This is a genomic window from Francisella sp. 19S2-4 (assembly GCF_036281795.1).
Taxonomy (GTDB): Bacteria; Pseudomonadota; Gammaproteobacteria; order Francisellales; family Francisellaceae; genus Francisella.
On sequence record NZ_JAWUZH010000001.1, the window covers coordinates 1 to 57,671 of the forward strand.

Consider the following 57,671-nt stretch of genomic DNA (forward strand, 5'->3'; position numbering starts at 1 on the left):
ACAATTTAAGGCTAAGTTTTTACTAAAAATAGCAAAAATATTCCTATTCATAGAAATTGAAAGATTTATTCAACAGTCTTTTAATGATAAAGTCTTATTTGATAAATCAATCAAAGCCGAGCCGAACAACATCTCTATCATCAAAAACTATCAAGATGAATACAATATAGTCTTGCTTAAAAAAATATCCACTAAAGAGCTTGTAGGGGTATATATCAATCCTAAATATAACGATTTAGTTATAGATATTAAAGAAATTGTTGCTATTGGTGTAGAAGCTAGAAAACCAAGTAGAAAACTAGTGGGGTAAGACAATGAATATAGATAAATTTAATACTTTTGTATCAAATCTCGGTTACTCATTGCCTAGTGGATTTAATTATAGCATAGATGTGGGAAATAGGATTAGATTTAATGATGAAAATAAGAAAGGCAATAATAAAAACTTATGGCTTCAAAGGGTAGATAATGATGTTTATGTCTTTGGTGATTGGGCAGGCGATAAATATACCTATATTGATAATGATAAACCAAAATATGAGATACAGGACTTTGTAGAATTAAGAAAGCAAAGAGAGGCTAGACAAAGAAAACACCAGGAGGAAATAGATACTAAAAAAGATTTAGCTAATAAATTAACTGATTTTTATAAGTCATTACCATTGGCTAATGATGATCACCCTTATTTAGTAAAGAAACAGATAAATAATCATCCATTAATACGCTTATATAATGATGTTTTGATAATTCCATGCTTTGGTACTGTAGAACCTTTTAATAATCAAATACAGAGCTTACAAGGGATATATACAAATGGGTTTAAGAAGTTTTATAAAGATGCTCATGCTAAAGGCTCATGTTTGATATTAAATAAATCCTCTAATGATAGTTTTATCTTTGTTGAGGGTTTTGCTACTGGTATGAGTGTATTAAGCCTTGTAGAGCATTTTAAGGCTGATATATCGGTTATATGTGTATTTAACTGTAATAACTATATTCATGTCATAGAGAGCTTTTATAGTAAATATCCTAATGCTGAATTAAATATATGGGCTGATAAAGATAAGCACGGTATAGGAGAGAAAAAAGCTATTGAGGTTGCTGCAGCAATTCCAGGTATTTATATAAACCCACCACCATTGACAGATGAGCAAATGGATAAAGGTTTATCAGACTGGAATGATTATTTGAGTACTAGAGAGAATTTAAGAAATGAGTAACATTGAATATACAACAATAGAAGATAATGAGAATATTTTAAAACAAGAACCATTGCGGGCTTTAGATTGGGCTGACATTGTCAATATGGACTTAAAAGAAAAAAGTTACATGCTTGAGCCATTAATAAGAGAAAAAGATTTAGTGATGATATACGCACCTGCTGGAGTTGGTAAAACTCATGTAAGTACAGGCATAGCTTGGGCAGTATCAACAGGTAGTGACTTTTTGGGATGGAAAGCTACTAAGTCAAAGAAAGTACTTATTATAGATGGTGAAATGCCTTTAAGGTCGATTAGAGACAGACTACAGAAGTTACCCGAGTGTAACAATAATAGAAACCTTAAAATAATAAGTAGTGATACCTTGGAAGATAATCAAATAATGCCTGATATATCACTAGTAGAGGGACAGCAAGCCATTAAACACTTAACTGACTGGGCTGATTTTATCATATTGGATAATCTATCTAGCTTATGTAGAACTGGACAAGAAAATACTACAGAGGCTTGGAAACTTACTCAAAGTTGGTTATTGGAGTTAAGAGCTAAAAATAAGACCGTGCTAATAGTGGATCATGCGGGTAAGAATGGAGCTAATCGGGGTGCAAGTGCTAAACAAGATGTGTTAGATACTGTTCTTAGCTTAAAGCGACCTAATGACTATGAGAATGAGCAGGGAGCTAGGTTTATTATCAAGATAGGCAAAAATCGCAATGCTAATCCAATAGAAGAAATAGAGGCTCATTTAGTCAATGGTGTATGGAATGTATCCAATGCTAAGCAATCTATTATAGAGGAGGTTATAAATCTTCATGAAGGCAAACTAACTCAAAGAGATATTGCTAGCGAGGTTGGTATATCAGTAGGTAAGGTAAATAAGATAATCCAAGCTCATAATAAGCAAAAAGATTATCTAAAAAAGTAACTTGTTCATTTTATATCGTGTCTTAGAGTTGATGAACCGTGAACATGGCTATTTTATCTAAAACATATTAATGAACAAATAATGAACATAAGCAAAACATAAACATTAAAAGCCTTTATTTATAATGGTTTTAGTATGTAGATGTATGAACATATAGATGAACAAAACGTGAACAAACACTAAAAATCATGTTCATTATAGCGTGAACACAGATCCCTAAATGAACAAGAAAATGAACATCTGTTCACGGTAATGTTCACAAAAATGTTCAAAGTATGAACAGGAGATAAGCAGATGAATAAATACACTTTGATAAATGAAATATTAGGAGATATTAATCTTAGTTTCTTAGACTATAAATTTATAGATACCATGACCTATTTTGAAAGTGATAAGACTAAAAGAGAGATACTTAGCCAATATAAAGAAATCTATCAGAAAGAATTTAATAAAACTGTATTAGAGCATCAAAAAGAAAGTAACGGTAAACATAAGGCTAATATATGGCTTAGAGAGTTGATAGCTAGTAAAAGATTAGAATAGTTAAAGGTTAGTGTTGGGCTTAGGTTGTTGATTATTGATAAGATATATTAACCAACTATATAAATAACTCTCTCGAATTAATGTTAATAGTGATATTTTTTAATGCTCTCATTGGTATTGTTTTAGGATTCTTCTTATCTATTCTTACAACTATAGTATTATATGACTTTTTTAATTTTGTTAATCAATCTAGAGAATGTAGTGGAAAGCTTAAATCATTATATATTGCTTTAATAAAGCTCCTTAGATCGACTAAAGATATAATTTGTTTAAAAACAGAAGGGTATAAGGTTTCTAAAGAAATACGAACCTCTATGAATAAGCTTTTTTCTAATATCTTTAGTTCGTTAAAACCTGTTGTAGGGCTTTCAAGTATAGCATTTTTGATGGGAGCATTTTATATTAGTTGTTTTACAAAGTATTATGGAATTAATAATTATATAAATATTAGTTTTATAGATTATATTCTGTATTTTTTTCAATTACTTATGTATACATCCTCTAAGGAATTTTTTACATGGCCTGTAGTAATACTGTTTAGTTATTTTTTTATAGTCACATATTTTTTCTCTGGAATCGATATGTCAAATAAGAACATAAAAAAAGATGCTTTAAAAATGTCTGCCACTAGTAAAAAACAAAATTCTAAAACTACTCTTATATTATTATTTAGTTTTTTAATACCTTTTACAACTTTGCTAATATTTACTTATATTGATAATCAAATAAAAACTTCTATCAAGAATTCAGTAATAAGCAATATACAGAAGAATAATAAAATTTCTTTTTTACTTAAAGATAATGATTATATGTACTTCATTTTTTTAGATAAAGCAAAGATAGCACTGTTACCATTAAATCCCGCAAAGACTATAAAAACTAATGATGGAATTATAGAACAAGCTAGTTATATAGTGCCAATATCTAGTAACTTAAAGACATCTATATGTAAATTCCTTACAACAGAATTAAAAACCACTAAGCTGTCAAATAAAACTAGAGCGTCTTATAGTTCGATTATTAAAAATTATTATGCTACTAATAACGAATGTATAAGTAATAATCATGATTAATATAAGTTGTGTAAACGATATATATTAAACTTTCCAAAATCCTACAAATTCATCTAAATATATACTACATATAACATCAAAAGTAATACAAATTGCACTACATACACTTGCAACTGTAATACAAAATAAAGGTTAAATATGAAGAATATGAGAGAAATAGCTTGGGAGTGTGGTTATAAATTACCTACCAATGCAGAGACTCAACCAATGGCTTTATATAACTGGTTTGATAAGACTAAATATATTGTTAGAACTAGTGATACTAGCTTTGTATTTGGAGATAAACGAACTGGTGAGATATATAAAGTAGCTAATGGTGAAATAGTAGAACAAGACTTAGGAATAATGAGATGAGAGAAGAAAACCATACTATAGAGTTTAAAAGTAAAACGACACCTATAAATGTAAGAATTGATGAAAATGAGCTACAAACTCTAAAGAACACAGCTAGTCAGCATGGGGTGGGTTATAGTGTGATAGTTAAGTCATTAATTTACAAATTTAACAGGAATCTTATTAACTTCTTATAATGGGGGTAATTCTTAAACTTTTTAATTTACTAATATGTATGTTATATAAGCAATACAGCTATATTTTTTATTAAAATTTAACCTGACATTTGTAATGCAAAAATGACAAGGTTTACACATGGGTATAAAAGCAATGAAAACAGATTTAACAGCTAAACAATTAGAGTTTTGTAAGCAAATTCTTTTAGGTGAATATCAAATGGAAGCTTATATGATGGCTTATGATTGTGAGAATATGGAGTATGACACTATAAAGAATGAAGCTAGTAAGCTCATGAAGAATAAGAAAATAATAGCTTTCATTAATAATGTAAGAAAAAGAGAGTTATTAGGTACATTAAGAACTAGAGAGACTTATCTAAATAAGTTAGATGACATTATTGATAGTGATGAATCTACTATGGGAGAAAAAATACAAGCAATTAATACAATATCAAAACTCAAGCTATGGGATAAGAGAACATACGGAGAAATAGATCTAAATAATATAAATGAAAATGTACCTAGTTTAGAAGAACTAACAAGTAAAGAGTAACCATGACATAACCACTACTTTTTAGGTTTTCGAACGCTATAAAAAAGGAGTTTCTCCGAGATATTATAAAAAGAACTAACTAGACGTAAATATAAAACCCTTTACATAACTTAATCTTATCGTATTCATAAAAACTATATATTTAACTTTAAATAAATCAAAGGTCATAATAGCAGTATAAAATTTATGCATTATAAGAGATCATCAAAATGAAAAAAGTAATATTATCAACAACAGTCACTTTAGGTTTAGTTTCAACTGGTTTTAGTTATGATATAGCAACTCAAGTTTCTAGTAGTTCTTTCCCACCTCCAGTAATGCAGTTAGCATATTAAATAAAAATACCAAAAATAGGTGGGTCACTTTGAGCAAAGTACATACTAAAGTACATACTAAGATTGTATGTTATATTTTAGTGCATTGATAATAAAAGGTTTGAGGCTTATACATTAATTCCGGCCCCGCACCATATTCTTATTTCATAAAATTTAATTTTCTTCTAAATAGAAGAAGGTAAGTTCTTTTAGAAAATTTAATATATCATAATCGTATTTTCTGACATCAAAAAACATATTAGCGTATTTGTTATATTATGTTATTAAAAATAAATATTATTAAAGCATCTAAAAGGTCAATATGGCTACTTTCTAAGCATTAATACTTGGTTGAGAATATTAAATTTTATTGAAAGTTTAAAATTATAACCCCATAAAAGGATTTGTTTCGTAGAATAGATTGAAGATTTCAAATAGTATAATCACACTCCCCATAGATACCATATATGTATGGGAGAAATATACTTTAAGATCTGTTTTTGTACTAAGAAACATTGGGGTATAAATAAATATTATGACAGTAAATATAGACGCATATTGTAGCACAAGAATAAATTCCGCAGGGCATAATACTGTAAACATTAATGGAGGAATAAAGCATATTAGTACTAAAATTAAATTGCTTAAGTGTTTATTATATTTATTAAATAGATCACGAATGTAATGAGCCAAAGATATACTAACACCTATAAAGGATGTTATTATTGCAATGTGAATAAATAGATTTAGTGCTACTTCTAGCGTGTTTGATTTTGATATTGCATTAATCTCTTGTATTAAGCCACTTGGTGTATAGTTATTTGATAAAAAGAGACTATGAAAACTATATGTATTATGTTGAGGAACTACTCCTAAAGATGCAAAAATCCATATTATATAAATAATTAAAACTATTACACTACTTATTAATATATCTTTTTTTATACGTTTAACATCACCTTCTTGATACTCATAAACAAAAGGGATTACACTATGAAAGACGAATGCTGGTAAAATAGTTGGAAAAGCATATATGATTGCGGATGTTCCTGAAGGAGCATCACTTAAATAATTAGTATTTATATAAAATAACATAATTACTACGGCTATTATAAAAAATATAAATTTTAAAATAACAAGAATTCTATTTGTATAGTCACTAGCTTTATAACTAAATATTAAAGCTCCAAATATTAGTATGAAAATAATTGAAGATATTCCAACTTGTGATTCATTTAAATTATTCACGCCATCTATACTATATAAAAGTGAAGAGCCCTGAGAAATATAGCTTGAAAGCATTGAATAAAAGAAAAGTAAGTAGATAAGAGTAAAAAATATTAAGTATGGCTTTGGTACTTTTGAGTACATAATTGATGTGAAATTAGCACCAATAGGATGTTCAGCACAAGTATTTAAAAGTTTTATAGCTGCAATATACATAATGCTCCATGACAAGATTAAGAGTATAATTGCAGTGGTAAAGCCGCATGCAGCTACAACTAAAGGTAGTGATAACATACCGACACCAGTAGTCGTACCAATTATAAGAAAAATTGAGCCAATAGATCTAGAATTCATATTTAAAATAGGATTACAAAAAGTAGCTTAAAAATAATTATAGCTCTTTTTGATTAAAAATATTAGTAATTAGACACAGCTTACAATAACTTTAATATCTAATAATGTTTGGCAATATCTTAGGATATAGTGAAAAGTTTGTGTGATGAAAGTGAGGTGAAAATTGGTTGATGTATTTTATTAAATTATTCTAAATAAATAGTTATCCATATACTCTACAATTTTTTAGATTCACTATTTTAGATTAGTCAGTTAAATAAGCTGTATAAACAATTATTGTAATAGTTTTTTTATAATATTTTCAGAAGCTTCAGCTTGATTTAGTGTGTAAAAATGTAAGCCATGTATCTTCATCTGAATTAATCCATAGCATAGTTTAGTAACTATATCACATGAATAATTATTGAAAATGTCTGAATTATATTGATACTCTGCTAAACGTTTGTCCAACCATTTTGGTATATCCGCTTGACAAATTGAGGAAAATTTTTTTAATTTTTGATAATTAGCAATTGGCATAATCCCTGCAGTTATTGGAACTTTTATGTCATTATCAATACACATTTTTTGGAAATGATAAAAAGCATCAATGCTATAAAAATATTGGGTTATAATATGATTAGCTCCAGCATCAATCTTCTGTTTAAGGTTGTCTATATCTTCATCTAGAGTTTTTGATTCTGGATAAAACTCAGGATAAGCAGCTACTGTAATATGGAAATAATCTCCACTTATTTGCCTTATGTAATCTATAAGTTGATAGGCATAATTAAAACAAACCTTATAATTTCTTATATCTTTTGGGATATCTCCGCGGACAATTATAAGTTTATTAATACCTAAACTAATAAAATATTGTAGCATATTAAATATTTGAGGTTTATTTAAGTGGAAACATGTAAGATGTGGTACTACTTCTATATTACTTTCACGTAGATATTTTATTAAGCTTTTTGAGTTTTTATAAGACTCAGATCCACCAGCACCAAAAGTTACAGAAATATAACTAGGATTATATTCTTTTAATTTTTGAATAGTGTTTGATATCTTATTATTTTCAAACTGCTTATTTGTAGGGAATAATTCAAAGCTTAATTTACATGGTAGATTGCTCATATTTACCTTGCCTTTAATTAATTATTTTAAATTCATCTCTAAGTTTGATAGTAGCATCTACCATATTTTGTAGAGATGGTATTACTTGTTCCCATGATCGTGTTTTTAAACCACAATCAGGGTTTATCCATAGTTGTGAAGCAGGAATATAATTTAATATTTCCTTTATTTTTACATAGATGTCTTCTTCTGTAGGGATATTAGGACTATGTATGTCATATACTCCAGGACCTACTTGATTTGGATAATGATGTTTTTTAAATGCATTAAGTAGATCCATATCTGAACGAGCACATTCAATTGTTATGACATCGGCATCCAGTAGAGTAATCTCATTAATAATATCATTAAATGCTGAGTAACACATATGTGTGTGGATTTGAGTTGTATCAGCAACTCCACTTGATGCTAATTTGAAACAATTTACAGCCCATGATATGTAAGATGGTATTTTATGTTGTTTTAATGGGTATCTTTCTTTAAATGCAGGTTCATCAATTTGGATAATTTTTATTCCAGCTTGTTCAAGATCATTAACCTCATCACGTAATGCTATAGCAAGTTGTTTAGCAGTTTCTTCAAGTGGGATGTCATCTCTAACAAATGACCAACTAAGAATAGTAATTGGTCCTGTTAACATACCTTTTACATATTTATCACTTAGTGACTGTGAGTATTTACTCCATTCAACTGTAATAGCTTGTTTACGTTCAATATCACCATAAATTATAGGAGGCTTAACACATCTAGAACCATAACTTTGAACCCAAGCAAAAGCAGTAGCTACGAAGCCACTTAAGTTTTGACCAAAATATTCTACCATGTCATTTCTCTCAGGCTCACCATGGACAAGTACATCTAAACCAATTTTTTCTTGAATTTTTATTGTTTCTTTTATTTCTTCTTTTAATAAATCCTCATACTGACTACTTGTTAATTTGCCAGTTTTATAATCTTTCCTAATATTTCTAATTTTTATTGTTTGTGGAAAAGATCCTATTGTTGTAGTTGGTAATATAGGTAAATTAAGTTCTTCTTGTTGTAATTTAATACGTTCAGAGAACTTAGATTTACGCTCAAAATCAGAATTAGTTAAAGAGTTAATTATATTTCTAACATTATCATTAAATGTTAATTGAGATTCTTTACGTGATTTAATTGAACTACTATTTTTTTGAATTAAGCTGATGCTTTTTTCTTCTTTTGGATTTTCTAGGATGTATTTGATATCTGCAATTTCTTGGGTTTTTTGTTTTGCAAAAGCTAACCAATCTTTAATTTGAGGATCTAAAGTTGTTTCAAGTTCAAGATTATAAGGCACATGTAATAAAGAACAGCTACTGCTAATCCATATATTATTTGTATGTTTTAAGTTTATTTTTTCAAAATCATTAACTATTTTCTCAAAATTAGATTTCCATATGTTTCTACCGTTAATAATCCCTAAAGAAACTACTTTCTTTTCTGTATATTTATTAATAAATTTACTGATTTGATCTATTGAATGATGGCTAAGGTCAAGATGTATACCATCAACTGGTAGATCGCTTAACCAATCTAAATAATCATCTATTTCACCAAAATAAGTTGTTAAAAGTATTTTTATATTATTATTTTTTAAAGTCTGATAACTTTTGATAAATGCTTGTTTGTATTCATCAGTTATATCTTGAACAAGTATAGGCTCATCTATTTGTACCCATTCTATATTATGATCTTTTAATAATTTAATTAGTTGCTGGTATTGTATCAATAGCGGTTCTAATAAAGATAGTTTGTTAAAATCTTTATCAGAACATTTACTTAGATATAAAAATGTTAGAGGACCTAGTATAACTGGTTTAACTTTATGACCTAGTGATTGGGCATGTTTTATTTCATCTATAAGCCATTTAGAGTTAAGATCAAATTTCTGATTAGATGCTAGCTCTGGGATAATATAGTGATAATTAGTATCAAACCATTTTGTCATAGCACTTGGTCTTTGCGGACTCTTATTAGGTGCTTGGCCACGAGCTATACAAAAATAAGTGTTAAGATCATCCTCATTTTCAAAGTTAAATCTTTTAGGTATAACATTAAATAATATACTTGTATCAAGTACTTGATCATACCAAGAAAAATCTCCAACAGTCACAAAATCTAAATTATTCTGTGCTTGTAATTGCCAGTTACTTTCTTTTATTTTGTTGCTTATTTTTATTAATTCATCTTTGGAAATTTTTTGTTGCCAATAATTTTCTAAAGCAAATTTTAATTGACGTTTTTCACCTATGCGTGGTAATCCTAAAATATGAGTTTTCATTTTTATTCCTTATACATTATTGTATGTTTGATTTTTAATAATTTATTTCACTATGCACTATGTTTAAAAAATCTATCATTATCAGAGTTGATGAAACTATTTTGTAAAGCTCCTAATGTTGTATAGCTATTGCTGTTGATAGCTCCAATTTCAAAAGCCAGATAATTTTCTTGAGCCCAAATTATTGCTCTATTTTGTACTGCTTGAGTAACTTTATTGATGGCATAATCGTATGTTAAACGATTTAAACGTTTAGCTTTTGGATATAATTTAGGATCATCTTCATAAATACCATCAACATCTTTTAATAAAATACATCGTGCTTTTAATTTATGTGCAATAAATAAAGCAGTTAGATCTGAGCCTCCTCTTCCTAAAAGACAAGTTTCATTAAGTCTATTACTAGCTATGAATCCAGGAACAACTATAACTTGATTGTTATTAAAGCTTTCGTTAAAGAGATTCTCATAAATATCAATAGGATTAGCCTCATCATAGCTACCTTCAGCAATGATTGGATTATCAATAAGATCGCTTTTAAAACCTTCTTCTTGTAATTTAGATGTAATATAAGCGGCAGATTGAAGTTCTCCTGTAGCAAGAAATAGAGCGTAAGATTTTGTATTAGTATTAAGCTTTTGATTAGAGTATTTGAGTTGCTCATTTATTAGATTATTAGTAGTATTACCGATTGCTGAAACTACTGCGATAACTTTATACTTTTTATCAATAAAACGTTTTATTTCATCAATAACGTATCTATAGTCTGCAAAAGATTTTAATATTGAACTTCCAAATTTTAATACAATGATTTGTTGGGAAAAACTATTATAATATCGTGTCATACCAGTACCTATTTTATTGGTTAGCGCTTAAGAAATCGGTTTAGAGGACTAAACCTTAACTTTCCTAGGCACTGGTATTGGGGATTAAATTAATTACATGCGCTTTCCTGTAACCATTTAAGCCCAACCTCGACAACAGTGCCTAGGTTGAGCATCATCATTGACATTAAATAGTTACGTCGTTGCATAAATGGTTAATATAATATTTTCTTGTATTCTAATATCTCATATTTATATTAGTATTGCTATTTATTTTTACAGCAAAATAATTTTATGAATTTTCTTGCTATATTAATTATAAGATTCAATTACTTAAGGTAAAACATTATGAATAAATCAATTATAGAATGTATTTAGACAGAAGTAGATTTAGGTAATACTAGATTTTCAGAATATGATTTTTAGTTTTTATTAATAAGATTTTTTAAGCATTTTTTCAACTTCACCGATATGAGTCTCTTCTTCTACTATTAGTTTTCTAGCGTATTCCTCTAGTAAGATTGATTTTCCTTCTACTAGCTTTAGTAACTCATAATAATAGTTTCGAGCTTTTTTCTCATGCTCTAGGCTTTCTCTTAGGATATTATCAATATTGTGTTGATACGTTTCACTTAAATCGGCAATTTCTAAGGAAGGATGCCCATCAAAATGAGTAATCATTTCACCAGCTTCTGTAGCATGAGTTAAGCTTTCCTTTGCCTGTGCTTGCATCCAGCTTACAATTGGTATTCTATTGTGACCAATTATCATAAGTGAATAGTGTGTATATCTTACGACACCAGCCATCTCTGTTTCTAATATTTTATTTTAAATTTCAAAAACTTTATCTTTGTTATCTAGTTGCATGATATTTCTCCATTACTATTATGACAATTAATATTATAATCAAAATTTATTTTTAATACCAAATTCTCATCTTTCTTTTTACTAAGGTTTTAAAAAAAATTATTATGCTTTTGTTTAAGATCTTTATTATCATTACTCTCTTTGGTAATTATACTTTAAGTGATTTATATAAGTTATACTTATATACTGTATAAGGTATATATATTTTATTTTTATTTATATAGGGACTACAATTAGCACCATAAAATTTCTAAGTTTCTAAAGAAAAATCTCAAAATGAAAAAAGTAATATTAACAACAGTTGTAGTCTGGAGTTTAGTTTCGACTGGGCTAAGTTATGGAATTCAAGGTGAAGTATCAAGTGAATCTTTCCCATCACCGGTGATGGAGTTAACATCATAGCTATAAAGATAAAAAAAGGAAATTTAAACATATATAAAGGGATTATGTAAGTTTAAATTATTAATAATATTTCTATAAGGTTGCATATTAATATAATCCCAAATTTTGTTATTTTTATAACTTATTCAGGCATGAGTTTATTACTATTTGTTTTATCTGAAGAAATTAAATTTTTGAAGTTTTAGTGACATTAAACTCAATGCGATAGATATCTTTGAAAGTTATAATAGTTTATATATTATAAGATATTCTTATTAAAATAATAAAATTTATATATTTTACAGCAAGGAAAGTGTTGCATAAAATGATACATAAGATTCGACTTTATAAAAGAGGTGATTAAAATGAAAAAAACAATATTAACAGCAGTAATACTATTTGGTTTAATTTCAACAGGTTTTAGTAATTCAATTGGATATGAAGTTTCAAGTGCTTCATTTCCTCCTCCTGTATTAGAGTTAGCGTAGAATATTTGATTTAAAGCTACTTTTGTGTTTTATCTAGCTAAAATATTTTTATTAAATAGTTCTGAATAAGTAATAAATTCTTTGAAAATATAAAAACTTTAATGCAGAATAAAACTGTTAAATTATAATAATATTCTAATAATTTTTTTAACAGTATTTTCAATATGCGAAAGGATAAAAAAACTATGACTAAAAAACTAATATTTTGTATATTTGTTTTTTTTACACTATTTAACTATGGTTTATCTAATGGAGATTCTGATAAATCTTCTTCTACAAATAATATAGATTCTACAGAAGATTCTGATACTAAAGATGGTAATATTTTCGATAGTATTATTGTTAAGCCGGTTACTAATGTAGGTATAGGGATAACATCAATAGCAATGGCTCCAATAGGCGCATTTGTTGGTGTATTTGAAGGAGTAGCTAAAACTGAAGCTATTTTATATAATGGTGAACATCATTCAGGAGATAGTGATATAGTTAATATTGTTGTAGCACCACTTGCTGCTGTAGGTTTTGCTGTTGGAGATGCTGGTTATATGGCGTATAAGCTTCCACAAAAAACAGCAGAATATCTTAGCAAAAGCGATGATAACTAGACATTCTTTAACCTTAAAGATATAGTTTTTATTTTACTATTTCTTTATATTTATTCATGGTAACATCTTACTTGTGCATGTATCAAAAAAAAATATAAGTAATGAAAATATCTAAATATATACTTTTATTATTAGCTTTAGCGGTATTACCAATAGTCAGCTTTGCAGATGATAGTCTTTGTAATGTTTATATAAGTATTAAGCCAAGCGTTTATAATAATGAAGACAGAGTGGTATTTAATATGATTAATACCAAAAAAGATCAAGAGTACAAGAATATAGCTTTCTCAGGGCAAACTAGAGTTAGTGTAGGTGAAGTAGAGTGCGGTGATGATTATAATATTTATGCCACTGCGCTTCCAATGCCTAGGCGTAAACTATCTTCGCCACCTATAAAGTCAGTATATACAAGCAATCCAATAGCTCTAAATCATGATATTGATATTTCTTATCCATTAAACTTTAAAACTTTAGTATAGGGAGATTATAAGTATAATCTGCATTAATTATTTTTAAATGTTAGGATTATAAGTTTTTATTTGTTTCTTGTGCATTACAGCTACTTTAGTAGTTAGTCCATTTATCGTTTAATATAAAGCTTTAGCTTATTTTTTATATATACTAACGAATTTAAGAACAATATTTTCTTATGAAATAAGTAAGTAGAAAGTCATTTAAATCTTTATCTCATCACTTTACATGAATTTTATGTTTTTATTAATTTAAGATAATTTGAATTTATTTTTTTGTAAAAATTATTATAATATGAAACAATTATTAAGTAAGGTAATTAAAAATTATATAAAAGCAATTAAATTTTACAGCAAAATTTAAAAATAATTTAATAAGTATTTAAGGAGAGAGCTTGAAATGAGTAAAGATATTTCGATTGCACCTAAGGAAAGGATTAATATTGTCTATCGTGCTGCAACAGGAAATGTTGAAGAAAGTGTAGAGTTACCAATGAAAACATTAGTCATTGGTAAGTTTAAATCAGGACATGATAATACTCCTCTTTCTGAAAGAAGTGTTATAGATGTTAATAAAGATAATTTTAATGATGTTTTAAAAGAGCAGCAATTAGATTTATCTATCAATGTGGCTAATAAATTAACTGGTGAACAAGATGATGAAGAAAATCAACTTCCTGTTAATTTAAAGTTTGAATCATTATCTGATTTTTCACCTGATGGCATTGTGAAACAAGTGCCTAGCCTAGCAAAGTTAATTGAATTAAGAAATGCTCTAAAGACTCTTAAAAGTCCATTGGGAAATGTTCCAGAATTCAAGAAAAAGTTAGCTGCAATTATGAAGGATCCTACAGCAAAAGAACAGTTAATAAAAGAATTAGCTTATAAAGAAGAGGATAAGTAGAATGTCTGAAGTGAAAGAAAAAGTCTTGGAAGAATTTAAAGTTGATTTAAATGAAGGGCTAGTTTATGAATTACTTGATGTATCAAACCTATCTGCAGAAGAAAATACAGCAAATATTGCTAAGCTTGGTCTAAAAGCATTAGTCGATGAAATTTGCAAACCTGAGTTTGAAGATGAAAAAATTTCAAGTTTACTAATTAATAGAATGCTAGCTGAGTTAGATAAGAAAATATCTAAGCAAGTTGATCAAATATTGCATAATGAAGAGTTTCAAGAGCTTGAATCAACATGGAGGTCACTAAAATACTTAGTTGATAATACTGACTTTAGAGAAAATATAAAAGTTAATATTTTAAATGCTACTAAAGATGAGTTGGTAGAAGATTTTGAAGATGTTCCTGAAATAACAAAATCAGCACTATATAAATTAGTTTATACGGGAGAGTATGGGCAGTTTGGTGGTCAACCATATGCGTCAATTGTTGGTAACTATAGTTTTACTCAAAGTGCTATAGATATTGGGTTGCTTGAGAATATAGCAAGTATAAGTGCAATGTCTCACGCACCATTCTTGTCATCTGTTGCTCCGGAGTTTTTTGGAATAGATTGTTTTACTAAGTTGCCTAACTTAAATGATCTTAGTAGTATTTTTGAAATGCCACAGTATACACAGTGGAATAGTTTTAGAGAGTCAGAGAATTCTCGTTATGTAGGCCTTACTTGTCCTAAGTTTTTATTAAGATTACCGTATAGTGAAGATACTGTAAAAACTAAAAGCTTTGATTATACTGAAGATGTTTCAGAAAGTCATAATAAGTTCTTATGGGGTAATTCATGCTTTACTTTAGCAAGTAGGGCTCATGATAGCTTTGCGAAATATCGTTGGGCAGCTAATATCATAGGTCCTAAAGGTGGTGGTGCTGTAGAGAATCTTCCAATATATAACTTTAAATCTTTAGGACAAACTCAAACAAAGATACCAACAGAAGTTTTGATTTCTGAAAGAAGAGAATATGAACTATCAGAACTAGGATTTATTAGTTTAGGGATGAGAAAAGGTAGTGACAGTGCTGTATTTTTCTCAGCTAACTCATGTCAAAAGCCTAAAGTTTTCCCAAATACTGATGAGGGTAGAGAAGCTGAGACTAATTACAAGCTTGGTGGCCAACTTCCGTATTTATTTATCATATCTAGACTTTCTCACTATATAAAAGTTTTACAAAGAGAAAATGTTGGTAGCTGGAAAGAAAAAAGCGATTTAGAGAAAGGGTTAAATGATTGGATAAATCAATATGTTGTAAATATGGAGAATCCTTTAGCAGACGTTAAAAATAGATGTCCTCTTAGAGAGGCACATATTGGAGTGGCTTCAGTAGAAGGTGAGCCTGGCTGGTACAGAGTCAAGCTTAGTATTAAGCCCCATTTTAAATATATGGGTGCTAGTTTTACTTTATCTTTAGTTGGGAAACTAGATAAACAATAAATCAATCGTAAAAGGAGAAATAAAATGGCAAATTTTGCATTTTTAAAACTAACAACAGAGAAAAATGGCGCAATTAGTGATCCTATGCAGTTAAAACCTGAGTTTTCTCAACAAATACTGATCACTAGGTTTGAGCAAAATATCTCAATGGCTGTTAATGCACAAGGTGTGCAAGGAGGGACTGGATCAATCGCAAAACCGGCACCAATTAAATTTAGAACGCATATGGGATCATATGAGGCCGAATTAAAGCAAGCATGTTTAACAGGAGACAATATAACAGAAGCTACTTTTTCATTTCCTATATTAGATAAAACCGGTGTTCAGAAAACTGTTTATGTAATTAAAGCTACTGGTGGGATAGTATGTAGTGTAAAAAGAGTGTTACCAGATGCACATGATTCTGATAATGCATCAAAACCAGTTCGTGTAGAAGTTGAAATATCATATGAGAAGTTAGAAGAGCAAGATACAGTTCATAATAAACAAATGAGTTACGATTGGGGAACTATATAAATCTGTATGCATAGACTTAGACTTCTTGAGAGGCTTAGTGCATGGGAATCAGGTAAAGTTTCTCGTTTTAAAGAATTTAGTGAGTATGATCTAACGGAGTCCATAATAGATCATATTGGTTTTATTCTAAATACTAAGCAAGGTAATGTTAAATTATCTGATAATTATGGTGTTCCAGATTTTTATAATCTGGAATCAAATAAAATAGAATCAATAATTAAAGATGTTATCTCTATATATGAGCCAAGGTTCTTGGTAGATAGAGTAATTAAAGGTGAATCAGATTTAACTGATTCATCTAAATTAAAACTCTCGATTATGGGAAAGATTCGTGGTTCAAATAATCCGTTAGTTATTACTACAGTATTGACATCAAATGGAAGAGTTACAGTTTCTTTATAAGATTTAAGGAATATTATGAAAGTTGAAGTACCAAATCACTTTCTTTTTGCAAAAAAAACAACATGGGATAAGAAAAAGTTCTTTTTAAATATTTCTATCTATTCAGGCTTTTATCTAGATAGTAACAAATGGTTAGACAAACAAGATTTAAGCGATATACTAAAATATTTTACAGAAAACAATGTTATATTTGATAATGGTATTTTAAGAAAATATCAAGAGTATTTTATATACTGTGATGATCAGAATATAGAAAGCTATAGTTTTAAAATTTTAGAGTCAGAAAAATCGGCATTAAAGCAGGATTTTTTACCGCTAAATCCAGATAGTGAAAGCTATGAGAAACCAAAAGGAACTTTTGATAAAAAATGGCTTTTTGAAAAATGGCCTGCATTACCAGATGACTGCGATAAAACTGCTTTTCAATTAGCACCGAAAGATCAACAGTTAGAAGATGAGCTTAAGTGGGGAGAATCTTTCTATATTAAAGATGATTATGATACTGAGTATAGAGCTTACTCATTACCTGCGAAAAAGCTACAGGCATTTTATAAAGAGATAAATACGGATAAGAATAAAGAATTAGACTTAAAAGCTGATGTTTTATGGGTTTTCCCGACTAAGAATATCGCACTGGTTATTTCGCATGGACAACTTGATGTATTGGATCAGGAGAATTCTAATATAGAAAGCATATCTATAGTAGATCCATATGAACAAGAGAAGCCCTCTAAGGTAGAAAAAAAACTAGATATTAAAAAACCAGAAATAAAAGAGAAAATAACGAAGCCAAAAGTTAAAGTTTCTCCAGATATTGCTGAAGCCAAGAAAAAAGCAGAACAAAAAATAGCAGAAGTAAAAAGTAAATACGGTGAGTATATTGAAAAACATAAGTCATATAAGCCACCTCAAGAGATTCAAGACATAATTGATGGTAAAACACAAGGAAAATCAATTTCTGAAGCTATAAAAGGTTTTGTGGATAAAAAAATATCAGATTTGAATAATAAAGTCTCAAATGTTGACTTATATAAAAAAATATCAGAAGTCCAAAATGCTAACACTAGCATTAAGCAAAGTGCAGCAAGATTGCCACAAATGATTTCTGAACAGCTAGAAAAACTAAAGGCGATACTTCCAAAAGATAAATTAAAGGAAATTCCTGAAGATGACTTAAAAAAAAGTGCTGATAGAATTGCAAAAATGATTTTAGATTCTGAGTATAAGTCAGAAAAGGTTGAAGCCGAAAATGAGGTGGATAAAAACTGTGTGGGTAGAGATTTCTCAAATCAAGATCTAAGGAGCTATGATTTTTCTGATTGTGATTTGACAGATGCTAAATTTGAAAATGCCAGATTAGAGGGGACTATCTTTGATAGAAGTATTATAGATAAAACTAGTTTTAGAGATGCTAAGTTAACAGATGTGTCTTTTGAAAATCTAAGCATTTTATCATCTGATTTTTCAAATAGTATTTGTGAAAATTTAAACCTTAAAAGTGTATCTATTAGAGAGAGTAAGTTTACAGGATCTAACATTACGAATGCTAAGTTTGAAAATGTAATAATTAAACAAACAAATTTATCAAATCTTACTGCTTATAAGTTTTTTATAAACACTTGTAGTTTTGATGATTGCAATATTTCTTTAGCAGAACTTAGTCAATGTAGCGTAGAGTTGAGTGTATTTAATAAAGTTGTATTTAATAAAGTTAACGCTGAGAAAATTATATTAAATAATAGTAACTTTACAAACAGTAATATTGAATTTATAAATATACCATCTAGTTTTTTAGATGGTGTTAGTTTCTCTAGCACAAAGTTATTATATAGTAATCTAAGAGGCGCTAGTCTTAAAAAGATTAATATTCGAAAAAGTTTTCTCACAGATGTTGATTTTAGTGAGGCTATAGTGTCTGGTTTTCAAGTTAATGACTCTGAGATTATAAATAGTAATTTTGAACAAATAAATTTTCATCAAGGTATAAAAGTTTCTAACTCAACTTTTAAAGATAACACATTAGAAAGTGTTGAAATGAATAGTTCAATATTCAAAAAGTGTGATTTGACAGAACAGAGATTTAATAAGGTTTTAGCAAAAAAAATAATCTTTTCAAAATGTAATTTATCGGGATGCTTAGTTGAGAATTCAAATTTGCTTAAAGCTAACTTTTATCAATCAAACTTAAGTAAGGCTGTATTTACAGAATCAAATCTATATGAAGCTAATTTTTATCAAGCAAAGTTAGGTCAGACTATTTTTGATAGGAATTTAGTTAAGAGTAACTTTGAAACCGCTAAAGATGCACAAAGTGTGAGGGAAATTGATGAATCAAGAACAGAGTAAACAAGATAATATATTTTCCAATAATGAGAGTATAAAAGATCAAAAAATAGACTCACTTGTATTAAATGACATAGATTTTGTAGCAAAAGTAATCTCTAAAAGTACTATATCTGGATGCCGTATTTCAGACAGTAGTTTTCAAGCTACATCTTTTAAACAGTTGGTTTTTGATGATTGTATATTTGAAAAGTGTAATTTTTCAAAAGTAAGTTTTTCAGATTGTGAGTTTAGTAATGTTGATTTTATTGAATGTAGCTTTGTTAGTGCATCGCTGAAATCATTGTCTTTTATAAAATCTAAGATCCAAAATAGTGATTTATCACGTTTAAATGCGAATAGTATTGAATTTACTCAAAGTAGTATGAGTGATATTAAGTTTATTAATGGGAATCTAAAATCTAGCAAAATTGATGATTTTAGCTTTAATGATTGTGAATTTGATAGTGTAGTTTTTAGTAATTCATCTTTTAAAGATTGTAGCTGGAATAGAGTATCTTTGATTAGTAATAATTTTTATATGTGTGAAATGATGGCAAATGATTTTTGTAGAATTTCGCAGTTTGAGAAAAACTCATTTGTTCGTGCAGATCTTACAAAAGCCAATTTATCAGATATAAAAGGAAATTATCTTAATTTTTATCACGCTAATCTTACACAAGCAAACTTAAGTGGGGTCAAATCACACTATTGTCAATTTTCGAATGCTCAGATCGTTGATGCAAACTTGGAGGCGAGTGATTTTTCATTTGGTAATTTTAATGAAAGTGATCTGTCTTCATCAAATTGTAAAGATTCAATATTTCATTGTTCGAATATGAACTATAGTAAGGTTGAAGAGACTGATTTTTCTAATAGTGACTTAAGTTATTGTGCTTTTCATGATACTAAAGGTAAGGCAAATATGGCATCAGCAAAGACAAATAATATTAAATATACTGATGAGTTAAAAAAACAAGCAGAGGAGTGGCAGGTAAATGGATAATTTAGATGCGAAAGTTCATTATTTTGATGAGGGTTTAGGCAAAAGCTCTGAAGATATAGCAGTAGTAACTAAGATTGAAACTAATAGTTTTATAATAAATGTTGATGGGGTTTTATATAGTGCAAAAAAAGCTTTTAGTTGTTTTATTGAACCTATAGAAAATGATCTTGTACTTATTAAGTACATAAGAAATCAGTTTTATATTTTTGCTGTGGTTGAAAGACAATACTCTGATGATGAAGTAAATATTAAGTTACCAAATAAGACATCCGTCAAATCTACAGAGAAGCTTAGTTTTGAGGCAGCATCGATATCTAATGTTTCTTTAGAGTATGATGTTGTGGCTTCAAAAATGTTAACAGTTGTTGATAATATGAAGGTCTTTGCTAAAGATCTCTACGAGCAAAGTGATTTCAAACAAATCAAATCAAATCAGCTTCTAAAAGAAATAGCAGATTTAGAGCAGAGTGTAATAGAGGATCTAAGATTGATAGTTAAAAGTCACTATAATGCACAGGCAAAAAGTATAAATTTAGTATCTGATGATGATACTAATATTAATGCTAAAAGTGTCTCTATATGCTAGCAAAATAATCTGAGGAGAAAAATATGTTTTATCTAATCGTAGCCGGTGAAGGTTTTTCAATGGGAGATGCAGATATTTGTAAGACTCCTCCAGAAGGAGAACCTATACCATATCCAAATATAGCACAGTTATGTCAGATGGAGGGGTTTGCTGAGAACTTTACAATAGCAGGTCAGTTTGTAGGAACTCTTCAATCAACAATACCTATGTCAACTGGTGATGAGGCTGGTGAGCTTGGAGGGGTAGTTTCTGAAGAAATAGGTAGTGAGTGTAAACCTATGGAAGGGTCTGAAATTGTGTCAGTCAATGGCGAGCCTGCTCAACATACTGGTGTACCACAATCGCATAATAGTATGAACTATCCTGAAGGGGCGGTATTGCTTCCTCCTCAGTTAGTTACATCATGTCAAATGTAAAAAGGGTTTAAGTATGAAAATAAAATTAGATATTAGTGGTGTTAGTGATAATGATATAACAGTTCTTGATTATACGTATGAATCAGAAATATCAAATCCATATAGATGTGAAGTAAGTTTTTTATCATCTAAGAGAAGTTTAAATAGCGATGATTTTATGTATCAAGAAAGTACACTAGAAGTTTCTTTTGATGATGAAGGCTCTGCAAATAATATATATGGAATAGTTACAGAGTTTTATCAACTTGATGAGATAGGTGATTCATATGAGTATAAAATTATTATAGAACCAGAAATAGTTAAACTAAAGAACCAAAAAGCCACAAATGTCTTTTTGAATATGTCTATTGATGAAATAGTAAAAGAATGTTTTAAAAAAGTGGGGTTAAAAAATTATAAAATTTATTTGAGTGACCCAAAAGCACAGGTGGTAACAGAAAAATATACTAAAAGAGAATTTGTGTTTCAATATCAAGAAACATACTTTGATTTTATATCTAGGTGGTTGGAATATGAAGGTATTTATTATTATTATGATTATGAAGCAACTAATAAGGATGGTAAAAAATCTAATTTTTTAATTCTCACAGATCAGTCTAATTCAGCCAAATTTGTATCTAGTAAGAATGAAGGGACCCTGTTTTATGATAAAAATGCTTTAATATCAAATAATGCATCTACGAGAAATTATGTTATGAGCTTTTTTGCATATACTAGTACAGTGCCAAAAACGTTAACACTAAATGGTTATGATTATGAAAATGATTCACAAACTATGTCTCAGACCAAGCAAATATCAAGTACAGGACTAGGAGATGTAACTATTTTTGATGAGAATGCAATTGATAATAATAGTATTGAAAGGATTATCAACATAAGGTGTCAAGGTATGGCATGTATGGAACATGTTTTTATGGGAAGTACTAACCTTTCTAACATGAAAGTTGGGCGTTATTTTAAATTAACGAACCATTTCCGAAAAGATTATAATAATAGTTATTTTATTACAGCAGTTAGTCAAACTTTTTCTCAAAGAGCTTTGTTTCTATCAAAGTTCTCAAATGAAAATGAGAAAGATGATGATATGCAATTAGTTACTACAGATTTTAAAGCAATTCCTTTAAAAACTCAGTATAGACCACAATTATTAACTCATGTAAAAAAAATTGATGGAGTCATCCCAGCAGTTGTTGATTCTGAGACTGATAATGATACTCCATATTTAGATGATCAGGGTAGGTATAAGATAAAATTTTTACATAGTGATGATGATCCTGGTAAGGGTTCAGGGTGGATACGAAAGATTGAGTCTTTTTTAGGTAATAAGTATGGTACAAGTATACCCTTACATAAGGATTTAGAAGTATCTATAGGATTTGAATATGGTAACCCTGATAAGCCTATAATAATAGGAGCTATGCAAAATTCAAGTAATGAGAACCCAGTAACTAGTGAAAATTCAGACCAAGGATATGCATTTAAAAGTGCTCAAGGTAATTATGTTGAGTTTAGTGATGAAGAAGATAAAGAGTATGTGAAAATATACAGCCCTTTTGGAAACTCGTTTTATACTGTTGGTTATACTGATTTGGATAAGTATTGGAGTAGTGATTTTGGTTGGATATGGTCTCCAATGCCAGAAGGAAGTCCTAATCCTGAGGAGGTGGCAAACTTGGACTATTCTGATAAGGCTGGAGTAACTATAGCAGGAAGTAATTATGAGCAAATATTGGGAGATAGTTTTTCTGTGATACATGGTGATTCATATACAGCAACCATGGGTGGGATTGATATGGATTTAAGTCTAGGAGCTGGTTCAAATAGCTATACCATAGTTGGTGAAAATACAGAAGGAACTATAACAGGTATAAATATAGATTTTAATGTAACAGGAGCAAGTTTTGAGCTTGTAAAAACCCTTGCTTCTTATACATTTTTCGAAACTCCAGATAGAGAGATTGAAGCTTCCGGGAATTATAGTGTAAATGTTGGAGGAAACTATAATGTTAAAGTAGACGGTGATATTATATTTACGTCTGGTGGCGTCTCGATGATTAAGTCTAAGAGCAGTCAAGCATTTGTTAGTAATAGGTCTAGCAAAATATTTGCCCCGAAGATACTTTTTCAGAATATGATGAGTGATGAGACTATATTACCAAATACTCCGGGGGTGTTTATAAATGATGAATATATTGCTTTAAGTATTGGTGGGACGAATTCATTGGTAATTACAGAGGATGCTATAGTTTTAAAATCAGGTATTAGTTCTATTAGACTTACAGATGAAGAGATAATTGCGGCTCCTAATTTTCAATATCAAGAAATTCCTGATCCAGAAGCTACTTCTATAGTTGCTGGAGCATTAAAAGCTATGGGAGCTTTTCTAACTAAGTCTAAGGCTGAGATGGCAGCAGAGGCGGCAGCAAAGGCTGCAGAAGCCGCAGAAGCCGCAGAAGCCGCTGCTGCAAAAGCAAGAGAAGAGGAAAGCTCTAGATTAAGAATGCAATATTACTCAAGACTTGCTAGGTCTTGATTCATATAAAAATACGAGATTTTTATTTAAAAATAAATTTTTCAAAAATTAATTAATTGAAAATGATAAATTAATTTGCTATTATTTTTTTGTATACTCTAAATTAATTTCAAATTCAATATTTGTATGGCAAAATTTCAAGATATTTATAAAAAAGAGCTGCGCAATATTAGAGAATTGAGCAAAGAATTTTCAAAAGCTCATCCTAATATAGCTCCTATGCTTGGAGATAGAACAACAGATCCAGATGTCGAGAGACTACTAGAGGGGTTTGCATATATATCTGCTGAGATCCAAGAAATAATTGATGATCAATTGCCAGAATTTAGTGGTGGCTTAATTAAGAAGTTCTTTCCGCATTATTTACGCCCTTTACCTAGTACAACTTTGATGCACTTTAAACCTAAGACAAACTTAAATGAGAGATTTACTATTAAAAAGGGGACTTATTTTGACTCTATTCCAGTCAATGGAACAAGATGTAAGTTTAGATTATGCCAAGATTGTACTTTAAGCCCAATTAAAATTAATGATATTCAATTAGTTAGTAATACTAACCAACAATCTTATATAGAACTAACTTTTTCAGCTGGAAAAACTAGTTTAGTAAAGATTTGGCAAGATCAGCTATCTTTTCATTTAGGTGGACAGTATCAAGATGCTGTATATTTATATTATCTATTATTAAATAAGATTGATAGGGTAACTTTAAGCTCAGGTGAAAATGTTAAAGAACTAACAAAACAAAGTATAGTTGCAGCTGGGTTTTCTGATACAGATGCTATTTTAGAATATCCTAGCAATGCCGATACGACTTTTAGAGTGCTACAAGAATATTTCTTACTACCTGAAAAATATTTGAGAGTAAAGTTAGAAAATCTAGGTAATCAGTGGTTTGGTAGTGAAAAAGAAAAAGAGTTCAATTTGAGGTTTTATTTAAACTGTAAAGAGTCTGAGTTTCCTAGTTTAGCTGATGATTCTTTTCTTTTACATACGGGCTTGGCTATAAATGTATTTGATTATGATGCTAAACCAATTGATCTTGATGATACAAATTATCAATATAGAATAATGCCAGATTCAAACTCTGATCATAAACATTACTTTATTTATAATATAAAAGATGTTCAAAGCTATGAACAAGGTACTGTTCTTGCAAAAAAATATGTTGATGTGGAAAGTTTAAATGAAGCTAACTTTGATAAACCTTGTTATGAAATAACAAATAGAACAGCTATAGATGGTTTTGAGTTAGCATATTTTATAACTATATTGAATAATCAAAAAAATCAGCTAATAAGCCAAGAGACTTTATCAATATCATTAGAATGCTCAAATGGTTCGTTACCAGAATATCTACACAAAGGGGAAATCAACTCTAAAAATGGTAGCTTCTCAAGTTTAGTTGAATTTGAGAATATCTATACACCTACAACATATAAAAATCCACCTCAAGATAATGATTGGATGTGGCGTTTACAATCCATGCTGTCTTTAAACTATCTATCTATAATTGACGCAGAAAATCTAAAAAACTTATTAGAATTTTATCTATTTATTAATAGAGGTAAAGAGGATGTTTTAACCAATAGGTTTAAGTCACAAATCAAAGGTATAGAGAAACTAGAGCTTAGGGAACAGAGCTATATGATCTCTGGGATTCTACTTAGAGGTAGCTGTATAGATTTGCATGTTAATGGTGTTAGTTTTTCATCAGATGCAGAGATTTTCTTTTTTGGGAATATGTTGAATGCTTTTTTCTCAATGTATGCAACTTTAAATTCTTTTACAAAACTACAAATAATTAACACTATATCTGGAGATGTTATCAAATGGCCAGCAATGATGAACAGCGAATCTTTAGAGAAATAGAATTATTTGTAAGTAATAGCTATAACTATAATTTCTACCAAGCTATTCGATGGTTAAATGGGATATCAGGTATCGCAAAAAAAATAGGTATGCCTGTTTTAGATATTAAAGTAACTCCACATTTAAGCCTAGAGTTTGCTGGTAATGATATTAAGTCAATGTCTTTCGATAAGAGTAAATATCAGATTGATATAGTAGTTACTTTTATGGGATTGTATGGAACTGTTTCACCATTGCCAACTTTTTATACAGAGAACTTAATTGTAGAAGTTAATGATAGCGTAACAGTTAATAAAGATTTTTTGGATATCTTTCATCAGGTGTTTTATAAAAAAATATATTCTATATGGCTTAAATATAAGCTTAATCTCATGACATATGAGAATAAGTCTTCTAGCTATATAGAAAAAACATACTCCTTAGTTGGTTTAGGTGATCAGACTCTTAGAAGACTTGTGCCAAATAGTATTAGCTTAGTTAGATATGCTGGACTTTTTAGTAAACGTTCTAGATCTCTTAAAGGCTTACAGATAATGCTTAGAGATTATTTTAATCTAGATATGCAGGTTTCAAATTTTAAAACACTACAGTATCTAAGCGATGATCAGTATGTAAACTTAGGCTGTAAAAATAGTAGCTTAGGTAGAGATCTTTACTTGGGTCGTTATGTTAAAGACTTTTTCTCAAGTATAAAGATAGATATTTTAGATATTTCAGCTAAAGATCTTGCATCCTTTAACTATGGTGGAGAAAACATAAGAAAACTAGGCTTTTTAGTTAAATTTTATTGTTATTCACGGGTTAGATGCTTTGTAAGATTACATATAAGCAAAGAAGAGCTTAAAAAGACGCAGAAAGAACTTGTTCTAGGTGTAAATAGTTGGTTCGATTCACAGGAAAATGAATTCTACAAGACAAAATATTTCATGATTTAATTAGGAGAATAAGATTAAATGATTAGAAAAATACTAAATAAGAGTATGGTTTTGCTATTGGTTTTACTATTAAGCAGTTGCGCTACTACACAAAACCAATGGCCATACAAAAAAGATGGCATAGTCTTGAATATCTCATCAGGAAAAACTTTAAATGTTTATAACGGCTATAACCATAGTTTGACTTTAGGAGTTCTTCAAACCTCTACAAGAAATAAATATACAGAACTTATGAAGAGTGAAAAAGGTTTGTCATACCTGTTGTCAAATGAGATGAAAGATAAAACAGAGACTGGTTTTGATCGCATATTTATAGAGCCGAATACTTCAAATAAAGAAATAACTTTAGACAGGCATGAAAATACGCAATATATCTACTTAATCTTTGGATATGCAGATTCTAATCAAAAAGCAAATACACAAGTTATAACTATCCCAGCTGATAAGATCTCTGATGATTTAGTGATTAATATGAAGTTAGGTGCAGATGCTCCAGAAACTGTAGAGTATAGTCAAGATGGAATTTTTGTTCGCTGGATAAAAAAAACATTTTAAAAGAAAAGAGGGTTTAATAGATGAGTTTTTTAAATAAAGTAAGCTGGGAACAGGGATTATTTTTACAACCTCAGCACTTTCAGATGTCAGATATGTCAAGTGAAGCAGCTTTATCGAGTTATATTAATTTAGTTGATAAGGATTTTTGGGGAGTTGATAGTTTTAACGTAGATGAAAATGCTTTAAAAGATGAAAGGGTCCGTGTAAATTCTGGAACAGTTTTTCTAAAAAGTGGTATCTTACTTGAAGTTGGCGATAATGCAGTAGTTGTCCCAAGATCTTTTAGTGGTAAATGGTCAGATCGTTCTGAAGATTTAAATATATATATAGGTGTCAAAAATATTAGTAATAGTGCTAATGTAACTACAGTTGAATCATTAGATAACTTAAAAAATGTTCAAACAAGATTTGTTAACTTAAATGAACCTGGTTTAATAAAAGATTTGTATTCTAGTGGGCCTGATGCACATGTTAAAAGGTTATTTTATGTTATTCAAATATGGTTTGGTGATGAAATTGAACTAGCATCTGACTATGAGCTGATACATATAGCTAAAGTTCGACAAACAGGTAAAAAAATTATATTAGATGAACAATATATACCACCAAGTTTACATATAAGTAGTTATGATAGATTGTTTTTATTGACTAAATCTATACGAAATGATTTAAAAGCTAGAGCTAATCAATTAAAGGCACATAGATTACAAGCAGAGTCAGATGATGATTCTGCTAGTCAAAATAGGAAATGGTCAAATCTGCTAGCATTACAGGCTTTTGATAAATATGCTATTTTAATTAGTCACTTATTAAATACTGACTGTGTTACACCTAAAAAGTTATTTGAGGTGTTTTTACAATTAGTTGGAGATCTAAAAGCATTTTGTCTAGATAATATAATTGCAGATATTGATTTAGATGATGTTGATTTTATTAAATATGATCACACTAATTTAGCTGAGAATTTTGATTCTCTAAGAGAGATAATATTTAAGCTATCAGATGTAATAACATTTACGCCTAGCCAGTATTATCAATTGAAATATATGAATGGTTTTTATTCAACAAATCTTCCAACTAATGCATTTGCTCCTAGGACAAATTATTATTTAAGACTATCTACTAGAGGCAGCTTTAATAAAGGAGAAATTTTAGATATTGCTTCCCAGGTCAAAGTTGGATCATTGACAAATATTAATCATATTGTTGAGCATTCATTAAAAGGTGTGTCTTTTGAAGTATTATCAGAGCCTCCTTATGGTGTTCCAAGTGATTCTTCTTGTATATATCTATATCTAGATTCAGCTAGTGATAATTGGAGAGATATAATGGTATCACAATCTATAGCAGCTTTCGGAGAAGAGAAAGCTGATGAAATTCAAATTGATTTTGTGTCTGTGAGGTTTTAATAATGAATTTAATGTCAAGCTATAGTGAAATTATTTCTTATGTTATAGCACTAAAAACTAGTAATTTTAAAAATTTAGAAATATCTAAATTTAGACAAAATTTAGATATAAAATTTGAAGAAGCTAAAAGAGAGATTTTGATAACTTATAAAGATGAGGATTATCAAGATAGTCTTTTTGCAGTATGTGCTTGGGTAGATGAGACTGTTCTTTGTTCTAACTGGAAAGAAAAATCTGAGTGGAAAAAGGCTATGTTACAGCAAAGTTTTTTTGGAACTGCGGAAGCAGGAGAACTATTTTTTGAAAGACTAAGCAATATTCCTCCTAATAACATCGAGGTTTTAGAAGTTTATTACTACTGCATGAAGTTAGGTTTTCGAGGAATGTTTTATAGACCAAACGATATTATGATATTAAGCGAAAAGATGAAAAAAATCTATAAGTTGATAGTTGATGAGTATGATGGTGAGTTTGAAAAACCTTTAAATAGTTGCTCATTGACTCCAATCTATAAAACTACAAAAAATGATCGAGTTAAAAAAAATAATAGAAAATTTAAAGCAAAGAAAATAGGTTTATGGCTAATACCTATAGCACCATTTGTAATAATATCGGTTATTTTTAATGTAATTGTAATGGTTTATTTTTAATAAAAAGGTTTCATAGAGATATATTATGTTTGAAAAAAGTAAGAAATACATTTTTATTGTAGGTTTAGTAATATTATTTTTACTAAGCTTCTATTTGTGTTTGGTTTTTGATATTAGTTTTTGGTTTGGTTTTATCATATTTGTAGCTGTTTTAGCTAGTGTTTTTATTATTGAGTGGCTAGTTAAATTCGCGATTGCTAAGTATAAAATATATAAAAAGAATGCCGACGATATTAGGAAATTCTCAAAGCAATCCTTATTAGATAGTTTTAATTCAGCTATAGATTATTCTAAAAAATATTATGCTACTCATAAAAAAAGACAATCATGGTTTGTGGTTTTTGGAGGTGCAAAGAGTGGTAAATCTAGTTTATTTAATACTGGAGATAAAAGTAAAAATGCTTATGGATATTGTTGGAGTAAGGAGAATCTTACAGCTGCAGAAATAAATGGTGATATTTTTCTAGATAAGCCCTCTAGAGCATCTATAATTTCGTGTGAGGTTTTATTAAATAATATTCGTAGAGCTATCAAGTTAAATAGGATTAATTTTAAAGGTTTTGTTATAACTGTATCTATTGAAGATCTTCAAAAAGAAAATGAATCTTTATCAACATATGCTGCAAAAATTAGATCAAGAATTGATAATTCATTTTATAAGTTGGGATTAAGATATCCAATATACATATTAATAACTAAGGCAGACAAACTTCAAGGGTTTGAGTCTTTTTCTTTAGGGCTTCCTGATAAGCTTACGAATAATGCTTTTGGTGAGTTGTTTAAAGAAATTGACCAAGTTAATAAGTCTGGTAATAGTATTGTTCAATCATGGGTTGAGAAGCTTATAAAACGAATCAAAGTTTTTAATACTGTTAGTTTGCAGACAAATGGTTCTTTGCTACCAAGAGCTTTGTTATTTGAAAAGAGTATCAAAAAAATTGAGAGTAAGTTACAAACTTTTGTCAATGAGCTTGTTAAAGAAAAACAGGACCAACCTTCTAAAGATAAACCACTATTAAGAGGTATGTTTCTGACTAGCTCAAATAGTTTAGATATTAGTAGAAATATAGATAATGGTTCTTTACTAGAGTCTGTAGGGCTTAATATTTATACTAGATCAAATAATAAAAAGTTATATGTTAGGAATCTTATTAATGATGTACTTGCTTTTGATAACGATCTTTATAAACCACTTCATAAAAAACTAAAAAGGGTCGAAAGTTACAAAAAGCTATCATTTTTCTCTTGGTGGAGCCTATTTGTAGCTATTACTATATATTTAGCTTTTGCTTATACCCATACTCTAAGGGTGTTTAACCAAATAGAAGTTTCAAATGCGCTTGAAAGTAAATCTTTTACTGGAAACTTAACAAACAATTTTGAAGTTATATCTAGTATTGATAAAAATATAAATAAAGTTAAAAAAATAAAGCAAAATTGGTTCTTTTCTATATGGCCTTATGCTTTACCATTTGATTATATTATTGATAAGTTTGAGAATAAGTATGTATATGACTTTAACAAACACATACGCGGCCAATTATCTCAAACAACTGCTGAAAGCGTAAATTTAGCCTTACAAGAAAAATATAAAAATAAATATGGAAATGTTGTTAGAAGATTACTTGAGTCAAAAATATTAATTCAAGAAAAGTTACAGGGTAATGCTTCTAATTTTGAATCATTAAGAATGCCTAGTGTTTTAATGGGGAAAACATTTGATAATAATAAATACGGCAGTTTATATAAAAAATATATTAAATGGAATGATGATAAGAAACAGCTTTTAGAAATAAAAAATCAAGATGAAGAGTTTCTTAATGGTATGGACATCCCAAATCATTCATATGATTGGCTTATATTATGGGCTAGTCAATCCACTCGTATTGCTCCTATACAACTTTCAGATTTTTGGTCTGAGTATAATGGTGAAAATGTCCCTGAGATTCAAAGTGCATTTAATATAGCAATGCTACCACATATTAATAAATTTGTAGCAAATATTGATAGATACACAATTCCATCTAAATCTGGAACTTATTCGCAGAAATTCTTTGCAAGCTATAGTTTAGCTGCATATAAAGCATGGATAAATTTTACACGAGAATTTACTGCGAATGATAATACAGTTCCAACAGAGGGAGCATGGTACACTATTTTAGAACAAAATAGCTTTGATAGTTTCTATATTAATTATGCTAATAAATTTACAACAAACTTTGACTCAGATCTATTTATTAATAAGCCGGAGTGGTTGAAATTATTTGTTAGACTAAATAAATATTTCTCACTATCAAAAATTGTTGTTGAAAAACAAGCTCAACTAAATAAAGACAGCTGGTTTAGTAAAGTAATTAATGAGTTAAATACTTCACCAGAGGAAATAGATAAACAAAAGCATATCCCAGGGTTTAGTCAAAAGGTTTTAAGTGCAGTTAATCAATATCTTTTAAGTGTATATTCTTTACAAAGTCAGGCCATAACATTAGGAGATCAACCTGCTTATCAAGCAATGCTTTCTTTAGCAAATGATAAGAAAGATAGTGCTATACCAGCAGTAAAAGATACTCATGTTGCATATACAAATTTTCAAAAATTAAAAACCGTTGTTAATGCTGATATGCCAAGCTTATCTATTAACTCTAATCATGTAACATGGGACTTCTATAAAAATAATCTAGACTTATTGTTATATGGGGTATCAAAAAAAGCATCTTGCCATATTCAATTTAAGTGGAATGAAGATATATTGAAAAAAGATAAAATATCTGGCTCAGATACAATTAGTCAGCTATATAGTAGAAAGAGCGATATTTTCAAATTTATGCAGAAATATGTCTATCCTTTTGTACAATATAATGTTGCTACAAAATCGTTTGCTCCGAAAGAAATATATGGGCAAAAGATTGAATTCTCGAAAGAAGCGTATAAGTATTTAAATAATGAAGTTTACTATAGAAATATGGTAGATGTAGCACGTAATTTAGAGAGTTCTTTGGAAAACCAAGGAAACAAGACTATGATTCATACAGATCCTGTAAGTGTTAATAAAGGAGCAAAAGTATTACCTTATTCTACAGTTTATAGTTTCGTATGTAATGGAAAGAAAGAGACCTTTACGAACTATAATACCTCTTTTGATTTTGCTATACCTAGTAAGGTCTTAAGCTGTAAATATATTTCTATTCAGGTTAATTTTAAAGGTATTAATAGCTTCTCAGCAACTAAGACTTTTACTGGTAAATATCCTATTTTAGAATTACTAGCAGATTTAAATAAAAATGGGAATTTAGTAGTCAATTCAGATTTGTTTGCAGATCCAGCTAATGAGCTAGAAGCATATGGAATAACTCATGTTACAATTCCAATAGCTCTCAAGGATATGAAGTTACCATCTATGATTGAAAACTATAAAAAGAATAAAAATCTTTTAATGAAAAATAATCTTCAAGGTCAGAACTTTGATATAAGCCCATGTTGGAAATAGTATATTGTAAATATAAGGGGTGCCATGGATTTAATTAAATATAAAGAACTTGTTTATTCAAATTCTGAAGATCAGAAGACCTTAACCTCTAGTTGTAGAAATGGCGATAATTTTCTAAAATTAAAAAAAATATTTTCAAACTTAAATGATCCTAATACTTCTAGTACTGTTATAAACTGGACTGAAATATGCGATCTGTCTGCAAAGATTTTAGCTAATGAAAGCAGAGACTTACAGGTTGCATGTTATTTTTGTGCAGCAGTAATGCATAAGTTTGAAATAAAAGGTTTAAATATAGGTCTAGAATATATTAATCACCTTATAGTTAATTCTTGGGAGAATATTTATCCACCAGTTAGTCGTATTAATGGTCGCTGGTTAGCTATAGAATGGTTGATTGAAGAAATGCATGCTTATTTTGATTCTTTGGATAGCAAAACATTTATTGAAACAGAATCTTTAATTGATCAATTAAAGATTCTCGATAGCAATATGGTTAAGCTTGATAATGAAAGTCAAAGTTTATTTTTTCTAATAAAAAAATCTCAAAAATTTATACATACTGAATCTGAACCTACGCCTAAATCAGAAAGTAATACTAATATAGGTATAGTTTCAAATGATAGCGTAGCAGTCGAAGAATCAAATGATGAAATAACCTCTATAGATAATGCGTATGAGCAAATAAATCTAAGCTTTAGAATACTTGACAAAGTTAGTTTGTATTTTTCTTCAGTGAAAGATATTAAACAAGAGGATAACCTAGAAAAAATTAGAATTTTGATCTTATCTGTTTGGCAAACTATCAAACAACTTCCAGAGTATGATGATAAGCAAAATACTCAACTAAACTATCCTCATGAATCAAATTTAGAACAACTTAATGTTTTACTTAGCTCAAATAATCATCAAGGTGTAGTAGATATCTGCCAAGATTGGATTCGTGATTATCCTTATTGGTTTGATCTTTATAGAACAATTTATGATTCAATGATGAGATTAACAGGATATACTGATGTCGCAAAACAAATACAATCTGAAGTTAGGGCAATTATTTTTAGATTTCCAAAACTTGTTGATATTAAATTTTCAAATGGAAAGCAAATTATAACTCAAGAAACTCTTCAATGGGTTATGCAGGACTTAGATAATATTTTTGATAAGTTTGGAGTTAAACAGAGTAGTTTTAGCGAAAATAATATTAAAACAAATAGTTTTGATGAAGAGTTATTAAAACTAGATAAATACTTTGGAGATGAGAAGTTATCTAAACTTTTAGATTTAGAGAAAAGTATTGAAGATATTAATAAGTCTCAACAAATTCTTTTACAGACAAATATATTGCAAGAACTTTTAGACCAGGAGAAAGATTTTTTTCTATTAAAAGGTTATTCGGATATGTTGTTGGAAGAGTTTAATTATTTTCATATAGATAAATGGGATTTACAATTAGCTAGTAAATTACTGTACACAATAATAACAGCAAAGAGAAGATTACAAGATAATTGTGAAGAATTATATAAGAAGTTATGTAAGATTGATATTAAAACAGCCATGAAGCTGTAATCTCAAAGTATTTGTGAATATAATTGAATTAACTACTTATTAAAAGGATTGTTATGCATATAAGTGAACGTCGAAAATGGTATATTGGTTTAGGCATTTTCGTAATAATAGTTTTATTGTCTCTTTCTTTATTTCATGCTTCAATATGGTTTAGTATAGGGTTTATAGCTATCTTAGCAATAATAGCAATATATGATCTTACTCAGAAAAGTCATTCTATTTTGAGGAATTTCCCAATACTTGGACATATTCGCTATATTTTAGAATTCTTACGTCCGGAAATTCAGCAGTATTTTATCGCTGATAATGAGAGTGAGAAGCCTTTTAACAGAGAGCAGCGCTCTACTATTTATCGTCGTGCCAAAGGAGTCAATGATACTGGTGCTTTTGGTACAGAAAAAGATATTTATAAAATAGGCTATGAATGGGTTACACATTCATTAGCACCTAAGCATTTAGATGAAGTTGAAACTCGAGTTAAGTTTGGTGGGCCTGATTGTAAACAACCATATATGGCATCTCATTTAAATATTTCTTCGATGAGTTTTGGAGCTTTATCAGGGAATGCTATTATGGCTTTAAATAAAGGAGCAAAACTAGGTGGATTCTGTCACAGTACTGGTGAGGGTGGTTTGACAGACTATCATTTACAAGGTGGTGATCTTGTTTATCAAATCGGTACAGGATATTTTAGTTGTCGTACACCAGATGGTAAATTCTCTCCAGAAAAATTTGCTGAGAAGGCTAATTTAGAAAGTGTAAAAATGATAGAAATTAAGTTATCTCAAGGAGCTAAACCTTCTCATGGAGGAGTATTACCAGCAGCTAAGATTACACCAGAAATAGCCAAAATAAGAGGTGTACCTATGGGAGAAGATGTTTTATCACCTCCTGCTCATAGTGCTTTTTCAACTCCAATAGAGTTTTGTCACTTTATTAAAGAGGTTAGAGATTTATCTGGAGGCAAACCTGTTGGATTTAAACTATGTATTGGTAGCCATGTTGAATTTCTTTCTATATGTAAAGCCATGTTAGAAACTGGTATAAAACCAGACTTTATAACAGTTGATGGTGCAGATGGAGGAACTGGAGCTGCTCCTGTAGAGTTTGCTAATCATATTGGTATGCCTTTAGAGGACAGTGTGATTTTTGTACATAATGCATTGGTTGGATGCGGAATACGTGATGATATTCGTATAATAGCTAGTAGTAAAGTTGCTTCGGGTTTTGATATGGTTCGATTATTTGCTATGGGTGCTGATACTTGTAACTCTGCTCGAGCTATGATGCTAACTATAGGTTGTATTCAGTCTCGTCAATGTAACAATAATACTTGTCCAGTTGGAGTAGCTACTCAAAATCCACGTTTAGAGAAAGCTCTAGTTGTAGATGAGAAAAAACATCGTGTTTATAATTTCCATAAAGCAACTATTAAATCATGTGCAGAAATTATTGGTGCAATGGGGTTAACTTCTGCGAAAGATGTTGGACCGGAAAATTTGAAGAAGCGTATATCTGTTAATGAGGTTAAGTCGTATATTGATTTATATGATTTTATCCCTGAAAATTCCTTAGTTGAAGGAAATGTTCCAAAAAGCTTTAAGAGGTCTTGGGAGAAAGCTCAAGCATCTTCATTCTAAATAATCTAAGTATATTTAAAGTATTTTGTTAAAATAATAATTATAAATATTCTTATCTAAGAAAAATGTCATTATATACCTATCCATCAAATAAGCTAGAGTATTTGGTTAGAGTTTTATCTAAACTTTTAGATCTTGAAAAAAAAGATTTATTTACTCCAACACAATTAATAGTTGGTAGTCGAGGTATGCAACATTGGTTGAGTATGCAGTTAGCAGAGACACGCGATATTGCTATGAATCTCAAGTACGACATGATTAATGGTTATATTTTAGATATTTGCTATGAGTTAACGAATAATCATGAATATAAAAAAGCTTATACAAAAGATATTTTAGCTTGGCGAATTTTTAAACATTTAGATAGTATTGATAATGATAAGCTTAAAGAATACTATAAAAATAGTGATCTAAAAAAATATCAATTATCAGCAAAAGTAGCTGAAGTTTTTTCAAAATATTTAGCCTATCGCACCGACTGGTTAGAAGCTTGGGAACAGAATAAATTTATAAATCCTACTAAAGAAGAAATAGATGAGCTTTGGCAAATGCAACTCTGGCAAAGACTAGTTGCAGAAGTTCCAGCAACTCCATATAAAATACAAGCCCAAGCATTAGAGTTATTAAGTAAAGAAAGTTTAAAAAATATAAATGTTCCTAATAGTATCTATATTTTTGGTATAAATAGTATTTCAAAGAAAAATCTTAATTTTATATTTGCATTAGCTAAGTACATTGATGTGAATATTTTGTATATTAATCCCTGTAGTGAATATTGGTATGATTTAAAGAAAGATAAAGTTTCTGCTTGGTTAGATAATGATGATTATGAGATCCAGCCTCTTTTGGCAAATTTAGGTCAGCAGGGTAAAGAGTTTTTTAATGAGTTATTAGATAATGAGGAAAAAAGTGAACTAGAAGTATTTGAGAGGTTTGATAAGGGACATTTAAATTTTGCAAAGCTTGAAGATAATAATCAAAGTCAACTAGTTAGTCTACAGCGTAATTTACTTGAGCTTAATTGTCAAAATTATGCCCAACAAAAAGATATATCAATAAGTATTAATTCCTGTCATAGCCCACTTAGAGAAGTGCAAGTACTACATGATAGGCTCTTAGATATGATAAAGGATAATCCAGATATCAAACCTCGTGATATTTTGGTGATGTGTCCGAATATTGAGGATTATTCACCATATATTGATAGTGTATTTTCTAGATATGCCGAGGATAAAAAGCTACCGTGTTCAATAGCAGATAGAACACTACTTGATTCAGAACCATTAGCAGCTAGTTTTATAGAACTTCTACAGTTGCCAGAGAGTGATTTTGAGGTTAATAAAATATTAGATTATTTATCAGTTCCAGCAATACAGCATAAATTTAAAATCTCAAATGAGCAGTTAGAAACTATACGCTATTGGTTAAAAGAGGCGTGTATCCATCATAGTAATAGTGGTGAGACATTCTCATGGAGTTGGGGCTTAAAGAGGTTAATGCTTGGATTTAGTTATAGTGATGAGAACTATATTGTTAATGATAGTTTGATGACCGTACCTATTATCGAGGGTAGTGAAGTAGCTGAATTAGGAGGACTATATGAGTTATTAGAGCTTTTAGCAGCTTACTCTGAGGAGCTACTTGAAACTAGGGGCCTTGAGGATTGGCATAGCTATCTTTTAGAGATGTTTGATAATGTTTTTGATATCACACAAGAAGAGCAATATATTGCTAAAAAAATAAAGGATATTATAGCTAGGACAGTTGAGACTGCTAAAGAAATATCTGCTGATATACTTATTGATTTATATACGATTAGATATTGTTTAATTTCACAGTTATCTGAGCCAATTATTAATAACCACTTTCTTAATGGTAAAGTTACTTTCTGCTCAATGACACCAATGCGAAGTATACCATTTAAGGTTGTGGCTATGCTTGGTTTAAATAATGGTAAATTTCCACGCCAAGAATCAGCAATTAGTTTTGATCTAATGGCAAGGCTAGGTAGAAGAGCATGTGATAGAACTAAGCGAGATGATGATAGATATTTATTCTTAGAGGCAATATTATCAGCACGAGATTATTTATATTTTAGTTATCTAGGTAGAAGTGTTAAGACAAATGTTGAGCAACAGCCTAGCTTAGTTCTTAAGGAGTTAATTAGTTATTTGAGAACGAATTATAGTTGGCAATATGAGGATATAAAAGAATATCCACTACATGCTTTTAGTCCGAAATGTTATGCAGATAATTATAGAAGTTATGATGAGGCTTGGTTGAAGTTGCTACAGGCAGAATCTAAGCATTTTTATGATTTTAAAAAAACTACCCCGTCTTGCTTACGCAATCCACCCCTTCACGAAGCGAAGGGGAATGCTAATAACTCTGTCATTCCGTCAGGCTTGACCACGGAATCCATCAATAACGAGCATAGTTATACCCGCGCGCATTCGACTCCGCTCAGTGATCTTGTTCAGGATGACTGTTGTAGTAAACTACCACAAAGTCTAACAATATCTAAATTAGCTAAGGTTTTTGAAAATCCTTTAAAAGTATATGCAAACTATAGTTTAGATCTTTATCTAGAAGATAATTTTGAAGAGTTAGAAGATAGCGAACCATTTGATATTGATAGTCTAGATAAACATAAATTTAAACAAGATTTACTAAACACTCTTGTGAATGAGAAAGACAAAGAATTAACCATAAAACCAGCTAAGCTAAGTGGTAAGCTTCCAGAATCTGTACTTACTGAAGATGAGATTAATAATGAAGTTGAGAATATTCAAAAGCTATTAGATAAGGCGAATTTAGCAAATTATGAGTCTAAATATTTTCATCAAGAGATATTGAGATATGAGTTAGAAGCTAATTGTTATATCAAAGATAATCAAGTCTTACTACATACAATTTCTACTTTTAGTATAAAATATAAGTTTGAGTTATATTTGACAGCACTGTTAGTGGCATTATCAGAGCAACAAGATATCTCTGCTACTTATGTCTATTTTGATAAAGACAAAAATCAAGCAGATGATATTACTTTTGCTATAAGTCATTTAGGAGCAAAAGAATTATTAGAGAAATATCTCATAAATGCTCAAACGATAGTATCTAAGCCAAGTTTAGTACATTTAGATTTAGCTAAAGCTATAATGGAATATGTAAAAGAAAGTAAGAAAAAAGAGGCAAATCTTGTTAGAAAAACAACTAAGCAAAAGCAACAAGCTTGGGATGGTGTAATCAAGTCTTCAGAGACTAATTACAAAGCATTAGAGAATAATAGTTATTTCAAACTTTTTTATAATGAGCAACCCAAAATAGAAGATTTTGAAGGTGAAGAAATTTATAGAGACTTTTTTGAGGTTTTGAATAGGGAGTTAATATGGGTATAGCGATAACAGACATAGCTTCAGTCGTGGCAATTATCTCAGCTTTAATAACACCTGTGGTTTTTATTTTTCTGAATAAAAATATTTTCTTTTTTACAAGAGAAAAGTCAAGGAAAGAGCTTTTTGAAATGTTAGACCTTTTTGAAAGAGTAGAAGGAAAAGCTAAGAGAGGCTACTATGTAACAGTTATCAGGATAAAATTACAGATATACTTATCAAAAATATTACAAAAAAATGTTAGTTTAAAAATTAAAAATAGATTTCAAGCAAGTCAGCTAGAGAAATTATTATCATATCTAGAAGACTATGAAATATATAAACTTGCAAAAACTAATTTATTAAAGGTAACTAATAAAGAAATAGCAATATTAGATTATAGTAAAGGAGATTTTAAGAATAGATTTATATTTAAAATTTTACCAAGCTTTTCTATTATGATTATATGTTTATCTATTGGTTTATTCATGATTGTATACTTAGGTATAGATAAAAAAATTATTAGTTTTAGAGTTAGTGGGTTTGTTTTTTTGGTAATAGGTTACTTTATGGAAATTGTTGGTTTGATGCAATTAAATCTTTATTTCTCTAAGAGAGAATATAATAATCTTTGCATGAAAGTTACAGACATGAAGTTTTTTATTCATAATAGCTTCACTGAGGAAGAGTCGTTTAAAATATCACACTTATACAAAAACATCTATATAAGTTTTGAAGTTGCAATAGCGGCATGTTTATGTTTTTTATTTGGTTTCTATGTATCTAATTTATTACATGGAGGGCAGTCGATCATTGGGGGATTCTGGTGTTTGATCACTGTATCTACAATACTACAGCTAAGTGTTAAAGATTCTTATTCGGCTGCTTTTCAAATATTTGTTGGATCAGTTATTGGAGGAATTACAGCTTTTATATTTACATCTATATTTGGATATTATTATTTAGTGATGATTTTAGCTGTGGCTATTAGTGTTTTTATTACAGCAAGCATTGGTCTTGAGAATGCTGTGAAAATGAGTAGTGCAAATGCTGGTGTGATAGTAGCCTTAGGTTTATATCAACCAACTTATTCTCCTTTTGTAAATACTGGATTACGTTTGATAGAGACTTTTAGTGGTACAGCAATAGCTTTATTTTTTATATTTATAAGTAGGATTTTTAAGGTAAGGTCAGATTAAAAGAGGTTCTAAAAATATTATTTCTTAAAGATTTGATTTATCTATGTTATGAATAATCATTATTGTTAATTTTCATAATATTTTAATACAAATGCTAGAGATAAATTGCAAACATATAGGCTTAGTATAATAATACCTGTACGCGTGAACAATGTTAACGTAAAGGTCAAGAGGCTCTATGTATTTAAATAAATACGAAAAATCAGGTATGTTCTGGGTACCAACTACTTATTTTATGGAAGGATTTCCTTATATTCTTATATTCGTAGTATCAAGTATTATGTTTAAGAATTTAGGGGTGGGTAATGCAGCAATTACATCATATACAAGCTTGTTTTTATTTCCATCATTAGTGATGCCATTTTTAGCTGTCTTTTTAGATATATATAAATCTAATAGGTGGTGGATATATATGACAGAGCTACTATTAGCTTTATTTATTTTATTAATAATCTTAGCACTTAGTAGTTCATCGTTTTTCTCCATAACAATAGCATTATTTTTCTTACTTTCTATTAATAGTAATACTCATGATATGTCTGTTGATGGTAACTATGTTTCAAATCTTCCTACAGAAAGACAGTCTTTTTTCTTAGGGTTTCAGTCTGTATTTGTTGTCTTAGGAAAGTTTTTTTCACAAGGATTTTTAGTTATATTATCAGGTATTGTTTTTAGTTATACTCATAACTACTTTATTGCATGGCAGATATCATTATCTGTAGCGGCTATAGCAGCATTATGTCTTGCGATATATCATTTTTTTGTACTACCTGAGAGACCGAATAGCTATAAAAAGCAAAGTGTAGATGCTTTGATCCCAAAAGAAGGAGTTATAAAACGGATATATCAAATTTATAAGTCATTTTTCCAGCTTGAAGGAATATGGATAGGCTTAGTATTTATCGTGTTATATAAGCTTGGAGAACTATTAGTTTCAGCAATATTTCCACTTTTTCTTATAGATACTCATGTTCATGGAGGTATGGGTCTAAGTAATGCCTCAGTAGGATTTGCCTATGGTACTGTTGTGGTGCCATTTACAATTATCGCAGGGCTATTAGGAGGCTACCTTATATATAAGAAGGGACTAAAATTTTGGTTGATACCTATGGTGTTGATTATGAATATTCCACATGGTTTATTTATAATACTAGCACATGATCCAAACCTAAGTTATAGCACAGTATTAGTATTTATTATAATTGAAAAGTTTTGTTTTACATTTGCTGTATGTGCATATGTTATCTTTATGATGTATCTAATAAGAAATAGTAGTTATAAAACATCTCATTTTGCATTTTTTTCAGGGTTTATAACTTTAGTACAGATTCCAATACGTGCGGTTAGTGGTTATATTCAAGAATTAGTCGGCTATGAATGGACATTTATCTTTATCTTTTTAATTGTCGTGCCTTTACTGATTTGTGTAAGGTTTATAAAAGTAGATTCTAACTATGGAAAGAAAGACGCTTAGGTTATAATTATTTTAGTCAATTTCTATAATCTCAAAAGGTTTAAGACTAAAATTAGTAAGTATGAAAAACCTAGATGCAAAAATAATACCCCTACAAGGTCACCATATAATCGAGGCAAGTGCAGGTACTGGGAAAACTTATAATATCACTGAGTTATATATTCGCCTATTATTAGAAAAAAAGTTGCTACCTAGTCAAATTCTTGTAATGACATTTACAAAAGATGCTACCCAAGAGATCATAGGTAGAGTTGAAGCTAAGATCAGAGAAGTATTAGCTAGCTATACGGATGAGAAAAAAGAATTTGATAGTGAAAATTATAAACATCTAAAACGAGCATTACTTGAGATAGATGAAGCAGCTATATTTACAATACATGGTTTCTGTAAAAAAGTTTTAAGTGAGCAAGCTTTTGCAAGCGGTATGGAGATGGATGTCTCAATGGAAGTTGATACTTCAGATATCTTGCAAAAAGTAGTTGAGAATTTCTTTAGAAAACATATCAATAAAAATAAAGCTAACTTTGAATACCTAAAAGCATATAACTTACATACTCCAGAGAAGTTTTTAGATAGAAATGGTTTGTTAAATGTTATTAAGTCTAATTATGAGATTCTTAATGTAAGTGAGAATGATTTTTTTCAGCAGAAAAAAGTAATATTTCAAAAACTAGATAAACATTCATCAGAAATAGAGCAAGGAATAATATTTAATACAAATAAAAAAAATAAAGCTCATGATGCTGAGGTTACTAAAAGAAAATCTGAGTTCGATTGCTTAAAATCCTGGTTATCACAAAGAAAAATCACCACAATACCCAAAGAAGCAAAAGATTTTGCAAAATTAACTAGGATTAAAAATGATGATACTTTAAAAAAGATATTTGCAGAATGGTATGATTTATTTATAGGTAGAAGTAAGACTAGCTTCTCAAGTGGAAAAGATGCTTTTTATAAAGATTCAATTGACAAAGATGAGCAGGTTGAGTCATTTATAAATAAACTCAAATCTAATGAGTTTATTAAACAATTTTGTTTAAAAATCCGCCAAGATTTTGTGAAGGCTAAAGAACAGAAAGGTGTTTTAGATTTTAATGATTTAATTACCAAGCTTTGTCAAAGTGTTAAGAATTCACCAGATTTAGTTAAAACTCTACAGGCACAGTATCCAGTAGCTCTTATTGATGAGTTTCAAGATACAGATGCAGAGCAGTATGAAATATTAGACACCATTTATCCTAAAGATAGAGAAGATTTATTATTACTTATGATTGGTGATCCTAAACAGGCAATTTATGGCTTTAGAGGTGGAGATATCTTTACATATCTAAAAGCCAAAAATAGTTGTCTAGAAGAAAATCAATGGAGTATGGATACTAACTGGCGCTCAACTAGAGAGATGATAAAAGCCTATAATCGTCTTTTTTATAAAAAGGATTATAAACCAGAAGATGAGGGAAAACTTGGGGAAAATATATTTAGTGAAGGTATTGGCTATCAGATTGTTAAAGCATCATCAAAAGCAAATGAAAAAGCTAGAGACTTTGAAGATGGTTTAAAGCCGATAAACTATTTCTACTATGAAGTGTCGGAAGAAGATAAGAAAAATGATATTGATAAGAATTTATCAGCATGGACAGCAAATGAGATTGTTAGATTATTAAACTCCAAAAAAGTAGTAGAAAATGATATTGCTATACTAGTTGAAACTGGTATTCAAGCCAAAGAAATTCAGCAAGCTTTGAGTAATAAAAAATTAAGTTCAGTTTATCTAAGCCAAAGGGATAATGTCTACCATAGCCAAGAAGCTACAGAGATATTAGCTGTTATGGAGGGTATTAATGATCTTGAGAATAAATCTTTATTAAAAAAAGCACTTTCAACTAGTCTTTTAGGTGGTAGTGCTGATAAATTTATAAGATATACAGACGATGATGATATCTCAGCATGGGATGAGGAAATAGAAAAAGCTAAAAGTTTGCGTATGAAATGGCATAAATATGGTTTTATGGCTTTTATAATGCAACTAATTCATGAGAGTTTTAGTCAAAGAGACGATTCAAAAGAAAGAACTATCACAAATATACTACATTTAGCAGAGCTTATAAAAATAGCTGAGAATAAATATAAACATCCAAATCAACTTATTAAGTGGTATCGTCAGCAGCTTAAAAATACTGCTACTAGTGAAGGTGAGCTTAGATTAGAAAGTGATGATAATCTTATTAAAATAATTACGATACATGGTTCAAAAGGACTTGAGTATTCAGTTGTTTTTATACCTTTTGCAAGCTATATAGGTTCTAAAAAACTTAGCTTAAATAATTCTAATAAATATTATGATAATAACTTAGAGCAGATTGTTTATAAAATTGGTAAAGATGATGCGACTAAAAAGCTAGTTGAGCAAGAAACGATACAGGAGTTAATGAGACTATTTTATGTTGCAGTAACTCGAGCTGAACATAGATGTTATATTGGCGTAGCTAAATATTCTAATAGTGAGAATTCATCTATAGCACAGTTTTTAGGGTATGAAAAAGATGAAAGTTGGTTAGAAAAAGTACAAAAAATCACAGCTAATCCAGATAATCAAAGTTTGCTATTAGAGATAAATAATTTTGAAAGCTTAGAGCTTAAAAATATAAATAAAACTGAAATTAATCAGCAGCTTCAAGCTAATGAAATAGCTAAATTAACAGATGATAATTGGGAGATGTTATCTTTCTCAAAAATATCTAAATCAAAAGCACAAAATACAGCTTTAGAAAAAGAAAATGATGAGTCAGAAGATAGTCAAGTTCAAGAATCTCAAGATGAACTAGAGTTTAGATTTACAGCTCCTAAAGGTGCTGATATAGGTAATATATTGCATAATGTTTTAGAGCATACGGATTTTAGTGCAGGTTTTGTTGATGATGCTCTTTTGCAAGAACAAATGGATAGGTATAGAGTAGTTGCAGCGGAGGATTTTGATAATTTAAAAGCTTGGTTAGAAGAATGTTTAGTTGCAGAGATTAAGCCTATAAAAAATAGTGACATTTCAGAATCTGATTCAAAATTGTTAAACTCTAATGAAGATATTCAATATAGCTTATTTGATGGTAGCGGTGAGGTGCCAAAACAATCTCAGCATAATGTAGCTAAGAAAAGCTTTTGTTTAAAAGATATTCCAAACTCAAAAACTCTTAAGGAAGCGGAATTCTACTTTCCTATTACTAATGAGAAGCTTTATAAAAATAATATTATTAGGATCTTAGAAGAATATCGTAATAACTCAATAATGGTTGATGAACTAAGTAATTATAAAATCTTTGGTATGCTACATGGTTTTATAGATTTGGTTTTTGAGTATGATGGTAAGTTCTATGTCGCGGATTATAAATCAAATTATCTTGGTGATAAATTAGAAGACTATAATCAGCAAGCTATGCAGGAGAAAAATCAAAGTAGTTTTTATGATTTACAGTATCTAATATATAGTGTTGCGTTAAATAAATATCTAAAACAAAATATTCCAAATTATAATTTCGAGAAGCATTTTGGTGGCGTATATTATTTCTATTTACGTGGTATGAAAAATGGTTATGGAGTATACCAGGCTAGTCCATCTTTTGAAATTATTAGTAAATTATCTAATTTACTAAATGGAGGTTCCAATGTATAAGACTTTCCATAAAGCTAAAGAGAGATTAGCAGATATACAAGCTGTAGATTTTTTCTTTGCTAAAGAAGTATTGGCTTTGATTAATTCTCAGAATATACGATTAGAGAACAGTTCTAAAGATACTTTATTTCATTTATTAATGGAGCTTATGTCAGCATATAGTTTTGGACATAGCTGTATTAAGATAAAAGATTTAGCAGATAAGATTTTATTTGCTTCACAAGATGATGAGCAAGAGCTTAGAGAAGGGTATAAGATACCTAGTTATAAGGAGCTTATAGATATTTTGGACTCTATAACTTATACAAAACTCCCTATTTATTTTGCTAAAGATTTTGATTCCTTATATATTAAAAGACTCTGGTGTTATGAGGAAGAAATTGCAGAATTTATTAGACAAAAAACTAGCAAAAACATAGCTTGCAGTGATAATGCTAAACTTAATGAGATCGTATCTGGATTGTTTGAAACTACTGAGGAGATAGATTATCAAAAACAAGCTGTCTTAAATAGCTTTAATTATGACTTTAGCATAATTTCTGGAGGACCAGGAACAGGTAAAACAACTACTGTAGCAAAGTTACTATTAGCTATGCAAATGTTTAATGATTCACAACAAAAAGTAGCACTTTTAGCACCTACAGGTAAAGCGGCACAGCGAATGACTGAGTCCTTAAAGCGATCATTAGAACAACAAAATACTAACATTTTACAAATCAAAGATGAGTCAATAGCATATCTAAAAAACTTAGAAGCTCAGACAATACATCGCTTTTTAGGCTTACGTCCAAATTCAAAATATATTAAGTATCATAAAGAATCAAAAGCTCCTTATGATGTGATTATTGTAGATGAAGCATCTATGTTAGATATAAATATCTTTATCAAACTTATACGAGCTGTTAGTGAGAATACTAAACTAATATTATTAGGAGATATTAATCAATTACCATCAGTAGAAGTAGGAAGCCTTTTAGCAAGCTTAACTGTTGACATAACTGGAAATATACCAAGCTATACGACTAAGCTTCTAAAGAATTATCGTTCACAGCAAAATATAAATAATCTTGCAAATAGTGTATTGATGGGTGAGGTTTTACAAGCAGAGCATGAGAGTGAGAATATCAAATTCTATGACTCTAAAGATATAGAAAAATTCTTTAGAAACTATGCAGATAAATATAAAGCTTTAGAAAAATGTAGTAGCTATAAAGAGGCTTTGGAAGTGCTAAGTAAATTTAGAATATTAGTAGCAAATAAAAATTTAGATATTGGTACAGATAAGCTAAATCAGAAGATTGAGAAATTATTAGGTAAAACAATAGGTTCTAACTATAAAGCCAGACCTATTATGATAACGCAAAATAGCTATTCATTAGGTTTGTTTAATGGAGATATTGGCATTATTTGGCCAGACTCAAGTGGTAGACTTCGAGCGTATTTTGATGGTAAAGATGATAGGGTTTTTTCTTTGAATATGCTTCCTAATTATGAAACAGTATATGTAATGACAATTCACAAAACTCAAGGCTCAGAATTTGATGAAGTTGCTATTATATTACCTGATAATGATAATGAAGCTTTAACAAAACAGCTTATATATACAGCGATAACTAGAGCTAAGAGCAAATTAGACATAGTTAGCCAATTAAAGATATTCAATAAAGTTATAAAAAAATCAGTAACTAGAAATTCAAATATACAACATCTAATAGAGTGAGAATTTACTTATTCATCTTGTGAATTATTTTTAAACCATGAAGTAATAAGTCTGAGATAATCAGATCAAAGTATTTTTCGCTTTCAAATAAGTGAGCATAACCACCTGTAGCTATTAATACAGGAGAGCTTTTGGAAAAACTTTCATTAGATATACGACTAACTATTTCTTTGATGGCACCTAGCTGTCCATACACTAAACCAGATTGGATTTGTGAGATAGTTGTCTTACCAAGAGCAGAGTCTGGTTTTGATATTGTGACATCAGATAGTTTTGCTGTCTTTCTAGATAAGCTATCCATTGATAGGCTAATTCCAGGTAAGATCGCCCCACCAATATATGCTTTGTTATCTGAGATAGCGCAAATAGTCGTCGCGGTACCAAAGTCAACAATGATAATATTTTTTGCAGGAAAATGAGATACTGCCGCAACAGAGTTAGCAACACGATCAGCACCTAAATCTAGCGGATTTTTAATGCTGAGTTTTAGTCCAGTTTTTATTCCAGGTTTTAGCTCAAGCGGAGTTATACCTAAATACTTTTTGCATGCAGAGTTAACAGAATATTCTAAATGAGGAACTACAGAAGATAGCACAACTGCTTCAATATCTTCGATATCTAACTTTTTTCTTTCAAAAAAGGAAAGTAAAAATATACCTAAAGTATCAGAAGTACAAGCTGTAGTTGATGGGTATCTAAAGTTGTATTTGATGTCATCTCCTATAAATACGCCTCCAAATATATGAGTATTTCCAATATCAATGCATACTAACATTTTTTATTCTCCGTGTTGTAGATCAACTAACTTAGGCTCTAGAGTCTCTTTTCTAGGATCAATTTGTGCATATGAGATAATAAAAAGCTGATCTCCTATTTCACATTTTCTAGCAGCAGGGCCGTTTAGCGCAATAGTTTTACTATTAGCTTGTCCTTTTATTACATATGTTTCTAGGCGTTCACCATTATTTAGGTTTACTACCTGAACTTTCTCATTTTCTACAATATTGGCTTGCTTCATTATCTCGCTATCGATAGTTATGCTTCCAACATAAAATAGATCTTTACCTGTTACTGTAGCATATGAGATTTTTGATTTTAACATTGAAATTAGCATGAAGGTCCTGTCTCCTTTAAAAAATTATCAATTAAGCGTACTTTTTGGACATAAAATGCCAAAAATATTCTTTTATCTATTTCTTTTATATATTCTAGTTTTGCTCCAGTATCTTCAATTTTCCTACTGAGGTTTTCTAAGTTAGAAAAATCATCTTGTTTTAGAATATTATAGATCTCTTTAGTAATCTCGATATCAGAGGTAGATAGATTTTTGTTTCTTGAGCTAAGAGGTAGTCCAAAGTCTTCTCTAACGGTTGGACAACCAATTACTTTAGTATTAATGAAAAAATCTTTTACAAGTTGCTTAATTAAAGCTAGTTGCTGATAATCTTTCTCACCCAGATATAAATTATTAGGTCTAGTTATTTGTAAAAGCTTTAAAACTACCGTTAGCATACCACTGAAATGTCCAGGGCGTGCTTTTCCTTCTAGTATATTAGCTATTTCAATATTAGGTAGTACCTTAAGAGAATCACCATCTGGATAGATATCTTTTTGGTTAGGGTTAAATAATATATCTACTTCTAGAGACTCTAGCATTTTTATATCTTGCTCTAAATTATTAGGATAAGTTTGAAAATCATATTCATTATTAAATTGCGTTGGATTTACAAAAATACTAACTATGACTAAATCATTTTCTGCTTGAGCTTTTTTGATTAAGCTAATATGACCACTATGTAAAGTCCCCATAGTAGGAACAAAACCAATCTTTTTCTCGCTACCAAAGCTAGATCTTACTAGCTGAAAATTTTCAATGTTATTAGTTATAATCATAAGTGTGCTCCTTACTTGGGAAAATACCTGCTTTTGTTTCTTCAACATAAGAGTTAATCGCTTTATTAAAAGCTTGAGATGCATCTATATACTTCTTTACAAATTTAGGTTGAAAATCATTATTCATTCCTAGCATATCTTGTAAAACAAGAACTTGCCCATCAGTATCTGAACCAGCTCCTATTCCTATTGTTGGGATATTTAAGGCTTGTGTTATTTTCTTAGCAACTTTAGCAGGGATACATTCTAATACTATTGAAAAGCAGCCGGCTTCTTCTAGCTGCTTTGCCTCATTTAGTAGTTTTATAGTAGCAGCTTCAGTTTTACCCTGGACTTTAAATCCACCTAAACCATTTATAAATTGTGGAGTTAAGCCAATATGACTCATTACCGGAACACCAGAATCAACGATATATCTTATAGTATCTAAATTACCTGTGGCACCTTCTAATTTGACCGCTTGGGCACCTGAGTGTATCAGGGTTGCTACAGATTGCATCGTTATCTCAAGTGACTGTCTATAGCTTATAAATGGCAAATCAGCAATTATAAGTTTGTTTTTAGCACCTCTAGCCACAGCTTTTGTCATAAATTGAATATCAGATAGAGTAGTGTATGTGGTATTTTCCTTACCTAGTAAAGTCATACCACCACTATCACCAACAAGAATACAATCAATGTCAGTATTGTTGATAATATTTGCAAAAGAGTAATCATAACATGTAATCATGGATATCTTTTGCTGCTTTATTTTAGCTTTTTCGAAGTCTAAAATTGATTTCATATTTTATCCTTAGTTGTAAATTGATTAACAATAGTCTTAAAGAAGTTATAAAAATCATCATCTTTTAGAGCTTCAAGATTTTTTTGTAAAGTTACATTATCTCCTCTTGAAATTGGCCCAGATATGGCATGATGATCTTGCTTGATGTTTTTAAATGTCTTATCTAAGTAAGGTATTAGATGAGTTTTGTTAATGTTGAAGCGAGACTCCATTTCAGTACAAAACTTTTTCCAGATTAAAGCAGTTACATTATTCGCTAGAACACACATTGCGTGATAATAGGATTTTGTCTCTTTATCTATCGAGAAATTAGGGTTAGGTAATCCAGGTAAAAGTTTACTAAACTCTATATCTTTATTATCTATAATAAATGGGATAGATTTATACTCTTTTAGTGTGTATAAGCATTTATCAGGAAAGCTCTGTAGTGGATGAGCACCAGTTGTATTTTCAATGCTTAGTGCACCAGAGAAATGAACGATGGCTAGAGACTCTAATCTGTTAGAAAGATTCTTTTCTATAAAGTCCTCTATTTGGTTATCTTTAATTGAAACTAAAACATGAGTGGCGTTATCTAGTAAATTATTTAATCTAGATATATCTTCTTTACGAGACCATTGTTTAAAATCTAATTTTAAACATTCAAAATAGTAGCACATATGAGATGCTACATTGCCGTCACCGACAATTACATACTTAGGTACCTGTTGCATAAATCAAGTCCATTTTTTAAATTAATTCTTTAACTTATTATTGCCTATAAAATTAGGTCAATATCGATGCTAATCATAAGTACTGTTACCTGATAATGTATACAGTCTCATTTTCACAACGTGAATTTATACCATATGATTAGTTTGATAGCAATGTTTTTAATACCAAGAGTTAGTGACTTTTATTTCATTTTTCTTTAAATAAAACATATAAAGTATTTGATTGATTTTGCCTTATACAAAGTAATTAAATAGTATAAAATATCCCTTATAAAATAACTTATAGACCATTCTTATTTTTATGAATGTTAATGATTTTCTTTCTCTAAACTATAGTGGCCTTAGTCAAGCAGAGTTAAAAGTGAGTATTAATAAACTGGCAGATTTTCTTAATCAGCAGAGTTATTTATATCACACTTTAGATAAACCCGTTATTACAGATTCTGACTATGATAAGCTCTTTAAATTGCTTCAAGATTTAATTGATGAGAATCCTCAGCTTAAGCCAGTAAACTCAGTTCTTGATCGAGTTGGAGGAGATGTGTTGGCAGGTTTTGAAACTATTAAACATAAAAAGAAAATGACTTCTTTAGCTAATGTTTTTAGTCTTGATGAACTTAAAGATTTCTATGAGAAAATTGAGTATGACGTTGAGCTTGAGTGTGAACCTAAGATGGATGGTTTAGCAATTAGCATTTTTTATAAAAATGGTGAGTTTGATTACGCTGTAACGCGTGGCGATGGTATTCAAGGTGAGAAGGTCTCAGAAAATGTTAAGACTATTAGAAATATTCCTCTTAAATTAAATACAAAAAATCCACCTGAAGAATTAGAGGTCCGAGGGGAGATTATTTTAGATAAGCAAAGTTTTTTAGCTCTTAATGAGTATATGCAAGCTAATGAAAATAAAACTTTTGCAAATCCACGTAATGCTGCAGCTGGCAGTATCCGAATGTTAGATTCTAAAGTTGTAGCTAAGCGACCTTTAAAGTTATATAGCTATGGTATAGGTTATTTCTCAAATGATTTTACCCATCCAGAAACACAGTTTGATTTAATGAATCAATTGAAAGATTTCGGTTTTACTATCAGTGATAATATGTTTCTAGCAAAAGATTTTACTGAACTTGAAGAGTATCATCATAAAATGAGTCATCAACGTGCTGATTTAGCTTATGATATTGATGGTTTGGTCTTTAAAGTAAATAATATTAAGTTACAAGATGCTATTGGTTATACTGCAAGAGGACCTAAGTGGGCTATTGCTTATAAATTTCCAGCAGAAGAGGTTGAGTCTGAGATTTTAAATGTTGAGTTTCAAGTTGGTAGGACAGGTGCTATTACCCCAGTGGCTAGACTTAAACCAGTTGCTGTAGGTGGTGTGATAGTCTCAAATGCTACGTTGCACAATATCAATGAAATTAGACGTAAAGATATTCGAGTAGGTGATAGGGTAATAGTACGTAGGGCTGGAGATGTTATTCCTGAGGTTGTTAAATCATTAGTGCAATATCGTAAGTCAGATGCTCAAGTAGTAGAGATGCCATTATGTTGTCCAGTATGTGACTCATCGATAGAGAATATCAATGATCAAGCTATATATCGTTGTACAGGAGGCTGGCATTGCCAAGCACAGACTACAGAACGATTAAAACACTTTGTATCACGTAAAGCTATGGATATTGATAAGCTAGGTGCAAAGCTGATTGAGCAATTAGTTGCTACAGATTTGATTAAATATCCTGCTGATATATATAAGCTTAACTTTGAGCAACTAATTAACTTAGAAAGAATGGGAACTAAATCATCACAAAATGTTTTAGATTCTATTGCTAAAAGTAAGACTCCAAGTTTAGCAAGGTTTATTTTCTCTATAGGAATTAAAGATATTGGTGAAGTTTCATCAGAAGCACTGGCAAATCATTTTGGTAGTTTGGAAAGCTTTAAAAAAGCAACTATTGAAGAGCTTATTGAAATTAACGATATCGGTGAGATTATGGCTAATAATATCGTTTCTTTTTGGCAAGATTCACTAAATGTAAATATTGTTGATAATCTTCTAAACGTTGGAATTAATATACAAAATCCTGAGAAAGTCGAGTTAGAAACGAATGAAAATTTTGTAGGTAAGACTGTAGTTATTACAGGTACTTTTGAAAATTACAATCGTACCGAACTTACTCAACTTCTAAAGTCAATTGGTGCTAAGGTTACTTCAAGTGTTTCTAAAAAAACAGATATGGTTATTTATGGTGATAATGCTGGTAGCAAACTTATAAAAGCACAAGATTTAGGTGTAGATGTTATAAATGAAGATAAATTAAAAGATCTATTATGAATATTCAAAATCTAAAGAAAGGAGATGTGCTATTTATTTCTGATAGTTCTGAAAAGAATATCTCTGAATTATCAAGAGGTTATGCTCAACATAGTTACTATCATTGTGCTTTGTATATGGGATCTGGAGAAATTATTGAAGCTGTAAAGGTTGATGGAGTAATTAAAGCCAATATCTCTAAATATTTAAATAAAAAGATTCTTGCTGCACGAGTAAATGAAAGTAATAACTTTTTAGATAAAGTTATTTTACAAGCAAAAGAATTCATAGGTTTTAGCTATAATGACTTATTTTTACCTGATATGAAAAGAAAGTTTTATTGTTCAGAGTTAATTCATGAGGCTTTTAATTTAGTAAGCAAGCAGAAATATTTCACTCAGCATAAACTTAATTATATTTCTGAAAGTGACTCTAGTGTTTCACAATATTGGATAGAATTTTACAATCAGTATGGCCTTAAAGCTCCACAAGGGCAACCAGGATCTCATCCTAATAACTTATCCTTGGATAATAAGTTTTTCGAGAGATTTTTCTTAGAGGTTTAAATTTCTAAGCTAATATTTAAACTAGTTTTTAATATATCACTATCATAAGAATTCTTTTTCAAATTTATTAACGATGTATTTCCCTATAGGTAAACTGGACGTTGCTGCAGGAGAAGGGGCATTACAAACATGTAAAGATCGATAGGTTGTTTTAAACAGAAAATCATCGACAAGTTTACCATCTTTTCCTAATGCTTGAGCTCTAACTCCTGCAGGATAAGGCTTTAAATCTTTAGCTTGAATATTTGGGAAATATTGCTGTACCTTTTTTAAGTATGATTTTTTAAACATAGAGTCTTTAAGCTCATCATAGGTTGCTTTTAAATTAGCTGATACTAGTTTCCAAAAAGCTTTATAAAATATAGTTTCTACACAGTCTTTTATATTTATATTTCTCCATTTATATCCTTCCCTTGCTAGTGCTAAAACAGCACTAGGTCCGATAGTTACATCTTGGTTAACTTGAGGAGTAAAATGAACACCTAAAAATGGTAAGTTTGGATTAGGAACAGGATAAATACAGTACTTAATAGTATCTTTGAGTTCTGAGTCTAAACGATAATATTCTCCTCTAAAAGGGATAATTTTATAATCAGGTGTTATTCCCGACATCTTTAGAATTCTATCTGAGTGTAATCCTGCACATGAGATTAGATGTTTTGCAGAAATTGCAGTTTTATTTTTAATAAAGATATCGACACCTTCTGTGGACTCTTTAATATCTTCAATTACTTGATTATAAAATATTTCTCCACCAAGATTTTGAAATAATTCAGCATATTTTACACAAACATCTTTCCAGTTAACAATACCAGTTTCTTTGACTAGAAAGCCACCTTCAGATTTTAATCCTGGCTGTATTATACTAACTTCATCTTGATCTAATCGTTGTATAGATAATCCATTCTCTTGGCAACGGAGGATTAAGTTTTCCATCCATCCTGATTCTTGAGCATTTAGTGCAACTATTAATTTTCCTGTTTCTTTGTATTCTACACCATACTCTTCACAAAATTTTTTAGCTTCTTTACAACCTTCTAGACAAAGCTTAGCTTTTAAACTACCAGGTGTATAATATACGCCTGCATGTATTACACCACTATTATGTCCACTTTGATGTTTTGCAAGACTACCTTCTTTTTCTAAGATACAAACCTTTAATGAGGGATGATTTTTTAATAGTTGCCAAGCTGTAGATAAGCCTATAATGCCTGCTCCAATGATAACTACATCATAGTTGTTTCTCATATTTAAGTTACCTAATTTTTGTGAATATTTTGAGGCTAGTTTATGCTATTAATTATATCACTTATTATGTTGTATGATGAATGGGGGCTTATAGCTAAATAGTCGATAGATTTTTAGGATTAGTGATATTAGGCATTAATCGAGCTACTAGCATTAATATTACTAGCACAATACTTACAGTTCCTGCAACCCAAGCTAATCCAACTCCATAGTTTCCACCATGATGCTCAGCTATAATTGCTTGTAACGGTGCATTGATTGAGGCAATTACATTTCCTAATTGATAAGCAAAGCCTGGTAGGGTTGTTTGAGCTTGCTTAGGAGTTAGCTCATTTAAGTAAGTAGGTACAACTCCCCAAGCACCTTGAACAAAGAATTGCATTAGAACAGCTCCTAAACCAACCCAAATAGGGGCTCCTGCAAAAGCCCAAAGAGGTATCACAGGTAGTGCTAATAAAGCAGCTATTAAAATAGCATTTCTTCTGCCTATTCTTTGAGAGAATATACCAAAGAATATACCACCAATAATTGATGAAATATTATAACATACAGCAATTATACTAACTGTAGTACTGTCTAGATGATGTTGAATTGTTAAGAAAGTAGGGTATAAGTCTTGGGTTCCATGAGAGAAGAAATTAAAAGCAGCCATCATAATTACTATAAAAATGCATACTTTCCAGTTATTTTTGATTGCATAGATTATATCTAGAGCCACGCTTTTATTTTCATTCTGTCTTTGTTTCTTCTGTTCAAGCCATACATCTGATACAGGTACTTTAAAATATAAATATGGTAATAAAAATATAAGAGGAATAAGACCAGCTAGAATAAACATACCTCGCCAATCGAAAAAGCTAATAAAGATTCCATATACAACTGAGGCTAATAAGTAACCAAATGGATATCCTGCTTGGAATAGTCCAGAAATAACACCTCTAGATTTTGCAGGAGATTGCTCGAAGGCTAATGTTGATGCTACACCCCAAACTCCACCCATAGCAATACCGTATATAAGTCTTGTAAGCATAAAGAAAGTAACAGTAGGGGAGAATGCAGAGATAATTTGTATTATTGAATAACTAGCAACATTAATTAATAGTGTTCTTTTTCTACCATATTTTTCAGCAAGTATACCAAATAAAAATGCTCCTATGGGTCTACATATTAGAGTTAACATTACTGTAAAAGATATTACGGTAATACTCGTATTGAAGTATGCTGAAATACGATGAAATAAAAAGACTAAAATAAAAAAATCAAAGGCATCAAGTGTCCAACTAATAAAGCTAGCAGCAACAGTATGCTTTTGATGAGGTTTCCAAGATTGCATAACTTTTCTTTTCTCTCAGTTTTTAAATAGAATATATTCTAAGATTTGCATAAAGGTCGCTGTATTACAATATTTGATGTTTGTTAGCATAGTTATAAATAAAAAATATTTAATTGAGGATTAGGCTTATCCTTAATATGACTGTATTATCAAGAGATACGATAATAGTTTACAACCTTAATACTTTATCGTAGAATTACGTGAAGTTATACCTTAGAAAATTATTTAATATAAAGGATTGAAATGCAAATAAGAAAGGCGACAGCAAAAGATTATAAAGATATGCTAATTATATGGGAAGAGTGCATATCAAAAACTTGTCAGTTCCTTACAACAAATGAAATTAATAAAGAAGTAGAAACTCTTGAAGAAAAGTATTTTACAGATCCTAATGTTAAGTCTTTTGTACAGATAATAGATGGTGAGATGGTAGGGTTTTCAAGTATTCGTGATAATGAGCTTCTTTTTACACCACTAAATCCAAGGCTTTTTGGCAAAGGCATTAGTGAAAGTATAGTTGGATATTTATTTGATAAGCATGCTATTGATACAGCTTATGTATATTCAAATGATATGGATACTTTAGCATTTTATACATCATTGGGTTTTGCTATTGAAGATAGAATCGAAGATATATTTTTTAATAATGGCTATCAGCTAAATAGGTTGAAGTTGACCATGTCTCCAAAGGAAGCTGCTCAAAGAATAGCAGCTAAGAAGAAGTCTTCTTAAGTAAACAGTAATAAAAACCATCTCCTTTTTCAATACAAGGTAGTATTTGATAACCGCAATCAGTTTTGTATTTTTCTAGTATATTTATATCAATAACGCTAGCATCATTGTTTTGAGCTAAGAATGTTTTTATCTGATTTTGGTTTTCTTGTTTTAATATAGAGCAGGTTACATAAAGTAGTAGACCACTATCTTCTAAGTTATTATTCCAGATGTTTTGTAAAATCTGAGCCTGCACCTTGGTAATCTCATTTATGTCATTTAGTTCACGTAATACTTTAATATCAGGGTTTCTTTTTATCGTACCTAAAGCAGAGCAGGGAGCATCAAGTATTATCTTATTAAACTTGCCAGTAAATGTCTTTGTTAGATCTTGTTTGATAATATTTACATTATTGTTATGAGATATTCTATTTAGACTTTCTTTAAGAAGTGCTAAGCGTCTATCTAAGATATCTATAGCTGTAATATCTGCTTTAGGAGCTAGCTCCAAAATATGAGAAGTCTTGCCACCAGGTGCAGCACAGGCATCTAGAATTTTATCCTCATTTTGAGGATTAATTATCCAACCTGCATATTGAGCCGATAAATCTTG

The 57,671-nt window shown here is 29.9% G+C and carries 51 protein-coding genes (1 of these 51 running past the window's edge); 38 read left to right on the plus strand and 13 right to left on the minus strand.

All coding sequences use genetic code 11. The features are described from left to right. The 9 genes from R8535_RS00005 to R8535_RS00045 all read left to right on the plus strand — a co-directional run. Positions 1-310: hypothetical protein (locus R8535_RS00005; protein WP_329499460.1), on the plus strand; the 310-nt coding region annotated here is incomplete at its 5' end. Between the two features lie 4 nt (positions 311-314). Beyond that, positions 315-1,220, plus strand: a complete 906-nt coding sequence (locus tag R8535_RS00010) for a DNA primase (RefSeq protein ID WP_329495320.1) — start codon at positions 315-317, stop codon at positions 1,218-1,220. After that, the gene (locus tag R8535_RS00015) at positions 1,213-2,145 is read left to right on the plus strand and encodes an AAA family ATPase (RefSeq protein ID WP_329495322.1); all 933 of its coding nucleotides are present in this window, start codon (positions 1,213-1,215) and stop codon (positions 2,143-2,145) included. The genes R8535_RS00010 and R8535_RS00015 overlap by 8 nt, the downstream gene beginning before the upstream one ends. Positions 2,146-2,439: 294 nt before the next feature. Beyond that, positions 2,440-2,688, plus strand: coding sequence for a hypothetical protein (locus R8535_RS00020; RefSeq protein ID WP_329495324.1), 249 nt, complete (start codon positions 2,440-2,442; stop codon positions 2,686-2,688). Positions 2,689-2,768: 80 nt separating this feature from the next. Continuing rightward, positions 2,769-3,761, plus strand: a complete 993-nt coding sequence (locus tag R8535_RS00025; protein ID WP_329495327.1) for a hypothetical protein — start codon at positions 2,769-2,771, stop codon at positions 3,759-3,761. A gap of 138 nt (positions 3,762-3,899) precedes the next feature. Beyond that, entirely contained in the window at positions 3,900-4,115 is a 216-nt protein-coding gene (locus tag R8535_RS00030) for a hypothetical protein (protein ID WP_329495329.1), read from the plus strand. Then, positions 4,112-4,291: a CopG family antitoxin gene (locus R8535_RS00035; protein ID WP_072711055.1), complete on the plus strand. Its 180-nt coding sequence runs from the start codon at positions 4,112-4,114 to the stop codon at positions 4,289-4,291. Before R8535_RS00030 ends, R8535_RS00035 begins: the two co-directional genes overlap by 4 nt. Positions 4,292-4,409: 118 nt before the next feature. After that, positions 4,410-4,826: a terminase small subunit gene (locus R8535_RS00040; protein ID WP_329495330.1), complete on the plus strand. Its 417-nt coding sequence runs from the start codon at positions 4,410-4,412 to the stop codon at positions 4,824-4,826. A gap of 209 nt (positions 4,827-5,035) precedes the next feature. Continuing rightward, on the plus strand, positions 5,036-5,161 hold the full coding sequence (locus R8535_RS00045; RefSeq protein ID WP_329495332.1) for a hypothetical protein: 126 nt from the start codon (positions 5,036-5,038) through the stop codon (positions 5,159-5,161). Positions 5,162-5,524: 363 nt separating this feature from the next. On the opposite strand, the gene R8535_RS00050 is transcribed toward R8535_RS00045, so the two are convergent. The 5 genes from R8535_RS00050 to R8535_RS00070 form a co-directional block, all read right to left on the minus strand. Further along, on the minus strand, positions 5,525-6,721 hold the full coding sequence (locus tag R8535_RS00050) for an aromatic amino acid transport family protein (RefSeq protein ID WP_329495335.1): 1,197 nt from the start codon (positions 6,719-6,721) through the stop codon (positions 5,525-5,527). Positions 6,722-6,994: 273 nt separating this feature from the next. Further along, entirely contained in the window at positions 6,995-7,837 is an 843-nt protein-coding gene (locus tag R8535_RS00055) for a methylenetetrahydrofolate reductase (protein ID WP_329495337.1), read from the minus strand. 13 nt (positions 7,838-7,850) lie between these two features. Continuing rightward, positions 7,851-10,142 (minus strand): 5-methyltetrahydropteroyltriglutamate--homocysteine S-methyltransferase, encoded by a 2,292-nt coding sequence (gene metE, locus R8535_RS00060; protein ID WP_329495339.1) that lies wholly within the window; start codon positions 10,140-10,142, stop codon positions 7,851-7,853. Between the two features lie 50 nt (positions 10,143-10,192). Next, positions 10,193-10,987, minus strand: coding sequence for an amino acid kinase family protein (locus R8535_RS00065; RefSeq protein ID WP_329495342.1), 795 nt, complete (start codon positions 10,985-10,987; stop codon positions 10,193-10,195). A 411-nt stretch (positions 10,988-11,398) separates the two neighbouring features. Continuing rightward, complete coding sequence (locus R8535_RS00070; RefSeq protein WP_329495511.1) at positions 11,399-11,788, minus strand: ferritin-like domain-containing protein; 390 nt, start codon at positions 11,786-11,788, stop codon at positions 11,399-11,401. 321 nt (positions 11,789-12,109) lie between these two features. Between R8535_RS00070 and R8535_RS00075 the strand changes: the two genes are divergently transcribed. From R8535_RS00075 to recD, 26 genes are all read left to right on the plus strand, one after another. Next, the gene (locus tag R8535_RS00075; RefSeq protein ID WP_329495345.1) at positions 12,110-12,235 is read left to right on the plus strand and encodes a hypothetical protein; all 126 of its coding nucleotides are present in this window, start codon (positions 12,110-12,112) and stop codon (positions 12,233-12,235) included. Positions 12,236-12,579: 344 nt separating this feature from the next. Next, positions 12,580-12,702, plus strand: coding sequence for a hypothetical protein (locus tag R8535_RS00080; protein ID WP_329495348.1), 123 nt, complete (start codon positions 12,580-12,582; stop codon positions 12,700-12,702). 185 nt (positions 12,703-12,887) lie between these two features. Next, positions 12,888-13,307: a hypothetical protein gene (locus R8535_RS00085; RefSeq protein ID WP_329495350.1), complete on the plus strand. Its 420-nt coding sequence runs from the start codon at positions 12,888-12,890 to the stop codon at positions 13,305-13,307. Positions 13,308-13,408: 101 nt separating this feature from the next. Beyond that, entirely contained in the window at positions 13,409-13,786 is a 378-nt protein-coding gene (locus R8535_RS00090; protein ID WP_329495351.1) for a hypothetical protein, read from the plus strand. 391 nt (positions 13,787-14,177) lie between these two features. Then, the gene (gene tssB, locus R8535_RS00095; protein ID WP_329495354.1) at positions 14,178-14,681 is read left to right on the plus strand and encodes a type VI secretion system contractile sheath small subunit; all 504 of its coding nucleotides are present in this window, start codon (positions 14,178-14,180) and stop codon (positions 14,679-14,681) included. Position 14,682: 1 nt separating this feature from the next. After that, positions 14,683-16,164 (plus strand): type VI secretion system contractile sheath large subunit, encoded by a 1,482-nt coding sequence (gene tssC, locus R8535_RS00100; RefSeq protein ID WP_329495357.1) that lies wholly within the window; start codon positions 14,683-14,685, stop codon positions 16,162-16,164. A 24-nt stretch (positions 16,165-16,188) separates the two neighbouring features. Beyond that, positions 16,189-16,680, plus strand: a complete 492-nt coding sequence (locus R8535_RS00105; protein ID WP_329495359.1) for a type VI secretion system tube protein Hcp — start codon at positions 16,189-16,191, stop codon at positions 16,678-16,680. Between the two features lie 6 nt (positions 16,681-16,686). Beyond that, positions 16,687-17,082 carry a type VI secretion system baseplate subunit TssE gene (tssE, locus tag R8535_RS00110; RefSeq protein ID WP_329495361.1) on the plus strand — a complete coding sequence of 132 codons (396 nt, stop codon included), beginning with the start codon at positions 16,687-16,689 and terminating at the stop codon, positions 17,080-17,082. A gap of 15 nt (positions 17,083-17,097) precedes the next feature. Beyond that, complete coding sequence (locus tag R8535_RS00115; RefSeq protein ID WP_329495363.1) at positions 17,098-19,428, plus strand: pentapeptide repeat-containing protein; 2,331 nt, start codon at positions 17,098-17,100, stop codon at positions 19,426-19,428. Next, entirely contained in the window at positions 19,409-20,410 is a 1,002-nt protein-coding gene (locus R8535_RS00120; RefSeq protein WP_329495365.1) for a pentapeptide repeat-containing protein, read from the plus strand. Before R8535_RS00115 ends, R8535_RS00120 begins: the two co-directional genes overlap by 20 nt. Continuing rightward, the gene (locus R8535_RS00125; protein ID WP_329495367.1) at positions 20,403-20,996 is read left to right on the plus strand and encodes a DUF3540 domain-containing protein; all 594 of its coding nucleotides are present in this window, start codon (positions 20,403-20,405) and stop codon (positions 20,994-20,996) included. The genes R8535_RS00120 and R8535_RS00125 overlap by 8 nt, the downstream gene beginning before the upstream one ends. Positions 20,997-21,019: 23 nt before the next feature. After that, positions 21,020-21,412, plus strand: a complete 393-nt coding sequence (locus R8535_RS00130; protein WP_329495370.1) for a DUF4150 domain-containing protein — start codon at positions 21,020-21,022, stop codon at positions 21,410-21,412. 13 nt (positions 21,413-21,425) lie between these two features. Beyond that, a complete protein-coding gene (locus tag R8535_RS00135) occupies positions 21,426-23,945 on the plus strand; it encodes a type VI secretion system Vgr family protein (protein WP_329495372.1) in 2,520 nt (839 codons plus the stop codon). Between the two features lie 126 nt (positions 23,946-24,071). Next, entirely contained in the window at positions 24,072-25,817 is a 1,746-nt protein-coding gene (tssF, locus tag R8535_RS00140) for a type VI secretion system baseplate subunit TssF (RefSeq protein ID WP_329495375.1), read from the plus strand. Then, on the plus strand, positions 25,778-26,752 hold the full coding sequence (tssG, locus tag R8535_RS00145; RefSeq protein WP_329495377.1) for a type VI secretion system baseplate subunit TssG: 975 nt from the start codon (positions 25,778-25,780) through the stop codon (positions 26,750-26,752). Before tssF ends, tssG begins: the two co-directional genes overlap by 40 nt. A gap of 18 nt (positions 26,753-26,770) precedes the next feature. Beyond that, on the plus strand, positions 26,771-27,307 hold the full coding sequence (locus R8535_RS00150) for a hypothetical protein (protein WP_329495380.1): 537 nt from the start codon (positions 26,771-26,773) through the stop codon (positions 27,305-27,307). A gap of 20 nt (positions 27,308-27,327) precedes the next feature. Next, on the plus strand, positions 27,328-28,716 hold the full coding sequence (gene tssK, locus R8535_RS00155) for a type VI secretion system baseplate subunit TssK (protein WP_329495383.1): 1,389 nt from the start codon (positions 27,328-27,330) through the stop codon (positions 28,714-28,716). A 2-nt stretch (positions 28,717-28,718) separates the two neighbouring features. After that, complete coding sequence (locus R8535_RS00160) at positions 28,719-29,366, plus strand: DotU family type IV/VI secretion system protein (protein WP_329495386.1); 648 nt, start codon at positions 28,719-28,721, stop codon at positions 29,364-29,366. 25 nt (positions 29,367-29,391) lie between these two features. Next, a complete protein-coding gene (locus R8535_RS00165; protein ID WP_329495387.1) occupies positions 29,392-32,853 on the plus strand; it encodes a type VI secretion system protein in 3,462 nt (1,153 codons plus the stop codon). A gap of 24 nt (positions 32,854-32,877) precedes the next feature. Beyond that, positions 32,878-34,419 (plus strand): TssA family type VI secretion system protein, encoded by a 1,542-nt coding sequence (locus R8535_RS00170; protein WP_329495389.1) that lies wholly within the window; start codon positions 32,878-32,880, stop codon positions 34,417-34,419. Between the two features lie 53 nt (positions 34,420-34,472). Further along, on the plus strand, positions 34,473-36,059 hold the full coding sequence (locus R8535_RS00175) for an FMN-binding glutamate synthase family protein (protein WP_329495392.1): 1,587 nt from the start codon (positions 34,473-34,475) through the stop codon (positions 36,057-36,059). A gap of 65 nt (positions 36,060-36,124) precedes the next feature. Continuing rightward, on the plus strand, positions 36,125-39,457 hold the full coding sequence (recC, locus tag R8535_RS00180; RefSeq protein ID WP_329495395.1) for an exodeoxyribonuclease V subunit gamma: 3,333 nt from the start codon (positions 36,125-36,127) through the stop codon (positions 39,455-39,457). 623 nt (positions 39,458-40,080) lie between these two features. Further along, the gene (locus tag R8535_RS00185) at positions 40,081-40,629 is read left to right on the plus strand and encodes an FUSC family protein (protein ID WP_329495513.1); all 549 of its coding nucleotides are present in this window, start codon (positions 40,081-40,083) and stop codon (positions 40,627-40,629) included. Positions 40,630-40,807: 178 nt separating this feature from the next. Next, entirely contained in the window at positions 40,808-42,103 is a 1,296-nt protein-coding gene (locus R8535_RS00190; RefSeq protein ID WP_329495399.1) for an MFS transporter, read from the plus strand. A gap of 61 nt (positions 42,104-42,164) precedes the next feature. Further along, positions 42,165-45,770 carry a UvrD-helicase domain-containing protein gene (locus tag R8535_RS00195; protein ID WP_329495401.1) on the plus strand — a complete coding sequence of 1,202 codons (3,606 nt, stop codon included), beginning with the start codon at positions 42,165-42,167 and terminating at the stop codon, positions 45,768-45,770. Next, complete coding sequence (recD, locus tag R8535_RS00200; RefSeq protein ID WP_329495403.1) at positions 45,763-47,490, plus strand: exodeoxyribonuclease V subunit alpha; 1,728 nt, start codon at positions 45,763-45,765, stop codon at positions 47,488-47,490. The genes R8535_RS00195 and recD overlap by 8 nt, the downstream gene beginning before the upstream one ends. A 4-nt stretch (positions 47,491-47,494) precedes the next feature. Here recD and R8535_RS00205 read toward each other — a convergent pair whose 3' ends face one another. From R8535_RS00205 to R8535_RS00225, 5 genes are read right to left on the minus strand one after another with little or no spacing between them, the layout of a single operon-like run. Further along, positions 47,495-48,265, minus strand: coding sequence for a type III pantothenate kinase (locus R8535_RS00205; RefSeq protein WP_329495405.1), 771 nt, complete (start codon positions 48,263-48,265; stop codon positions 47,495-47,497). 3 nt (positions 48,266-48,268) lie between these two features. Beyond that, a complete protein-coding gene (panD, locus tag R8535_RS00210; protein WP_329495408.1) occupies positions 48,269-48,604 on the minus strand; it encodes an aspartate 1-decarboxylase in 336 nt (111 codons plus the stop codon). Further along, entirely contained in the window at positions 48,598-49,383 is a 786-nt protein-coding gene (panC, locus tag R8535_RS00215) for a pantoate--beta-alanine ligase (protein WP_329495409.1), read from the minus strand. Before panC ends, panD begins: the two co-directional genes overlap by 7 nt. Continuing rightward, entirely contained in the window at positions 49,370-50,167 is a 798-nt protein-coding gene (panB, locus tag R8535_RS00220) for a 3-methyl-2-oxobutanoate hydroxymethyltransferase (protein ID WP_329495411.1), read from the minus strand. Before panB ends, panC begins: the two co-directional genes overlap by 14 nt. Continuing rightward, positions 50,164-50,880: a DUF2520 domain-containing protein gene (locus tag R8535_RS00225; RefSeq protein ID WP_329495413.1), complete on the minus strand. Its 717-nt coding sequence runs from the start codon at positions 50,878-50,880 to the stop codon at positions 50,164-50,166. Before R8535_RS00225 ends, panB begins: the two co-directional genes overlap by 4 nt. A 301-nt stretch (positions 50,881-51,181) precedes the next feature. Between R8535_RS00225 and ligA the strand changes: the two genes are divergently transcribed. Both ligA and R8535_RS00235 read left to right on the plus strand, forming a co-directional pair. After that, positions 51,182-53,218 carry an NAD-dependent DNA ligase LigA gene (gene ligA / locus R8535_RS00230; protein ID WP_329495414.1) on the plus strand — a complete coding sequence of 679 codons (2,037 nt, stop codon included), beginning with the start codon at positions 51,182-51,184 and terminating at the stop codon, positions 53,216-53,218. Beyond that, the gene (locus R8535_RS00235) at positions 53,215-53,763 is read left to right on the plus strand and encodes a YiiX/YebB-like N1pC/P60 family cysteine hydrolase (protein ID WP_329495416.1); all 549 of its coding nucleotides are present in this window, start codon (positions 53,215-53,217) and stop codon (positions 53,761-53,763) included. Before ligA ends, R8535_RS00235 begins: the two co-directional genes overlap by 4 nt. 42 nt (positions 53,764-53,805) lie before the next feature. Here R8535_RS00235 and lhgO read toward each other — a convergent pair whose 3' ends face one another. Continuing rightward, the gene (gene lhgO / locus R8535_RS00240; RefSeq protein ID WP_329495418.1) at positions 53,806-55,011 is read right to left on the minus strand and encodes an L-2-hydroxyglutarate oxidase; all 1,206 of its coding nucleotides are present in this window, start codon (positions 55,009-55,011) and stop codon (positions 53,806-53,808) included. 94 nt (positions 55,012-55,105) lie between these two features. Continuing rightward, a complete protein-coding gene (locus tag R8535_RS00245) occupies positions 55,106-56,344 on the minus strand; it encodes an MFS transporter (RefSeq protein WP_329495419.1) in 1,239 nt (412 codons plus the stop codon). A gap of 243 nt (positions 56,345-56,587) precedes the next feature. Here R8535_RS00245 and R8535_RS00250 point away from each other — a divergent pair, with 243 nt between their 5' ends. Beyond that, positions 56,588-57,076 carry a GNAT family N-acetyltransferase gene (locus R8535_RS00250; protein ID WP_329495421.1) on the plus strand — a complete coding sequence of 163 codons (489 nt, stop codon included), beginning with the start codon at positions 56,588-56,590 and terminating at the stop codon, positions 57,074-57,076. Here R8535_RS00250 and rsmB read toward each other — a convergent pair. Further along, positions 57,057-57,671 carry the 3' portion of a 16S rRNA (cytosine(967)-C(5))-methyltransferase RsmB gene (gene rsmB, locus R8535_RS00255; RefSeq protein ID WP_329495423.1) on the minus strand. Its footprint extends 666 nt past the window's final position, so 615 of the gene's 1,281 nt are visible here — the last part of the coding sequence; its start codon lies beyond the right edge, outside the window — the gene reads right to left on this strand; its stop codon occupies positions 57,057-57,059. The two genes, R8535_RS00250 and rsmB, sit on opposite strands and share 20 nt — an antisense overlap.

Bases quoted from the DNA above. Each gene is read 5' to 3' on its own strand.
- R8535_RS00010 (WP_329495320.1), top strand. From the start codon at position 315: ATGAATATAGATAAATTTAATACTTTTGTATCAAATCTCGGTTACTCA.
- R8535_RS00015 (WP_329495322.1), top strand. From the start codon at position 1,213: ATGAGTAACATTGAATATACAACAATAGAAGATAATGAGAATATTTTA.
- R8535_RS00020 (WP_329495324.1), top strand. From the start codon at position 2,440: ATGAATAAATACACTTTGATAAATGAAATATTAGGAGATATTAATCTT.
- R8535_RS00025 (WP_329495327.1), top strand. From the start codon at position 2,769: ATGTTAATAGTGATATTTTTTAATGCTCTCATTGGTATTGTTTTAGGA.
- R8535_RS00030 (WP_329495329.1), top strand. From the start codon at position 3,900: ATGAAGAATATGAGAGAAATAGCTTGGGAGTGTGGTTATAAATTACCT.
- R8535_RS00035 (WP_072711055.1), top strand. From the start codon at position 4,112: ATGAGAGAAGAAAACCATACTATAGAGTTTAAAAGTAAAACGACACCT.
- R8535_RS00040 (WP_329495330.1), top strand. From the start codon at position 4,410: ATGGGTATAAAAGCAATGAAAACAGATTTAACAGCTAAACAATTAGAG.
- R8535_RS00045 (WP_329495332.1), top strand. From the start codon at position 5,036: ATGAAAAAAGTAATATTATCAACAACAGTCACTTTAGGTTTAGTTTCA.
- R8535_RS00050 (WP_329495335.1), bottom strand. From the start codon at position 6,721: ATGAATTCTAGATCTATTGGCTCAATTTTTCTTATAATTGGTACGACT.
- R8535_RS00055 (WP_329495337.1), bottom strand. From the start codon at position 7,837: ATGAGCAATCTACCATGTAAATTAAGCTTTGAATTATTCCCTACAAAT.
- metE (WP_329495339.1), bottom strand. From the start codon at position 10,142: ATGAAAACTCATATTTTAGGATTACCACGCATAGGTGAAAAACGTCAA.
- R8535_RS00065 (WP_329495342.1), bottom strand. From the start codon at position 10,987: ATGACACGATATTATAATAGTTTTTCCCAACAAATCATTGTATTAAAA.
- R8535_RS00075 (WP_329495345.1), top strand. From the start codon at position 12,110: ATGAAAAAAGTAATATTAACAACAGTTGTAGTCTGGAGTTTAGTTTCG.
- R8535_RS00080 (WP_329495348.1), top strand. From the start codon at position 12,580: ATGAAAAAAACAATATTAACAGCAGTAATACTATTTGGTTTAATTTCA.
- R8535_RS00085 (WP_329495350.1), top strand. From the start codon at position 12,888: ATGACTAAAAAACTAATATTTTGTATATTTGTTTTTTTTACACTATTT.
- R8535_RS00090 (WP_329495351.1), top strand. From the start codon at position 13,409: ATGAAAATATCTAAATATATACTTTTATTATTAGCTTTAGCGGTATTA.
- tssB (WP_329495354.1), top strand. From the start codon at position 14,178: ATGAGTAAAGATATTTCGATTGCACCTAAGGAAAGGATTAATATTGTC.
- tssC (WP_329495357.1), top strand. From the start codon at position 14,683: ATGTCTGAAGTGAAAGAAAAAGTCTTGGAAGAATTTAAAGTTGATTTA.
- R8535_RS00105 (WP_329495359.1), top strand. From the start codon at position 16,189: ATGGCAAATTTTGCATTTTTAAAACTAACAACAGAGAAAAATGGCGCA.
- tssE (WP_329495361.1), top strand. From the start codon at position 16,687: ATGCATAGACTTAGACTTCTTGAGAGGCTTAGTGCATGGGAATCAGGT.
- R8535_RS00115 (WP_329495363.1), top strand. From the start codon at position 17,098: ATGAAAGTTGAAGTACCAAATCACTTTCTTTTTGCAAAAAAAACAACA.
- R8535_RS00120 (WP_329495365.1), top strand. From the start codon at position 19,409: ATGAATCAAGAACAGAGTAAACAAGATAATATATTTTCCAATAATGAG.
- R8535_RS00125 (WP_329495367.1), top strand. From the start codon at position 20,403: ATGGATAATTTAGATGCGAAAGTTCATTATTTTGATGAGGGTTTAGGC.
- R8535_RS00130 (WP_329495370.1), top strand. From the start codon at position 21,020: ATGTTTTATCTAATCGTAGCCGGTGAAGGTTTTTCAATGGGAGATGCA.
- R8535_RS00135 (WP_329495372.1), top strand. From the start codon at position 21,426: ATGAAAATAAAATTAGATATTAGTGGTGTTAGTGATAATGATATAACA.
- tssF (WP_329495375.1), top strand. From the start codon at position 24,072: ATGGCAAAATTTCAAGATATTTATAAAAAAGAGCTGCGCAATATTAGA.
- tssG (WP_329495377.1), top strand. From the start codon at position 25,778: ATGGCCAGCAATGATGAACAGCGAATCTTTAGAGAAATAGAATTATTT.
- R8535_RS00150 (WP_329495380.1), top strand. From the start codon at position 26,771: ATGATTAGAAAAATACTAAATAAGAGTATGGTTTTGCTATTGGTTTTA.
- tssK (WP_329495383.1), top strand. From the start codon at position 27,328: ATGAGTTTTTTAAATAAAGTAAGCTGGGAACAGGGATTATTTTTACAA.
- R8535_RS00160 (WP_329495386.1), top strand. From the start codon at position 28,719: ATGAATTTAATGTCAAGCTATAGTGAAATTATTTCTTATGTTATAGCA.
- R8535_RS00165 (WP_329495387.1), top strand. From the start codon at position 29,392: ATGTTTGAAAAAAGTAAGAAATACATTTTTATTGTAGGTTTAGTAATA.
- R8535_RS00170 (WP_329495389.1), top strand. From the start codon at position 32,878: ATGGATTTAATTAAATATAAAGAACTTGTTTATTCAAATTCTGAAGAT.
- R8535_RS00175 (WP_329495392.1), top strand. From the start codon at position 34,473: ATGCATATAAGTGAACGTCGAAAATGGTATATTGGTTTAGGCATTTTC.
- recC (WP_329495395.1), top strand. From the start codon at position 36,125: ATGTCATTATATACCTATCCATCAAATAAGCTAGAGTATTTGGTTAGA.
- R8535_RS00185 (WP_329495513.1), top strand. From the start codon at position 40,081: ATGAAGTTTTTTATTCATAATAGCTTCACTGAGGAAGAGTCGTTTAAA.
- R8535_RS00190 (WP_329495399.1), top strand. From the start codon at position 40,808: ATGTATTTAAATAAATACGAAAAATCAGGTATGTTCTGGGTACCAACT.
- R8535_RS00195 (WP_329495401.1), top strand. From the start codon at position 42,165: ATGAAAAACCTAGATGCAAAAATAATACCCCTACAAGGTCACCATATA.
- recD (WP_329495403.1), top strand. From the start codon at position 45,763: ATGTATAAGACTTTCCATAAAGCTAAAGAGAGATTAGCAGATATACAA.
- R8535_RS00205 (WP_329495405.1), bottom strand. From the start codon at position 48,265: ATGTTAGTATGCATTGATATTGGAAATACTCATATATTTGGAGGCGTA.
- panD (WP_329495408.1), bottom strand. From the start codon at position 48,604: ATGCTAATTTCAATGTTAAAATCAAAAATCTCATATGCTACAGTAACA.
- panC (WP_329495409.1), bottom strand. From the start codon at position 49,383: ATGATTATAACTAATAACATTGAAAATTTTCAGCTAGTAAGATCTAGC.
- panB (WP_329495411.1), bottom strand. From the start codon at position 50,167: ATGAAATCAATTTTAGACTTCGAAAAAGCTAAAATAAAGCAGCAAAAG.
- R8535_RS00225 (WP_329495413.1), bottom strand. From the start codon at position 50,880: ATGCAACAGGTACCTAAGTATGTAATTGTCGGTGACGGCAATGTAGCA.
- ligA (WP_329495414.1), top strand. From the start codon at position 51,182: ATGAATGTTAATGATTTTCTTTCTCTAAACTATAGTGGCCTTAGTCAA.
- R8535_RS00235 (WP_329495416.1), top strand. From the start codon at position 53,215: ATGAATATTCAAAATCTAAAGAAAGGAGATGTGCTATTTATTTCTGAT.
- lhgO (WP_329495418.1), bottom strand. From the start codon at position 55,011: ATGAGAAACAACTATGATGTAGTTATCATTGGAGCAGGCATTATAGGC.
- R8535_RS00245 (WP_329495419.1), bottom strand. From the start codon at position 56,344: ATGCAATCTTGGAAACCTCATCAAAAGCATACTGTTGCTGCTAGCTTT.
- R8535_RS00250 (WP_329495421.1), top strand. From the start codon at position 56,588: ATGCAAATAAGAAAGGCGACAGCAAAAGATTATAAAGATATGCTAATT.